The organism is Curvibacter sp. GW821-FHT01G03, from assembly GCF_059422285.1.
In genome coordinates, this window is the sequence record NZ_JBWKWP010000009.1 from 1 (window position 1) to 56,106 (window position 56,106).

Below are 56,106 nucleotides of genomic sequence, written 5' to 3' on the forward strand. Positions count from 1 at the left end.
CTGAGGCGCCTCACCCGGGGGCATGAAGCAATGTCGATCTGTTGAAATGGATTGTGAATACCCCCCAATCAAAAATTAAGTCGGCCTCTGCCTGTGCTGCTTGTCTCTTTTGCGTCGGGTGCTTGTCAGGTTTTTTCTGACAGGCTTGTCTCCTGAACCCGGTCCGGGCTGGGGCCCGGCAGGCGTGCGTCAGGCCGCCTGGGAGGCGGTGCCGACGTTGTCGGTGCTGCCTTGTGGTGCCGCGGGCACCGAGTCGGGGGCGGCGGCGGGCAAGGCCGCCACGGCCCGGTTGCGCCCCGCGTGCTTGGCTTCGTACAAGGCGTGGTCGGCCCGGTTGATGACCTGCTCCAGGCTCTCGTGCGGGCCCTGGCGCTGTGCGTACCCGGCTGACAGCGTGAAGTGCAGGGCTTGGCCGCCGGGCAGGCGCACGCTCTGGCGGGCGGCCTCATTCACCAGTTGCTGGGCCACCCGCTGGGCTTCGGCGAGCGTGCAATCCTTCAGCAACAGGCAGAACTCTTCGCCGCCATAGCGTCCGGCCAGGTCGGTCAGTCGGGTGTGCTGGGTGATCAGCCGCCCCAGCTGAGTGAGCGTGGTGTCCCCAGCAGCATGGCCATGGCGGTCGTTGATCTTCTTGAACCAGTCGATGTCCATCATCACCACGCCGAAGCGCTCGCCACCCGGTCCGGCCACATAGGCATGCGCGGCCTCGAAAAAGGCGGTGCGGTTGAGCAGTCCGGTCAGCCCGTCACGGCGGGAGTGGGTCTCCAGTTCGCGCCGCTGGCGTTCATTGACCATGGCCAGAAAACCCAGCGAGCTGCCCACGGTGAACAAGGCCCCCAGCAGCAGCGACCCCACCTGGGGCAGCATTTGCGAGCTGATCAGCAGGCTGGCGCGCTCACCGGTGATGTTGTAAATGCCGCGCAGCGCCGAGCCGGTTGCCATGGCGGCCAGAATGCCGGCCGCCAGCAGGCCGGCACGGGAGCCGGTGCTGCGATGGCGGCGCCAGATCAACTGGGCGCTGATGGCAAAGTTGCCGCCCAGAGCCAGCGACACCGTGAGGATGGCCACCCCCCGGGGCAGCCAGCCCAGGTACACCGGCATGGTGCCCAGCACCCCCAGCAGGTTGGCCAGCGCCAGGGTGCGCCAGGGGGTGGGCTGTTCGAGCAGGCGCGCGTGCGCATCCACGCAGATCACCGAGCTGAGCAGCACCAGCGTGTTGGCCAGCACAAAGGTCAGGACCAACGGGGCATGGCCGCGCAGGAAGAACAGCATGAACCCCCCGCACAGCGACAGCATGGCCAGCCCCCAACTGCGCAGGCCCATGTCGGCGGCTGGCAGGCCATAGGCCGTGTTCCAGGCGAACACGGCCATGAACAGCGCCAATGCGCCAATCGAGAACACCAGCGTGGGTGTGTCCAACGTCAGGCCGGCGAACAGGTTCAAGAGGCCCCCCGATGCATGGGTCAGTGTGGACCCGGTCTGTCCATGTTTGTAACAGCATCCATCGTGGGGCCGTTTTGACGCGAGAGCCCAAAAACCCCACGCAACGATTGAGAAAAATATTTCAGCGCTGGATCAACCCACGGGCGGGATGGGCTGGCGCATGTCCAGGCCGGCAATCTCGCAGCCGCGGCGGTAATCCTGCAGGTGTTTGCGTGTCCAGGCCTCGGCCTCGGCGGCATCGTGGCGGCGCAGCGCGGCGGTCACCTGCTCGTGCACCTCCAGCAGGCGGGCACCCGACTGGGGCAACTTGGGCGCAATCGCGGCATAGCCCGCCAGCATCAGTTGGCTGATCGGGCCGCGGGCCAGCAGCAGCGCCTGGTTGTGCGTGGCCTGCGCCACGAGGGATTGGAACTCGATGTCGATTTCCACCGGCGAGCCGCCGGCCTGCAGCAGGTCTCGGGTGCGGCGCAGGTTGTCCTCCAGCGCGTCCAGCTCATCGTCGGTGATCTGGGCGGCCGCCAGAGCGGCGCACAGGGGTTCCAGGGCTGAGGCCACCTGCCACACGTCGAGAAAACTCACCTGCCGCATGCGCAGGGCACGTTCGGCGGCCTGCGACAGCGCGCTGTGCTCGGGCGTGGCCGCCAGCAGGCGTTTGCCGTCGCGCCGCAGCAGGCCGTCTTGTTCCAGCTGGCGCAGGGCCTCACGGATGGTGGATCGGTGCACACCGAAGCCCGTGGCCAGCTCGGTCTCGGTAGGCAGGGCATCGCCTTGCTGCAGGGACCCACTCACGATGCGCCGCCTCAGGTCCTCCGAAACCAGTCGGTAGGCGGGTGAGAACTGCAGCTTTTCGATGTCCATGGGCAGGGGTTTGACAAGGCGAATCACGGTGGGGTTGCGCAGTGTAGCCCGTGCTACCGCCCTGGCTGGACGCTGTCCCGGCCGTGACGCTCAGGGTTTCCTCCGGATTGGGCCTTATTGTCCAATTGTCCGACAATGCGACAAAAGGACGGATCATGCCCCCAGAAAACAATGCCAAAAGCCCGCTGTCGCCCGATGGACCTGCTCTGCAGGCCTGGCTCGCACCCCACTGGCCGGCAGCGGCGGCCGGCCTGCAGCTGAGTCGTCTGGCGGGCGGTCAGTCCAACCCCACCTGGCTGCTGACGCCTGCACATGGCGAGCCGCGTGTGCTGCGTGCCAAGCCTGGGCCACAGGCGGCGCTGCTGCCCTCAGCCCACGCCATCGAGCGCGAGTTCGCGGTCTTGCAGGCCTTGCAGGGCAGCGAGGTGCCGGTGCCCCGGGTGCACCAGTTCTGCGCCGACGAGTCGGTGATCGGTGCCGCCTTCTACCTGATGGCTTTTGTGCCGGGCCGGGTATTCCGCGAGGCCTCGCTGCCGGGTCTCTGCGTGGCGGAGCGTGCGGCCATTCACGACGAGGCCAACCGGGTGCTCGCGGCCTTGCACCGGGTGGACTGGCGGGCCCAGGGCCTGCAGGACTTTGGTCGTACCGAAGGCTACTTTGAGCGCTTGATCGCACGCTGGACGCGTCAGTACCGGGCCAGCCAGACGAACGATCTGCCCGCCATGGAGCGCTTGATCGAATGGCTGCCCGCCCACATCCCCGCTTCGGCGCATGACCCCGAGGCGCTGGCCTTGCTGCATGGCGACTACCGCATCGAGAACATGGTGTTCCATCCCAGCGAACCGCGGGTGTTGGCCGTGCTGGACTGGGAGCTGTCCACCCTGGGTCACCCTTTGAGCGATCTGGCCTACCACGCCATGGCCTGGCACCACCCCCCAGGCCCGTTGCAGGGCCTGGCCGGGCTGGATCTGGCGACGCTGGGCGTCCCGAGCGAGCAGGACTTTGTGGCGCGCTACCTCGACCGCATGGGCCGCGACGACCTCGCCGCAGTTCAGGCCGACTGGCCTTTCTACCTCGCCTGCAACCTGTTCCGCCTGGGCGCCATCCTGCAGGGCATTGCCCGCCGCGTGCAAGACGGCACCGCCGCCAGTCCCATCGCGCGCGAGGTGTCGGCCCAGGCCGGGGCCGTGGCCGAACGTGGCTGGCGCCTGGTGGGCGGCTGAGGCCTTCCCTTCTTTTTCTTCCCTCCCCTGAAAGAATCCCATGAACCTGTTCCAGGAACCCGAGAAGACCACCGCGCTGCGCCAGCGCCTGCAGGCCTTCATGAACGAGCACATCCTGCCCAACGAGGCCCAGGTGGCACGCGAAGCCGCGGCCCAGGGCGACTTCACCGGCGAGGGCTGGGGCCACTGCCCCACGGTCGAGCGCCTCAAGGCGATGGCGCGCGCACAAGGCCTGTGGAATCTGTTTCTGCCGCATTCGCCGCGCGCAGCCGAGGGGCTGTCGAATTTTGAATATGCGCCGCTGTGCGAGGTGATGGGCCGGGTGCATTGGGCCAGCGAGGTCTTCAACTGCGCGGCGCCTGACACCGGCAACATGGAGACCCTGGACCGCTATGCCACCGAAGCCCAGAAAGACCGCTGGCTCGAACCCTTGCTGCGCGGCGAAATCCGCTCGGCCTTTTTGATGACCGAGCCCGAGGTGGCTTCGTCAGACGCCACCAATATCCAGTGCGAGATCCGCCGCGAGGGCGAGGACTATGTGATCAACGGGCGCAAGTGGTGGTCCACAGGGGCTGGCAGCCAGCACTGCGAACTGTTCATCGTGATGGGCAAGAGCAACCCCGAGGCGGCGCGCCACCAGCAGCAGTCCATGATCCTGGTGCCGGCCAACAGCCCTGGCGTCAAGGTGGAGCGGGCCCTGTCGGTGTTTGGCTTCAATCATGCTCCCCATGGCCACATGGAGGTCTCGCTGACCGATGTGCGTGTGCCCGTGGCCAACCTGTTGCTGGGCGAGGGGCGTGGCTTCGAAATCGCCCAGGGTCGCCTGGGGCCGGGCCGCATCCACCACTGCATGCGCTCCATCGGTGCGGCCGAGCGGGCCTTTGAACTCATGTGCCAGCGCTTGGCCAGCCGCCATGCCTTTGGCCGTGCCGTGGCCGAACAAGGCGTCTGGCACGAACGCATCGCCGAGGCACGCTGCCTGATCGAGCAGGCCCGACTGCTCACCCTCAAGGCCGCCTGGATGATGGACACGGTGGGCAACAAGGCCGCCCAGGCCGAGATTGCCATGATCAAGATCGTGGCCCCCAGCATGGCCTGCAAGGTCATCGACTGGTCCATCCAGGCCCACGGCGGTGGCGGTGTCTGCGAGGACTTTCCGCTGGCTTTCTCCTATGCCGACCAGCGCACCCTGCGCCTGGCCGACGGCCCCGACGAGGTGCACCGCCAGGCTCTGGCCAAGCTTGAACTGCTGCGCCTGGGCCTGCGCCACAAGCCAGTGCAGACCCCGATCACGCGCGGTTGCTGAGATCTGCCTGACTTCGCTTTCACGACCCATCTGCAAGGAGACAAACCATGAAAAAAATCCATTCCTACACCCGTCGCATGCTGGCCTCCGGTGCCCTGGGCCTGCTGGGGCTCGCACTGGCGGCCCCGGCGCTGGCCCAGCCTGAAGGGCAAGCGGCCCGCATCCTGGTCGGCTTTCCGGCTGGCGGCTCGTTTGACGCCCTGGCCCGCGTGCTGGCTGAAAAGCTCAAGGACGAACTCAAGCGACCTGTGCTGGTCGACAACAAGCCTGGTGCCGGCGGCCGGCTGGCCATGGAGGTGCTGAAGAATGCACCCACCGACGGCAGTGTCGTCATGCTCGGGCCCGATGCCCTGGTGGCGCTCTACCCCTACACCTTGCGCAAACTCAGCTATGACCCGCAGCGTGATCTGCAGCCCATCGGTACGGTGTCGGAGTTTCCCTTTGCCTTGGCCGTGGGCACGGCCCCTGCGGCCAAGACTTTGGCCGAGTACGTGGCCTGGGCGCGCAAGAACCCGGGCCAGGCCAATTACGGCATTCCGGCACGGGGCGCGCCGCACCATTTCTTCGGCATGGTGCTGGGCGAGGCCATCGGCGTGAAGATGGAAGACATCCCGTTCCAGGGCAGCGCTCCGGCCGTGTTGGCCCTGATGGGCGGGCAGATCAGTGCCGACATCGATGTCATGAGCTCGCTGGTCGAGGCCCACCGCGCCGGCAAGATCCGGGTGCTGGCGGTGTCATCCGAGCAGCGCGTGCCCCAGTTGCCCGACGTGCCCACCTTTGCCGAGCAGGGCTACCCCACGATTTCGGGCATGGGTTTCAACGGCCTGTATGCCCCGGCCCGCACGTCGGCCGCCGTGGTGACCGCCTGGAGCCAGGCCCTGGCCAAGGTACTGACCCTGCCCGATGTGCGCGAGCGCCTGGCCACCATGGGCTTTCTGCCGGTGGGCAAGTCGCCCGAAGAGCTGGCCAGCCGTGGTGCCGCCTCGGCCAAACGCTGGGAACCGGTGATCAAGGCCTCGGGATTTCAAGCCGATTGAAAGATTGAACGATTGAATGCCCGCGCCCCAGGCGTTAGCGCGCCTGTCGCGATCCGGCTCAGATCACCTGGAAGCCATGCGTGCCGTCGCGGCCCAGTTGTTCGACCAGGCCGAACTCCCAATCCAGGTAGCCTTGCATGGCTGCGCGGGGCGCATCGGTGCCCTCGTAAGGGCGGCGGTAGCGGTCGATGCGCGGGGCGGCCAGGTGGGTTTCGCCGCTTTCCAGCGGCAGGCCGGCTTCGATCCAGGCCTGGGTGCCGCCATCGAGCAGCGACACGCTCAGGCCTGGGCTCAGGCGGGCGGTTTCGGCCACGGCGTAGGCGGCCAGGGCCGAACTGCCGCAGGTCAGTACCAGGCGTTGCACGCCAGGCACCTGAGCGCGGATCTGGGCCAGCCCCTGGGCGAGTTGCGAGCGCAGCGCCCACCAGGCGCCCGGAATGTGGCGTTTCACGTGGTTGGCGCTGGGGGTGAAGTCGATCACCACCGTGTCGGCCCCTTCGGCGAGCCAGGCCTGCAGCGTGGCCACCGAGGTCAGCGGGATCGGTTGCTCGGGCGGGGGCACGGCGGTTGGCGCCGTCCCGCTCTCGGTCAAAGCCTGGGCGGGCAGCGCGTCGATCACGTGCACCTCCCAGCCCATCTGGGCCAGCCACGAGGCGCTCATGTTGGCGCGCACCCCATCGGTGTCGCTCAGCACGATGCGGGCGCCACGCACCGGGGCCTGGTGGTCGGTCTCTTGCACCAGTTGCCCCCCCGGGGCGCTGCGGAAGCCCGGCAGGTGGCCCCGGGCGAATTCTTCAGGGGTGCGCACATCGAAACGGTAGGTGGTGCGCTGGGTTTCTGCCGCCCACGCGGGCAGATCGGCCAGCGTGGCGCGGCGCACCCCGGCGCGGTCGGCCACGGCGCGGGCCTGGGCGGCGGCGCGGGCCTGTTGTTCGGCGCTCACCTCGGGGGCGCGGCGGGCGGCACCGTGTTCCAGCGTCTGGCCGGCCAGCAGCCAGCCGATGGTGCCGTTGCGCAGGGCGGTGATGCGGTTGGGCAGGCCGGCGTTCACCAGCGACTGGGTGCCGATGATGCTGCGTGTGCGCCCCGCGCAATTGACCACGATGTGGGTGGCCGGGTCGGGGGCCAGGGCCGCGGCGCGCAGCACCAGCTCGGCCCCGGGCACGCTCACCCCGCTGGGGATGCTCATGGTCTGGTACTCGTCGAAGCGGCGCGCATCGAGCACCACCACATTGGCCTGGCTTTCGATCAGGGCCTTGACCTCTTCGGCGGGCAGTGAGGGGGTGTGGCGCTTGGCCTCGACCAGCTCACCAAACGATTTGCTGGGCACGTTGACGTCGCGGAACAGCTCGCCGCCTGCGTCACGCCAGCCCTGCAGGCCGCCGGCCAGCAGCGACACCTGGGTGTAGCCCAGGGCCTGCAGGCGGCGTGCGGCCGTGTCGGCCAGGCCCTCGCCGTCATCGAACACCACCACCACGGTGTCGCGGCGCGGAATGCGGGTCCAGGCGTCCAGCTCGATGCGGCCCACCGGCAGGTTGGCGGCCCACAGCGGGTGGGCCTGGGCAAACGGGTCTTCTTCGCGCACATCAAGCAGGGCGATCTCGCGCCCGGCCAGCAGGTGCTCGCGGACTTGGGCGTAGGGGGTTGTGGGCAGGGCAATGGTCACGGTGGGGCTCTTCTTGTGGGGGGCAGGAATTCAAAAAATAGGAAGGGGGCCATGCAGTTCAGCCGGCCAGGCTGGCCCGCACCTCGGCCGAGCGGTCCCACAGATTGGGCAGGCTGCGGTTGCTGTAGCCCGACACAAAGGGCTTTTCGGTGCCGTCTTCGAGGAACACCGAGCGCTTCACGGCCCCGATGTTGGCGCCATACACATGGATGCTGATCGACACCTGGTCGGCCAGCACATTGCTGACGCGGTGCACGTCGCCAATGCGGGGGGACACGGCATCGACCTCGCCGGGGTGCAGCTCGTGAGCCTCGCCTGTGGGGCGCCAGTGGCCGGCGGCATCGCGGGCGTAGGCTTGCGAGCGTTCCTGGCCGCGCAGCATGCCGATCAGGCCCCATACCGTGTGGTTGTGGATGGGCGTGGCCTGGCCCGGCCCCCATACAAAGCTGACCACCGAGAAGTTCTCGCGGGCATCGGCGTACAGCAGGTACTGCTGGTAGTGCTCGGGGTGGGGTTGGCTCAGCTCGGCGGGCAGCCAGTCGTCATGGGCCACCAGGGCCGCCAGCAGCGAGCCGCCTTCTTGCAGCAGGCGTGCCTCGTCCGGGTGGGTGTCGGTCAGGCGGGTGAACTGCTGCACGAAATCGCGCAGGCGCGGCAGCTGGGGCGGGGTGGGGTCTTGGTGGCTCATGGGCTTTGGGAGGGACAGCTGTTGGGGCTGAGGGGCAGCCTGTATTGAAGCGCAAAGCGCCAAAGCGTGCTGGCTGACTTCTTCATAAGCATGGCTGGTTTTCTCATTTCCATGGCGCGAATGATTTCTGTCAAATGCGCTCAACAGCGGAGCCTGCGGCGCATGCCGTGGTCCGCAACGGCCCCAACGCCCTGAACGCCCTGCCTCGACAGAAAGCCTCTCATGACCACACCTCATCCATCTTCTGCTTCTTCGATCATCGTGCCATCGCGCCGGCGCCTGTTGCGCTCGGTGGGGGCCCTGGGACTGTCGGCCGTGGCCGGCGTGGGGGCCAGCCAGGTGCTGGCCGCCGGCAAGCGCCGCCCGATCAAGCTGGCCTGGAACGCCAACGCGGTCTGCCTGGCCCCGGTGCCCGTGGCCATCACCCGCGGCATCTTCGAGAAAAACGGGCTGGATGTCGAGCTCATCAATTACACCGGCTCGACCGACCAACTGCTGGAGTCGATCGCCACCTCCAAGGCCGATGCTGGCGTGGGCATGATCCACCGCTGGATCAAACCGCTGGAGTCGGGTTTTGACGTCAAGTTGGTCAGCAGCTCGCACGGCGGCTGCACCCGCCTGGTGGGCTATGGCCCGGCCGGCGTCACCAGCCTGCAAAAGCTCAAGGGCAAGACCATCGCGGTGTCGGACCTGAACAGCCCAGGCAAGAACTTCTTCTCGGTGCTGTTCACCAAGGCCGGCATCGACCCCGAAAAGGAGGTGACCTGGCGCCAGTTCCCGGGCGACCTGCTGGGCGTGGCGGTGGAAAAGGGCGAGGCCCACGCGATCGCCGACGGCGACCCGAACCTGTTCATCATCGAGCGCAAGACCAAGGGCCTGATCGAGCTGGCCACCAACCTCAGTGGCGAGTACGCCGACAAGACCTGCTGCGTGCTGGGGGTCAGCGGCAAGCTGGCGCGCGAAGACCGCCCCACCGCCGCCGCGCTGGCCCGCTCGATCAACGAGGCCTCCGACTTCGTGGCCAGCAACCCCAACGAAGCCGCCAAGATCTACAGCCCCTACTCCAAGGTGTCGGTGGAAGACCTGCGCACCGTGCTGGGCACGCTGACCCACAAGCACCACCCCAGCGGCGTGGCGCTGAAGAAAGAGATCGAGTTCTTTGCACGCGACTTCAAGCTGGTGGGGGTGCTCAAGCCCAGCACCGACCCGGTGCGCTTTGCTGAGTTCGTGCACGCCGACGTGCTGTCCTGAGGAGGCGTGTCATGAACAGCACCGTGCATTCCCCCCCGGCTTCGGCCGCGCTGCCGCTGCGGCGCGAGGCGGCCGCGCCCTCGGCCTGGTGGGCCACCGGCCTGGCCGCCGCCGTGGCCTGGGCGGCCCTGGGCGCGCTCACCCTGGGCTGGCCGAACAAGCAGGTTGGCTTCAGCGACTGGAACTACACCGCCGAGTTCGGCTGGGTCAGCCTGGGGCTGGCGGCCGCGCTGGCCGTGCTGAGCCTGGGTGGCCCGCTGGCCGCGCCGGTGGTGCAGCGCCTGCGCGGCTTCGGCCCCTGGCTCACGGTGCTGGGCCTGGGTTTTCTGGCCTGGGAGCTGGTCACGGCCAAGCTGGGCTGGTTGCCCACGCCGTTCTTTGCGCCGCCGCAAAGTCTGGCCGAGGTGTACGTCAGCGATTGGCGCCGCCTGGGTGACAGTGCGGCCAACTCGCTGATCCTGCTGGGCGTGGGCATCGGCTCAGGGGCGGCGGTGGGCTTTGTGGTGGGCGTGCTGATGGGCTGGTCGCGCCGGGCGCATTACTGGATTCACCCGGTGCTGCGCGTGCTGGGCCCGATCCCGACCACCGCGCTGCTGCCGATCTCGTTTTATTTCTTCCCCTCCAGTTGGTCCACCGCGGTGTTCCTGATCGCCATGGGCACGGGCTTTCCGGTCGCCATCCTGACCTGGTCGGGCGTCGCCACGGTGAACCGCCAGTTCTATGACGTGGCGCGCACCTTGGGGGCCTCCAACGCCTTTCTGGTGTTCCGGGTGGCCATTCCGGCGGCCATGCCGCAGGTGTTTGTGGGCCTGTTCATGGGCCTGGGCCATGCGTTTGCCACCCTGGTGGTGGCCGAGATGCTGGGCGTCAAATCGGGCCTGGGCTGGTACCTCACCTGGGCCCAGGGCTGGGCCAGCTACCCCAATATGTATGGGGCGCTGTTGGTGATGGCCCTGCTGTTCTCGGGCGTGATCACCTTGCTGTTCACCGTGCGCGACCGCGTGCTGTCGTGGCAGAAGGGGGTGGTGCAATGGTGAGCTCGTCGAATGCCGTCCGCCAGCCGCAGGCAGGCGCGTCCAACGGTGCGGACATCCGCATCGAGCAGGTCAGCCATCAGTTTGACGGACCGGCCGGTACGCTGCCGGTGGTCGATGGCGTGAGCCTGCACATCCGCCCCGGTGAATTCGTGGCCCTGCTCGGTCCCAGTGGCTGCGGCAAGTCCACCCTGCTGCGTCTGGTGGCGGGGCTGGAGCCGCCGAGCGCGGGGCAGATCCTGCACGATGGTGAGCCGGTCGCCCGGCCTGACCCGTCGCGCATCGTGGTGTTCCAGGACCCCACGCTGTTCCCCTGGCGCACTGTGCGCGACAACGTGGCCCTGGGCCCGCAGGCGCGCGGCACGCTGGCGGCGCTGCAGCCGCGTGTCGAGGCCGCGCTCAAGCTGGTGGGCCTGCAAGACTTCGCCAAGGCCTACCCGCACCAACTCTCGGGCGGCATGGCCCAGCGCGTGGCGCTGGCGCGTGCCATCGTCAACGACCCCAGCCTGCTGGTGCTCGACGAGCCCCTGGGCAAGCTCGACTCGCTGACCCGCCTGACCATGCAGACCGAGCTGCTGGCGCTGTGGCAGCGCCAGGGCTTCTCGGCCCTGCTGGTCACGCACGACGTGGAAGAGGCCTTCTTTTTGGCTCAGCGCGTGATCGTGCTGTCCGACCGGCCCTCGCGCATCGTGGCCGAGCTGGTCAATGAGTTGCCCTACCCGCGCCACCGCGGTGACCCACGCCTGGCCGAACTGCGCCACCAGGCCCTGGCCCACCTGGGCCTGGACGCGAGCTGGTGAGGGCTGTGCTTGGGGCCGGGCTGAGCGCGTGATCGACTGGACCCCCACGCCCGAGCAGGTCAACACCGTGCTCGGCGTCCTGTACGCGGTGCAGGATGCCCTGCACCGTCTGTGGTTTGCCCTGGGCCTGAGCGACAGCCTGGCCGGGCAGCCGGTGTGGCCCTGGGCACAGCGGCTGCATGGCGAACTGATGGTGTTTGAGCCTGGGCAGGCGCGCCGCCTGTTGCTGTGCGCGGCGGCCCTGGCAATCGCATTGCCCTTGACTGGACTGGCGGTCTTTTGGCGGCGCGCCCGCTGGCCCGCGTGGGCCGCTGCGGTGGCCTTGCTGGCGGCGGCCCCCTGGGGCGTGTTCGGCCTGTTGGCCGGGCCGGCAACGCCCAGCAGTTTCCATGTCAGTGACAGCGGCTTCAGCGCCCAGGCCATCGTGCGCGGCCAGACCGTGTACCAGCGGCATTGCCAGCGCTGCCATGCGGCGGATGGCGGCGGTGAGGGGCCCGATGCGCCCGCTTTGCCCATGTGGCCCCCGCGGCTCAACGGCAGTCTGCTGTGGCAGCGCCTGGAGGGGGAGCTGTGGTGGCGAGTGCGCCACGGCCTGCAAGACCGCGATGGCCAGACCACCATGCCCGGCTTTGCCGACGCCTTGAGTGAGGCCGACACCTGGAACGTGCTCGATTTTCTGCAGGCCCAGGCCTCAGGCCAGACCCTGGCCCGCGAAGGGCGTTGGGAGCTGCCGGTGCGCCTGCCCGATGCCCGGGTGCGTTGCGGTGTCGCAAGCGAGCTACGCAGTCTTCGTGGCATGCAAGGGCAGCGCTTGCTGGTGGCCGCTTCGCCCGGCACACCGCTGGTGCTGGACCCGCGCGTGCTGGGCATCGGGCAGGGCAGCGGTCTGGCCGAGGCCGGCACCGATTGCCGCCTCGTGGAGGCCGATGCGGCCGACTTCCGCCAGGCCCTAGCCCTGGTGTTGGGCCAGCCCGTCGCTCGCCTGCAGGGCCAGCAGGTGCTGGTGGACCGGCAAGGCTGGTTGCGTGCCCGGGCCCTGCCGGGCCAGAGCTGGTCGGCCGCCGATCTGGTGTGCCGATCTGAGAAGACCGTGGCCACAGCCCCGGCAGCGCCAGCCCTGGCCGATCCGCTCGGTGCGCTGGTGGCCGCCATGGACGCCGACCCGGTCGCTCCGCGCCGCGGGGGCATCCCGCACTGAGCTGGTGGGGCGGACATGCCGAAAGCGCATGTCCTCACGCGTTTTGCTTCGTTGTGGCGGGGGCGGGGGCGGCCTATCGTGAAGCCATCCGCGAAGCCCTTCACCGTTCTTCCAACCCAGGAGCCCCCCATGAGTGTCCAGTTCATCGGCATGATCCAGCCGCACGAAGTTTCTGAAACCTTCCCCCGCCGTGGCCCGGTGATCGACCGCGACTTTGTGCGCGTGTTCGCCCAGGCCCATGAGCACGCCGGCTTTGACCGCATCCTGGTGCCGGCGCATGCCACCAGCCCCGACAACCTGCTGGCGGTCACCTACGCGGCCTCGGTCACCCAGCGCATCAAGTTCTTGCTGGCGCACCGCCCGGGTCTGCAGCAACCCACCGTCACGGCGCGCCAACTGGCCACGCTGGACCAGTACACCGACGGCCGCGTGGCCGTGCACTACATCACCGGCGGCTCGGACGAAGACCAGCGCCGCGACGGCGACTTCCTGGGCCACGACGACCGCTATGCCCGCACCGACGAGTACCTGAGCGTGCTGCGCCAGATCTGGACCGCCGACAAGCCCCTGAACCACGAAGGCCGCTTCTACCGCATCGAGGGCGGCTGGTCCGAGGTCAAGCCCCTGCAGCAGCCGCACCTGCCGATCTATTTCGGTGGCGCCTCCGAGGCCGCACTGCAAGTGGCCGGCAAGCACGCCAGCGTCTATGCGCTGTGGGGCGAGTCGCTGGCCCAGGCCGGTGATCTGGTGCGCCGCGTGCGGGCCTCTGCCGCCCAGCACGGGCGCGACATCGGCTTCAGCATCTCGTTCCGCCCCATCCTGGGCCGCACCGAGGACGAGGCCTGGGCCCGCGCCGAACGCATTCTGGAAGACACGCGCCGCGTGCGCTCGCTGCAGGGCTTTGCCCGCGGCGGCCCCTTGCAAAGCGAGGGGGCGCGTCGCCTGTTGGCCGATGCGGCCCAGGGCGACCGGGTGGACGAGCGCCTGTGGACGGCGATTGCCCGCGAGACCGGCGGCCGCTCCAACACCACGGCCCTGGTGGGCACGCCCGAACAGGTGGCCGACGCCTTGCTCAAGTATTACGACCTGGGCATCAGCACTTTCCTGATCCGCGGCTTCGACCCCTTGCTGGACGCCATCGACTACGGCCGTGAACTGCTGCCCCTGGTGCGCCAGAAAGTGGCTGAGCGCGAGGCCGCCGCCGCAGCCCAAGCCCAACTCAAAGCCGCCTGAAAGAAAGTCTCCGATGTCTGCTGTTCTGCAAACCCCTTCGCTCACCCTGGTGCGCAACCCCCACCCGCAACGCAAGGACTGGTTTGATGAAACCCCGGCCCGTCCGACGGTTGAGGCCGAGCGCCGCCACCGCAAGGAACGCCTGGCCGTGGCTTTCCGCCTGTTCGCCCGCTTTGGCTTCGACCACGGCCTGGCCGGCCACATCACGGCGCGCGACCCCGAGCTGAGCGACCATTTCTGGGTCAACCCCCTGGGCCTGCATTTCTCGCAGATCAAGGTGTCGGATCTGCTGCTGGTGAACTCGCAAGGTGAGATCGTGGTGGGCCAGGGCCCGCTCAACCGGGCCGCCTTTGCCATCCACGCCGCGCTGCACGAGGCGCGCCCTGACATCGTCGCTGCCGCCCACACCCATTCCACCTACGGCAAGGCCTGGTCGACCCTGGGCCGTGAGCTGGACCCGCTGACCCAGGACGGCTGCGCCTTCTACCAGGACCACGCCCTGTTCGACACCTTCAGCGGTGTGGTGCTGGAGACCGACGAGGGCTTTCGCATCGGCAAGGCCCTGGGCCAGCGCAAGGCCGTGATCCTGAAGAACCACGGCATTTTGACGGCCGGCCCCTCGGTCGAGTCGGCCGCCTGGTGGTACATCGCGCTGGACAACGCCTGCCACACCCAACTGTTGGCCGAGGCCGCCGGCAAGCCGCAGCCGATCCCGCACGAGGTGGCCTTGCTGACCCACAGCCAGGTCGGCCGCCCGGGCGGCGCCGAGTTCTCGTTCAAGGGCTTCTACGACATCATCGTGCGCGAGCAACCCGAGGTGCTGCAGTGAACGCCCCGCTGAACTGGGGCCAGACCGCACGCGCCCTGGCCGTCGAATTCGCGGTCCGAGCGCCGGCCCATGACCGGGATGGCAGCTTTCCGTTCCGCAACTTCGACGATCTGCACGCGGCCGGCCTGCTGACCCTGGCCGCGCCGGTGGCCTACGGCGGGCAGGGCGCCAGCCTGGGTCAGCTCACCGATGTGGTGGGCGCCGTGGCGCACGGCGACCCGGCCACGGCCCTGGTGCTGACCATGCAGTACATGCAGCACCGTGGCATGGGCCGGCGCCACAAGCCCTGGCCCGAAGCCCTGGCGCGCCGGGTGGTACAGGATTCGCTGCAGCGTGTGAGCCTGGCTAACGCCTTGCGTGTCGAGCCCGAGTTGGGCACACCGGCGCGCGGCGGCCTGCCGGCCACCATCGCCCGGCGTCAGCCCGATGGCCGCTGGCGCCTGTCGGGTCGCAAGATCTACTCCACCGGGGCGCCCATCCTCAGCTGGTACCTGGTGTGGGCCCGCACCGATGACGAGCAGCCCCTCACGGGGGCTTTCCTGGTGCCGGCTGACCTGCCCGGCACCCGCATCGAGAACACCTGGGATCACCTGGGCCTGCGCGCCAGCGGCAGCCACGACATCGTGTTTGAAGACGTGCTGTTGCCCGCGGACGCACCGCTGGAGCTGCGAGCCCCGACCGACTGGGGCCAGGGCGACCTGTTGATGCAAGCTGAAATGGCCGCCTTTTTTGCCGCCTTGTACACCGGCGTGGCCCGCGCCGCCCGCGACTGGGTGGTGGGCTTTTTGCACGACCGCCAACCCAGCAGCCTGGGTGCGGCGCTGGCCACCTTGCCAAGAGCGCAAGAGCACCTGGGCCAGATCGAAGCCTTGCTCACCGTGAACCAACGCCTGATCGACAGTTTGGTGACCGACCTGGAGGCCGGCCTGGAGCCCAGCTTTGCCGACAGCGGCATCGTCAAGTCGGTCACCACGCACAACGCCCTGCAGGCCGTGCAACAGGCGGTGGCCCTGAGCAGCAACCACGGGCTGGCACGGCGCAACCCGCTGGAGCGCCACCTGCGCGACGCGCAGTGCGGCGTGGTGCACACCCCGCAGGACGACAGCGTGCACATCGCGGCGGGCCGCCGCGCGCTGGGCCTTTGACGCCTTTCGGCGCAGCCTCGGCGCTGCCCGCGAACGCCCCGGCCGGGCCCCGTGAGGGGCCTGGCTTTTGGCGCTGGCAGGGGGCCTTTGCATCCTCGTTTTGGGGATAAGGTGCTGCCCAAATATTCGTTTTCTGCGGCGGGCAACCGGCGAAGAATCGCGTCCTTTTCAGACCCTCTTGAAACTGTCGAGGCCATCGAAGCGCTCGATGGGACCCAACCCCCAGGACGCATCCGCCATGAACTTCCAGCAACTCCGTTCGGTGCGAGAGGCCGTGCGACGCGGCTTCAACCTCACCGAGGTGGCCCAGACCTTGAACACCTCGCAACCTGGCGTGAGCCGACAGATCCGTGAACTGGAGGACGAACTCGGCATTGAGCTCTTCGTGCGGGTCGGCAAGCGCCTGACCGGGCTGACCGAGCCCGGCAGCCATGTGCTGCCCATCATCGAGCGCATCCTGCTCAACAGCCACAACCTGCGCAAGGCAGGGCAGGAGTACGTGGCCCCGCGCAGCGGCCAACTGTCGGTGGCGGCCACGCACTCGCAGGCCCGATACGCCTTGCCCAGGGCGGTCAAGCAGTTCTCGCAGCATTTCCCCGAGATCCGCCTGCACCTGCACCAGGGCACGCCCCAGCAGGTGGCTGCCATGCTGTTGGCGGGTGAGGCCGATGTAGGCATTGCCACCGAGGCGCTGGCCCAGTTCGACGGGCTGGTGGCCTTGCCCTGCTACCGCTGGAGCCACTCACTGGTGGTCCCGCCCGGACACGAGCTGCTGCGGCACGACGGCCCGGTGACGCTGAGCCGCCTGGCCGAGTTTCCGCTGATCACCTACGACACCGGCTACACCGGCCGCTCGCACATCGACGAGGCCTTTGCCCACCACCAGGTGCAGCCCGAGATCGCGCTGACCGCCATGGACGCCGACGTCATCAAGACCTACGCCGAGCTGGGCATGGGGGTGGGCATCGTGGCCAGCATGGCCTTCGACCCGCTGCGCGACAAGGGCTTGCGTGCGCTGGATGCCAGCCACCTGTTCGGCTTCAACCTGACCCGGCTCGCCGTGCGGGCCGGCACCTATTTGCGCTCGTACGAAGAGTCGTTCATCGAGGCCTTTGCCCCCAGCCTGACGGCCGGCGTGGTGCGCATGGCCCTCGACGAAGGCCGGGCGCCCGCCCGCCTGGCTGCCACGGCACCGCCGCCGCCACCACCGCCACCCCCGCCCGAGCCCTGGCCCTTGCTGGGCAACGCCTCGCCCGCAGCGCCGGTGCCGGCGACCCGACCGGCGTTGGTGGTCTGAAGAACGGCTGCGGCCCCTGTGTGCCCGGCACATATCGATCACCGCAAATCTTCGTTGGCATGGGGCACCGTGGCGCCTACGGTGTCGCAACCCTTCCCGCATTCATTCTCCGAAAGGCTTTTCATGACAACACGACAACTCAAATTCGGCTTTGTGCTGCATGGCGTGGGCGCCGGCTGGGGCGACTGGCGCCACGAGGCCGCACTGGCCGACGGCAGCGTCAACTTCAAGTTCTATGCCGAGCAGGCCCAACTGGCCGAGCAGGGGCGCTTTGAGTTCCTGTTCGTGGCCGACAGCGTGCACATCACCGAGCGCTCCAGCCCGCACTACCTGAACCGCTTCGAGCCGCTGACCATCCTGTCGGCCCTGGCGGCCGTCACCTCCAAGATCGGCCTGGTGGCCACCGTCACGGCCAGCTACAGCGAGCCCTACACCGTGGCCCGCCAGTTCGCCTCGTTGGACCACATCAGCGGTGGACGTGCTGGCTGGAACGTGGTCACCTCGTGGCTCGATGGCAGTGCGCGCAACTACAGCCAGGCCGAGCACTATGCGCACGACGTGCGCTACCGCCTGGCCAGCGAGCACCTCGATGTGGTGCAAGGCCTGTGGGACAGCTGGGAAGACGACGCCCTGGTGCGCAACAAGGCCACCGGCCAGTTCTTTGACTCGGCCAAGCTGCACCGGCTGGACCACCAGGGTGAGTTCTTCCAGGTTGAGGGGCCGCTCAACATTGCCCGTTCGCGCCAGGGCCAGCCGGTGATCTTCCAGGCCGGCGCCTCCGAGGATGGCAAGAACTTCGCAGCCCAGCGCGCCGATGCGATCTTCTTCCATGCCGACCAGCTGGAAGACGCCCAGGCCTACTACCGCGACGTCAAGGCCCGGGTGGCTGCGACCGGGCGTGACCCGGCCCAGGTCTTCCTGCTGCCGGGCATCCGGCCCATCGTGGGCCGCACCGCGGAGGAGGCCGAGGCCAAGTACCAGATCGCCGCCTCGCTGGTGCCGATCGAGAACGCCTTGGCCGCCCTGGCCCGGCCCTTCAATGACCACGACTTTTCGGTCTACCCGCTCGACCAGCCCTTTCCGGACCTCGGGGACATCGGCAAGAACAGCCAGCAGGCCGCCAGCGACCGCATCAAGCAGGTGGCGCGTGAGCGGGGGTGGACGCTGCGCCAGGTGGCCCAGTGGCATGCGGCGCCCAAGCGCACTTTTGTAGGCACGGCCGAGCAGGTGGCCGACGAGATCCAGCGCTGGTTCGAGAACGAGGGCGCCGATGGCTTCAATTTCTTCGAAGCCCTGCCCAACACCTCGCTGAAGGATTTCGTGTCGCTGGTGGTGCCGATCCTGCAGGCGCGCGGCATTTACCGCACCGACTACCCGCACGACACCTTCCGCGCCCACCTGGGCCTGCCGGTGCCGGCCAACCGCTACACCGTGGCGCGTGAACAGGCCCAGAAGGTCGCTGAGCCCGTGCACGAAGCGGCCGGCGAGGCGGTGGTGGCCTGATGGGCGCGCCAAGCCTTGAGCGCCTGGTGGTGCTGAACCCGCTGGGCGCGGCGGTGGGCGAGCGCATTGCCGCCGTCGACCCGCGCCTGGTGGTCATCAACGACCGCGAGGCCCCCGGCTGGGCCCGGGCCCACGAGGTGGATGTGCTGCTGACCGCGCCCGGCCACGGCTGGCGCCAGGCGCCAGCGCAGGCCCCGGCCGGCTGGCCGGGCACGCTGCGCTGGGTGCACACCGCCTCGGTGGGGGTGGACTTTTTTCCGCCCTGGCTGCTGCAGGTGCCCCAAGTGAGCTGCGCGCGCGGCGTGGCCGCCACCCCGATTGCCGACTATGTGCTGTCGGCCCTGCTGGCACACAACCAGCCCTGGGCGGATCGGCGCGTCCAAAGCCCCGAGGCCTGGCGGCGCGAGTTCGAGCGTGCCGAGGCGCAGCCGCTGCGCCTGCTGGCCGGCCAGCACCTGGGCCTGCTGGGCTTTGGCGCCATCGGCCAGGCCGTGGCCCGGCGGGCGCTGGCCTTTGGCATGCAGGTCACGGCGCTGCGCCGCAGTGCCGCGCCCCTGGGTGAGCCGGGCGTGGCCCAGGCCCGCTCGCTGCCCGAACTGCTGGCCCAGGTGGACCACCTGGTGCTGGCGCTGCCCATCACGGCCGAGTCGCGCCATGTGATCAACGCCGAGGCCCTGGCCCATGCCCGGCCCGGCTTGCACCTGGTGAACATCGCCCGCGGCGCGCTGGTCGATCAGCAGGCCTTGCTGCAGGCCCTGGACAGCGGTCGCCTGGGCGCCGCCACCCTGGACGTGACCGACCCCGAGCCGCTGCCGGTCGGCCACCCGCTCTATACCCACCCTGGGGTGCGGTTGACGCCGCACATCTCATGGGCGGCGGGCGAGGTGCAGACCGCCACGGCCGACAAGTTCATTGACCAGCTCCAGCGCTACTTCAAGGGTGAGCCCCTGGCTGATCTGGTCGATGCCCAGCGTGGCTACTGAGCGCCCGCCTTACCGTTCTTTTTCCCCACTCCCAAACCATGAACAAAATCGACGCTTCGCTTTCCCGCCGCCACCTGCTGGGTGCCGCCCTCACCGCACCCGCCTGGCTGCAAGCCGGCCTGGCCCAGGCCGCCAGTCCGGCCCCGGCGGTGGACCCGGCCGAACTCTCCAAGGTGACCTTGCGCATCGGCACCTACAAGGGCAACTGGCGGGCCCTGCTGACGGCGGCCAAGCTGACCGACACCCCGTACAAGATCGAATGGCGCGAGCTGAACAACGGCGTGCTGCACATCGAAGCCTTGAACGGCGACGCGCTGGACCTGGGCTCGGGCAGCGAGATCCCGGCGCTGTTCGCGGCGCGCCAGAAGGCGCAGGTGCGCTTTGTGGCCGTGGTGCGCGAAGACCTGAACAACCAGGTCACGCTGGCCCGCAAGGACACCGCCATCCGCAGCATCGCCGACCTCAAGGGCAAGCGGGTGGGTTATGTGCGTGCCACCACCGCGCACTACTTTCTGAGCAAGCAGCTGGCAGAGGCCGGCCTGAGCTTCTCGGACATCCAGGCCATCAACCTGAGCCCGGCAGACGGCCTGTCGGCCTTTGACCGGGGCGACCTCGATGCCTGGGCCATCTATGGCTACAACGGCCAGATCGCCCGCCTCAAGTACGGGGCGCGGGTGCTCAAGACGGGGGTGGGCTACCTGACGGGCAACTTCCCCATCTACGCCAACCCCAAGTCGATCAGCCAGCCTGCCACCCAGGCCGCCATCAGTGACTACCTGCTGCGCCTGCGCCGCGCCTACCTGTGGGCCAACCAGAACTACCTGGAGTACGCGCGTGTGATCTCTGAAGAGACCCGCATCCCGGTGGGCGACCTGATCGAGCTGTGGAACAACCGCAGCACCGATTTCGATCTGCGTGCGGTGTCGGACAGTGTGGTGAAGGGGCATCAGGAAGTGGCCGACACCTTCCAGAAGCTGGGCGTGCTGGACGGCCCGGCCGAGGTGGCCCCGCTGTGGGACCGCCGCTTCGACAAGCTGTTCAAGGTCTGACGCCCGGGGCTGCGGCCCCTGGCCCCTGTCCCCATGAAAAAAGCCGACCCAGGCGTGAGCCCGGGTCGGCTTTGTCTTGGGCGGCTTGGTATCAGCCGCGGCCGCTGCTCAGGCGCCGCACCACCGCGATGAAGCGGTCCACCTCTTCACAGGTGTTGTAGAACGCCAGCGAGGGCCGCACCGTGGCCTCGACGCCAAAGCGGCGCAGGATGGGCTGGGCGCAGTGGTGGCCCGAGCGCACGGCAATGCCTACTTCGTTCAGGGCCCGGCCCACCTCTTCGGTGGTGTAGCCCTTGAGCACAAAGGACAGCACGCTGGCCTTGTCGGCCGCGGTGCCGATCAGGCGCACCCCGGGGATGGGTGCCAGCAGGTGGGTGGCATAGGCCAGCAGGTCGTGCTCGTAGCGCGCGATGTTGTCCAGGCCGATGCGCTGCACATAGTCGAGGGCGGCACCCAGGCCCACCGCGTCAGCGATGTTGCCGGTGCCAGCCTCGAACTTGTTGGGCGGCGGCTGGAACACCGTGCGCTCAAAGGTCACGTCGGCGATCATGTTGCCGCCCCCTTGCCAGGGCGGCATGGTGTCGAGCAACTCGCGCCGGCCGTAGACCACGCCAATGCCGGTGGGGCCAAAGATCTTGTGCCCGGAGAACACAAAGAAATCGGCCCCGATCTCCTGCACATTGACGCGCAGGTGGCTGACCGACTGGGCCCCGTCCACCAGGGCGCGGGCCCCGGCCGCGTGGGCCATGGCCACGATCTCGCGCACCGGCACCACCGTGCCCAGTGCGTTCGAGACCTGGGTCACGGCCACGATCTTGGTGCGCGGGTTGAGCAGCTTGCGGTACTCGTCGAGCAACACCTGGCCGGTGTCGTCCACCGGGATCACGCGGATGCGTGCGCCTTTTTGCGCCGCCAGCTGTTGCCAGGGCACGATGTTGGCGTGGTGCTCCAGGTGGGAGACGATGATCTCGTCGCCTTCGCCCACGTTCTGCACGCCCCAGGTCTTGGCCACCAGGTTGATGGCCTCGGTGGCGCCGCGCACAAAGATCACCTCGTTCACCGACTGGGCGCCGATGAAGGCACGCACCTTTTCGCGCGCACTTTCGTACGCGTCGGTGGCGCGGGCGGCCAACTCATGCGCGGCCCGGTGGATGTTGGAGTTCTCGTGGGCGTAGAAGTAGGCCAGGCGGTCGATCACCGACTGCGGCTTGTGCGTGGTGGCGGCGTTGTCGAACCACACCAGCTGTTTGCCATTGACGCGCTCCTGCAGGATCGGGAAGTCGCGGCGCACCGCGTTCACGTCCAGCCCCACCGGCCGTTGTGCGGCCTGCTGGTGGGGCAGGGCAGCGCTCGGGCCGGCCACGCTGTCGCCCGCGCTGGGCACGAAGTAGTAGCTGGAGCCCGGGCCCGCCGCAGAGGTGGCCTGGGACCCCGCTGGGCCCTTGCTGCTCAGCAGGGCGCGCAGCTCGTCGGCCCTGGGCAGGCCGAAGGACTGGGCGCTCACGCGGTCGTCCCGCGGGGCGGCCGCCGCCGGGCCGGTGCTCGGGTAGCCACTGGCTTCGCCGAGGAAGTAGTACGGCGTGGAGGGCGTCGAATGGGGCTGGGCACTCGGCGCCGCAGCCACCTGGGGCACGCCCAACGCCTGGCCGCCCAGGCGGCTGTCCAGCGCTGGCGCGGCCACCACGGCGCTGTCGGGCAGGCCGTTGGGCGCGGCCGCATGCGGCTGCAGCGAGGGCGCGGAGGCCCCCAGCGACAGCACGCTTTGCGGGTTGTTGGGCGCCACATTGGCCCCTGGCGCCAGCGTGCCGGGCAATTGGGGGCCTTGCGTCAGCGGGCCGGTGGAGCTGCCGCCGGGCAGCACATTCGCCGGCGCCGGCACGCCCCCCAGGGCCTGCGGCGGCGCGGGCTTGGGCAGCCCACCGGGCAGGGCCGAGAAGAACTCGCCGGCCAGGCGCGTCAGCGTCGCCACATCAGGCAGGCCCGGCGGCGCCGAGCCGCCCGGCAGTGCGAGCTCACTTGTAGGTGTCAGGGTAGTCATGGAACTTGCCGATCTCAACGTCTTCCAGAACCGCCAGGGCGTCTTCCGACTGCACCACCAGCGAGCAGTACAGGCTGATCAGGTAGCTGGCGATGGCGCTGCGGTTGATGCCCATGAAGCGCACCGACAGGCCCGGGCTTTGCTCGCCGGCCAGGCCGGGCTGGTAGACGCCGACCACGCCCTGGCGCTTGTCGCCCACGCGCAGCAGCAGGATCTTGGTCTTGCCGTCGGCCACCGGGACCTTGTCGCTGGGGATCAGCGGGATGCCGCGCCAGGTCAGGAACTGCGAGCCGAACAGGCTCACCGTCGGCGGCGGCACACCACGGCGGGTGCATTCGCGGCCGAAGGCGGCGATGGCCAGCGGGTGGGTCAGGAAGAAGGCGGGCTCTTTCCAGACCTTGGTGATCAGCTCGTCCAGGTCGTCAGGCGTCGGGGCGCCGGTCAGCGGGTAGACGATCTGCGAGGGCGCGACATTGGCCAGCAGGCCGTAGTCGGGGTTGTTGATCAGTTCGCTTTCCTGCTTTTCCTTGATCGTCTCGATCGTCAGGCGCAGCTGCTCCTTGATCTGGTCGTGCGGGCTGCTGTAGAGGTCGCTGACGCGGGTATGCACGTCGAGCACGGTGGAGACCGCGTTCAGGAAGTACTCGCGCGGCGCGTCTTCGTAGTCGACGAAGGTCTGCGGCAGTTCCGATTCATCGCGCTTGGCGCAGGCCACCAGCACGTCTTCGGGGTTCTTGACCTTGTTGAGGCGGTAGATGCCGGCCTCGACCGGCACCCATTGCAGCAGGTGCGTCAGCCAGCGCGGGCTGATGGTGGAGAGGACCGGGGCGGTCTTGGTGGCATTGGCCAGTTGCCGTGCAGCGCTGTCGCTGAGGGCTGCCTGGGCGTTTTGGTGTTCCGACATGGAAGACTCCGCAGTGGTTGAAAAGAGAAAAAAGGTCAGCAGGCAGTGTCTGGCGGGGCGGAGCGGCGTTCAACAGGCTATAGCCGTCAAGCGCAGACCGTTGATCAGCCGTTGTTGCGACAGGCGTTCGGTCTGTGCCAGCAGGTTGCTGGGGCTTTGCCCCAGCGCACGGGCCAGCTTGTCGAGCGTGATCAGCGAGGGCACGGCCTGGCCGCGCTCCAGCTCGCCCACATAGCTGCGGTTGAGGTCGGCGCTCTCGGCCAGTCGCTCCTGCGACCAGCCCAGGCGCTCGCGTTGCTGGCGCACGGCGAGGCCGAACAGCTCGGGCAGGCGGGCGCTCATGACGCCGCTCCGGCGGGCGCATGTTGCGAGCGGGCCTGGGTGATGTGCGTGCCCGGTGCCAGGTCGTGCGTCAGCCACACATTGCCCCCGACGCTGGCGCCGCGGCCCAAGGTGACCCGGCCCAGCACGGTGGCCCCGGCATAGATCACCACCTCGTCTTCGACGATGGGGTGGCGCGGCAGGCCTTTCTGGGGGTTGCCCTGCTCATCGGTGGGAAAGCTCTTGGCCCCCAGCGTGACGGCCTGGTAGATGCGCACGCGCTCGCCGATGACGGCGGTCTCGCCAATCACCACGCCCGTGCCGTGATCGATGAAGAAGCCCGGCCCGATGCGGGCGCCGGGGTGGATGTCGATGCCGGTCTCGCTGTGCGCCAGCTCGGCCACGATGCGCGCCAACAGGGGCACGCCCAGCTCGTAAAGCCGATGCGCCACGCGGTGGTGGATCATGGCCTGGATGCCGGGGTAGCACAGCAGCACCTCGTCCACGCTGCGCGCCGCCGGGTCGCCCGCGTAGGCGGCCAGCACATCGCTGTCGAGCAGCTCGCGCAGCTGCGGCAGCGAGTGGGCGAAGTCGCGCACGATCTGCTCGGCACGCAGGTCCAGCGTGGCCGCGTCGACCGAGGGTTCGTGCTTGTGGGCGTAGCGCAACTCCAGCTGCACCTGGGCCAGCAGCGACTGCAGCACCGTGTCCAGCGTGTGGCCCACATAGAAATCCTCGCCCTCCTGGCGCAGGTCGGGGGGGCCCAGGCGCATCGGGAACAGGGCGCCGCGCAGCAGGTCCAGGATGTGGGTCAGCGCTTCACGCGAGGGCAGCTCGCGGCCGCCGGGCTCGTTGGAGCGCTGCTGCGATTCGCGCCAGCGCCGTCGCGCCTCGGCCAACTCGCGCACCACCTGGTGCACGTCAAAGGGGGACGGGCGCACTTCAGGCGCATCCGTCGTGCGGGGCAGGGGCAGGGCATGCAAGGTCATGGGGGAGCGCGCTCAGGGCAAGAAAAGAAAAGGAGGCGGGCTCAGTCCTGCACCCAGGGCAGGCCGCGGAAGCGCCAGCCATCGCTGCCGCCGCGGTGCTGGGCGGCGTCGATTTCGCCTTCAAACCCTTCAAGCACATTGAAGACGGCCGTGAAGCCCGCCTTGGCCGCGGCTTCGGCCGCCAGTGCCGAGCGCTTGCCGCTGCGGCACAGCAGCAGCACCGGGGCGTGCTTGGGCACCTTGGCCTCCAACTCGCGGGTGAAGCGGGGGTTGCGCGTCAGCGCGGTACCGGTGGCCCAGGCCACGTGCAGGCTGCCCGGCACATGGCCGACAAACTTGCGCTCTTCGGTCGAACGCACGTCCACCAGGGCGGCGTCGCCGGCTTCAAACAGGGCCCAGGCCTGTTGGGGCGTGACCCCACCCGCATAGGGCAGGCCGGCCGCCGCCGCCGCGGCACGTGCCGCTTTCAGGGCTTCGGGAAGGGTGTTTTCGACAGGGGTGGCAACAGACATCTTGAAAGCCTTTCTGGGTCTTATCGAGGCCGCGTCGCGGGGATTCGGCGGCTGACAAGCACTCTAAGAAGGGGCCTTCAATACTCAAACGAATGATTTCTCTCTTTCTAATGAGGGAAATGTCTTAGTGGTGTCGGACTGTGTGCGCTGGGTCAGCGCTGCACCCCCCAGCGCCGCACGGTGACCCGCTCCAGGTTGGAGAACACCAGGCTTTCGACCCCCAGGCCGATGACGATGACCAGGGCCAGGCCGGCGAAGACCTTGTCGGTGTAGAGCTCGTTGCGGTTCTGGAAGATGTACCAGCCCAGGCCGCCCTGGCCCGAGGTGGCGCCGAAGACCAGCTCGGCCGCGATCAGGGTGCGCCAGGCAAAGGCCCAGCCGATCTTGAGGCCCGACAGGATGGCCGGCAGGGCGGCCGGGATCAGGATCTGCAGCACGTAGCGGATGCCGCTGAGGCCGTAGTTGCGGCCGGCCATGCGCAAGGTCTCGGGCACGGCCTGAAAGCCGGCGTAGGTGTTGAGGGCCAGTGGCCACAGCACCGAGTGGATCAGCACGAACACCAGGCTGCCCTGGCCCAGGCCGAACCACAGCAGGGCCAGCGGCAGCAGGGCGATGGCGGGCAGGGGGTTGAACATGGCGGTCAGGGTGGCCAGCAGATCGCGCCCGAATTGGGTGGACACGGCCAGGGTGGTCAGGCCCAGGGCCAGGGCCATGCCCGCCAGGTAGCCCTTGAGCAGCACCGCGAGCGAGATCTGGGTGCGCTGCAGCAGCTCGCCGCTGAGCAGGCCGTCGGCCAGGGCGCGGGCGGTGGCGCCAAAGGTGGGCAGCAGCAGGTCGTTGTCTTGCCAGCGGGCCAGCAGTTCCCACAGCCCGGCCAGCAAGAGCAGGATCAGGCCACGGCGCAGGCCGGGCTGTTGCCAGGCGCGGCTGGCCAGCGGCAGGGGGTGCGCCAGCGGAATGTCGTCCAGCGGGGGCAGGGTGCGTTCGTATTCGGGGCGCACCGGCGGTGTCGGCCATGAGGTCGGTGAGGCGCTCATGCGGCGTTTCTCCAGGGGGTGGCCGGATGGCTGTTTGACGGGGCGGCCTTGGGCGGGCTCTCTTCGAACAACAGGTGGTGGATGCGTTGGGCCGCGGCCTGGAAGCTCGGGCTGCCGGCGCTGTGCAGGTCCCATTCGTGGCTGTTGATCTCGGCGCGCACCCGGCCCGGGTGGGGCGACAGCAGGCCGATGCGGTTGCCCACCACCAGGGCCTCTTCGATGGAGTGGGTGACAAACACCAGGGTGAAACGCAGCGCCTCCCACAGGGCCAGCAGTTCCTCTTGCATCTTGCGCCGGGTCAGGGCGTCGAGGGCGGCGAAGGGTTCGTCCATCAGTAGCACCTGGGGTTGCATGGCCAGGGCACGGGCAATCGCCACGCGCTGCTTCATGCCGCCCGAGAGCTGGTGTGGGTAGGCCTGGGCAAAGGCGGCCAGGCCCACCTTGTCGAGCACGTCGAGGGCGCGTTCGCGCGCCTCGGCCCGGCCCAGGCGGCGCGAGGCCCGCAAGGGGAACATCACATTGGCCAGCACGGTCTTCCAGGGCGGCAGCTGGTCGAACTCCTGGAACACCACCATGCGGTCGGGGCCCGGGCCGCGCACGGGCTGACCTTTCAGTCGGATCTCACCCTCGCTGGGCGGGATGAACCCGGCAATCGCCTTGAGCAGGCTGGACTTGCCGCAGCCCGAGGCTCCCAGCAGCACGAAGCGGTCGCCCTGGTGCACGTCCAGGCTGATGCGGTGGGTGGCGCGCACCACGCGTTGCGGGCTGCGGTAGTCGAGGCTGACGCCGTCGAGCTGCAACAGGGGTACGGGGTGCAGTGGAGAAGCTTGGCTGGCCATGGCGAACCTGGCCTCAACTGCCCGACTGGGCTGGGCTGCCGTCGAAGAAGTAGTCCTTCACCGTGGCCGGCTTGTTCTTGATCGCGCCGACCCGGTGCATGAACTGGCCCAGGCCCAGGGTGTTTTGCGGCGCGGTCTTGAACTGCACCTCGGGGTTGCGGATGATTTTCAGCAACAGATCGCGGTCGGTCTTGGCGCGGGTGACCCGCAGGTAGGTGTCGGCCGCCTTCTCGGGGTAGGCGGTGATGAACTGGGCGGCTTCGTCCAGCGCGGCGACCAGGGCCTGATAGGTCTTGGGGCTGTCCTTGTAGAACTTCTCGGTGGCGTACAGCACGGTGGCCGAGGAGGGGCCGCCTTGCACGTCGTAGCTTTTGAGCAGCACGCGGGCCTGGGGGTTGCCGGCCAGCTCCTGCTCCTGGAAGGGCGGGTTGCCGAAGTGGGCGGTGATCTCGGTGCCGCCCTTGAGGATGGCGGCGGCCGCCTCGGGGTGGGGCAGGGCCACGCTGAGCTTGTCGAGGCGGTCGAACTCGGCGTCTCCCCACTTCTTGGCCGCGGCCATCTGCAGGATGCGCGACTGCACCGACACGCCCACCGCCGGCAGGGCGATGCGGTCCAGGCCGGTGAAGTCGGCGATGCTGTTGACCTTGGGGTTGTTGGTGACCAGGTAGTACGGAAAGTTGCCCAGCGAGGCCACGCCGCGCACGTTCTGCTTGCCGCGGGTGCGGTCCCACAGCGTGAACAGTGGGCCGACGCCGGCACCGGCCACCTCGATCGAGCCCGACAGCAGGGCATCGTTGACGGCGGCGCCGCCCGAGAGCTTGATGAACTCGACCTGGATGTCGATGCCGGCAGCCTTGCCGTGCTTTTCGATCAGCTTCTGGTCTTGCGCGACGTTGAGCAGCAGGTAGACGATGCCGAATTGCTCGGCAATGCGCAGCTGGCCTTCGGCGGCCTGGGCCTGCAAGGCGGCCAGACTGCTCATTAGGAGGGCAGTGCTGCTGGCCAGGGCGGCGGCACGCAGGGCCAGGCGACGGGAGAGTGTTTGTTTCATGGCGAGGATGGGCTGGGTGGGTCAGAAGGCGACATCGCCTTCGATGGTCACGCGGTAAAGCTTGCGGCGCAGGTGGTCCGGGGTGCCGGCGGCCAGGTGCAGCACCGAGCGGTTGTCCCAGAACACCAGGTCGTGCGGCTGCCACCGATGGCGGTACTGGAACTGCGGCTGCACGCTGTGGGCAAACAGCTCGGCCAGCAAGGCCCGGCTTTCGTCTTCGGGCACACCCAGGATGCGGGTGGTGAAGTGCTCGCTGACAAACAGCGCCTTGCGGCCCGACTCGGGGTGGGTGCGCACGACGGGCTGCGCCACGGGCTTGACCTGGGCCACCTGCTCGGGGCTCAGGTTCGGGCGCCAGGGGCTGCGCGCTTGCAGCTCGGCATAGCGGGCCAGGTAGTGGTGCTCGGCCTTCAGGGGCGCGATGGTTTTCTTCAGCTCGGCGCTCAGGCTGTCCCAGGCCAGGTGCTGGTTGGCGAACAGGGTGTCGCCACCTTCGGCGGGCAGTTCATGTGCATGCAGCAGCGAGCCCAGGCTGGGCTTTTCCTTGTACGACAGGTCGGAGTGCCAGAACACGCCCGCGTCCCCGAGGCCGATGGGTTTGCCGTTTTCGAGGATGTTGGAGACGATCAACACCTCGGGGTGGCCCGGCAGCGCGAAGGTGTTGAGCACATGGATCTGCAGCGGGCCGAAGCGCCCGCTGAAGGCCACGTGTTGGTCGGGCGTGAGCGTGGCCTGGTCACGGAACACCAGCACGTGGTGGTCGAGGTGGGCTTGGTGGATGCGGCGGAAATCCTCGGTGTTAACCGGGCGCGACAGGTCCAGGCCGATGACCTCGGCGCCCAGCGGGCCGGCCAGGGGGCGGATGTCGAAGGACTGCGCCGGTTCTGTGGCAGCAGCAGCAAAGTGGGGGGCAAGCGTGGCGGACATGGTTCGGGGCTCTGGGTTGGGCGCCTCTGGCCGGGCCAGGGGCGCGATCGGCGGGGCCGGGGGGCTTCAGGCCGGGCTGGCCTCGGCCAGGGCCGCGTTCTGGGGGGCTGCAGCAGCCTGGCGAGCCAGGGCAGCCGGGTGCGCCGGCCGGGGCAGGCCCAGATGCTCGCGCAGGGTGCGGCCGCTGTACTCGGTGCGGAACAGGCCGCGGCGGCGCAGCTCGGGCAGTACGAGTTCGATGAAGTCGCTCAGGCCGTGGGGCAGGGTGGGGCCCATCACGTTGAAGCCATCGGCGGCGCCGGTCTGGAACCAGTGTTCGAGTTGATCGGCGATCTGCACGGGCGTGCCTATCAGGGTCCAGTGACCACGGGCCGAGATCACCTTCTGGTAGAGCTGGCGCAGGCTGAGGTTCTCCCGGCGCGCCATGGCGCTGAACAGGTCTTGCCGGCTTTGCCAGCCTTCGGTACGTGGCAGCTCGGGCAGCGGGCCGTCGAGCGGGTAGCCTGACAGGTCCACCCCGCCCAGGAAGGCCGACAGCAGGCCCAGGCCTTGTGCCGGGTCGATCAGCGACTGCAGGGCTTCGTATTTTTCTTGCGCCTCGGCCTCGCTGCGGCCCACGAAGGCCGACACGCCGGGCAGGATCTTGAGGGCATCGACGGGGCGCCCAAAAGCCGGCAGCCGGGCCTTGAGGCCCTGGTAGAAGGCGCGGGCCTCCTCCACGGTCTGTTGGGCGGTGAAGACCAGCTCAGCGGTTTCGGCGGCCAGGTTCTGGCCGTCTTCCGACGAGCCGGCCTGGACCATCACCGGGTAGCCCTGGATGGGGCGCGGCGTCTGCAGGGCCCCATGCACCGAGTAGTGCGTGCCCTCGTGGCGCACGCGGTGCAGCTTGGCTGGGTCGAAGAATTGGCCGGCCTGGGCGTCGAAGCGGAAGGCGTCGTCCTCCCAGCTGTCCCACAGGCCTTGGGCCACTCTCACGTATTCATGGGCGCGCTGGTAGCGGCTGGCGTGGTCGGCCTGCTGGTCCAGGCCGAAGTTGCGGGCTTCGAAATCGGAGCCCGAGGTGACCAGGTTCCAGCCCGAACGGCCTTCGCTGAGGCGGTCCAGGGTGGCGAATTTGCGCGCCAGGTGGTAGGGCGGCAGGTAGCTGGTCGAGACCGTGGCCACCAGGCCGATGCGCTCGGTGGCGCCGGCCAGGGCCGTCAGCAGCTGCAGCGGCTCCAGCATGTAGGGCAGGGCGTTGCGCGCCAGCAGGTGGGCGGGCGCATCGGACAGGCCCACGTTGTCGGCGCAGAAGATGGCGTCGAACTTGGCGGCCTCAGCTTGACGGGCCAGGTTTTGGTAATGCGCCAGGCTGGCGGCACCGGCCGGATCGACGTCCGGATGGCGCCAGGCCGCCAGATGGTGGCCCACCCCGAACAGGAAGGCCCCCAGGTGCATTTGGCGAGGGGATGGGCTCATGACGGGGTGGCTTTCTACTTGTCAGCGCAGGCCGGCGATCAGAGCTTGGCGATCGACACTTCGGTCGACTTCACCAGGGCCACGACCTCGGAGCCGAGGGTCAGGCCCAGGTCGTCGACCGAGCGGGTGGTGATGACGGAGGTGACGATGCCCCAGGGGGTTTCAACGTCGATTTCGGACACGACATCACCGCGGATGATTTCGCGGACCTTGCCCTTGAACTGGTTGCGGACGTTGATGGCTTGGATGGACATGGTGGATCTCTTTCAGTGGTTGGAAGTCAGAAGCAAAGGGACATGCAAAGGGGAGTGCGCTGGCGGGTCGTCAGCTCAGCGCGGCGAATAGATCTGGTCGAACGAGCCGCCGTCGGCAAAGTGGGCCTTGTCGGCCGTGGCCCAGCCGCCAAAGGCCTCGTCGATGGTGAACAGCTTGAGCGGCGGGAACTGCGAGGCGTACTTGGCCTTGGCCTTGGCGTCGGTGGGGCGGTAGAAGTTGCGGCCGGCGATGTCCTGGCCTTCTTCGGAGTACAGGTAGCTCAGGTAGGCCTCGGCCACCTTGCGGGTGCCTTTCTTGTCGACGTTCTTGTCGACCACGGCCACCGAAGGCTCGGCCAGGATGCTGATCGAGGGGGCCACGATCTGGAACTTCTCGGCACCGAACTCCTTCAGCGCCAGGAAGGCCTCGTTCTCCCAGGCCAGCAGCACGTCGCCCACGCCGCGTTGCACAAAGGTGATGGTCGAGCCGCGGGCGCCGGTGTCCAGCACCGGCACGTTCTTGTAGAGCTTGCCGACGAATTCCTTGGCCTTGGCGTCGCCGCCGTACTGGCGCTTGGCGTACTCCCAGGCGGCCAGGTAGTTCCAGCGGGCGCCGCCCGAGGTCTTGGGGTTGGGGGTGATCACGGCCACGCCGGGTTTGATCAGGTCGTCCCAATCCTTGATGCCCTTGGGGTTGCCCTTGCGCACCAGGAACACGATGGTCGAGGTGTAGGGCGAGCTGTTGTGCGGCAGGCGCTTGACCCAGTCCTTGGCGATCAGGCCGCCGTGGTTGGCCACGGCATCCACGTCGCCGCCCAGGCCCAGCGTGACCACGTCGGCATCGATGCCGTCGATCACCGAGCGGGCCTGCTTGCCCGAGCCACCATGCGACTGCTTGACCGACACGTCCTGGCCGGCCTTGGCCTTCCAGTACTTGGCGAAGGCGGCGTTGTACTCCACATACAACTCGCGCGTCGGGTCGTAGGACACATTGAGCAGGTTCACGGTCTGGGCGGCGGCCGGCAAGGCCGTCAGGGTGCCCGCGGCCAGCACGGCGGCGGCGAGCAGGGGAACGCGGAAGAAAGAGCGGCGGCTGGACATGGTGGAGGCTCCGATCGAATGGGGGTTGGGTTGTTTTGGTGACTGGCCTTGATTCTGAAAACCCCCGATCCAAACGTGAACGAATAAGAACAATGGTTCTTATGCGGTTTTGTAGTTAACGAAGAGGAGCGGTCTTTTGGGCGATCTGGTCGGTTGAGCATCACGATTCAAGTTGTGCTCGCAACCATCAGGGCAATCACCTAGTTGCACACGCAACTAAATGGCTTAAATTTCAGCCTGTCGTTTGATCCAGGGCAGAACGCCGTGGGCGCGAACGACAAGACCCAGCTTTCCCCACCCACACAAGAGACTGACCATGCACCTGCCCCACCCAACCCTGCGCCGACGCGCCTGGCTGCTTCTGGCCCTGGCCGGCATGGCCGCCCCGGCCACGCCCGCACTGGCGGCCGACCCCTATCCCTCCAAGCCCATCGAGTGGGTGGTGCCTTATCCGGCTGGTGGCGGTACCGACGTGGTGGCCCGCACCCTGGCCGAGGCCATGGGCAAGGCGCTGGGGCAGCCCATCATCATCAACAACAAGCCCGGCGCGGCCACCAACATCGGGGCCGAGTACGTGGCCCATGCCAAGGCCGACGGCCACGTGCTGCTGTCGGCCGACACGGCCACCCTGGCAGCCAACCCCTTTCTGTACACCAAGCTGGCCTACAACGCCGAAAAAGACTTCGCCCCCATCGGCCTGACGGTGCGCTTTCCGATGATCCTGGTGGTCAATCCCCAGGTGCCGGTCAAGACCCTGGCCGAGTTCAAGGCCTGGGCCAAGGCCCAGAACGGCGCCAACTACGCCACCCCGGGCGCCGGCAGCCCGCACCACCTGGCCACCGAGCTGTTCCGGGCCCAGGCGGGCCTGCAGCTCACCCATGTGCCCTACCGCGGCGCTGCCCCGGCGGTGCAGGACGTGGTGGCCGGCCAGGTGCCGTTCATGTTTGTTGACACGGCCAGCGGCTACCAGTTCATTGCCGCCGGCAAGCTGCGCCCGATCGGCGTGGCCAGCCCGCGACGGGTGCCCAATTTCGAGACCATCCCCACGCTGCAGGAGCAGGGGCTCAAGGGCTTCGAGGCCTACGCCTGGCAGGGCCTGGTGGCCCCGGCGGGCACGCCGCCCGAGGTGATCGCCAAGCTCAACAGCGCCTTGCTCGGCGCCCTGGGCTCGACCGCCATCAAGGCCCGCCTGCAGACCCTGGGGCTGGAGTCCATTCCCGGCACGCCACGGCAGATGGCCGACTACGCCGCCGCCGAGCGCGCCAAGTGGGGCCAGGTCATCCAGACCAGCGGCATCAAGCTGGATTGAGCCGCCTGCCCGCCCTTTCCTTTTTCTGAGCACTGACATCACCATGCACCAGCCCACCACCGAAGCCCGGCCCTCGATCTATTACCCCTACCAGGTGTTTGCCCCCTGGCTGCCCTCGGCCCACCCGCCCCAGGCGCGCCAGCGCGTGGTGATCGCGGGCTCGGGCCCGGCCGGCATGGTGGCGGCGCTGGAGCTGGCCCGCCATGGCGTGCCCAGCGTGGTGCTGGAGAGCGAGCTGCAGGTGTCGCAGGGCAGCCGGGCCATCGTGTTCACGCGCCGTTCGATGGAGATCCTGCAGCAGGTCGGGGTGGCCCACCGCATGAGCGAGCAGGGCCTGCCCTGGCGCTTCGGCAACTCGTACTACCGGGGCCAACGCGTGTTCCGCATGGAAGCGCCGCACGACAGCGACGACCGCTTCTTTCCCATGCTCAACATCCAGCAGCAGTACATGGAGGAGTACCTGCTGGACGCCTGCGCGGCCCAGCCCCTGATTGATTTCCGCTGGGGCAACAAGCTGGTGCAGATCACCCAGGAAGAGGGCGTGGCCCACCTGCAGATCGACACGCCCGAGGGCCCCTATGTCCTGGACACCGACTGGCTGGTGGCAGCCGACGGCGGGCGCTCCGAGATCCGCACCGCCCTGGGCCTGAAGATGGAAGGGGCCTCGTACGAGGGCTTCTTCGTGATCGCCGACATCCGCATCGACCTGCCCCTGCCCACCGAGCGCCTGGCCTTCTTTGACCCCGAGTGGAACCCCGGCAACACCATCCTGATGCACCGCGAGCCGCACGGCATCTGGCGCGTCGACTACCAGTTGCCCCCGGGCGAAACGCCCGAGCAGGCGCTGCGGCCCGAGTCGCTCAAGGCCCGCATCGATGCGCAACTGGCCATGATCGGCCACGCCGGCACGCCCTGGGAGATGGATTGGAGCTCGGTTTACTCGGCCCGCACCCTCACGCTGCCCGACTACGTGCACGGGCGCGTGCTGTTCACCGGCGACGCGGCCCACCTGCTGCCCATCTTCGGGGTGCGCGGCGCCAACACGGCGTTCCAGGATTCCCAGGCCCTGGGCTGGCAACTGGGCCTGGTGGTCAAGGGCCTGGCCGGCGAGAAACTGCTGGCCAATTACAGCGCCGAGCGCGTGGGCGCCGCCCGCGAGATCATCGACGAGGCGGGCAAGAGCACCCGCTTCATGACCCCGCCCAGCCGCGGCTTCCGCCTGCTGCGCGACGCCGTGCTGTCGCTGTCGCTGAGCCAGGATTTTGTGCGCCCGCTCTACCACTGGCGCACCTCACGCCCGCACGAGTACAGCGCGTCGGCGCTCAACAGCATGGGCGACGACAACGCCCTGTTCACCGCCGGCCCGGCGCACGGCGCCCCGCCGCGCAACATCCGCCTCTCGGCCGATGATTTTCTGCTTGACCACCTGGGGGGCGGTTTTGACCTGCTGTACTTCACCGAAGCCCCGGCCCTGCCCGAGGCCCTGCAGCAGGTGGTGGCCACCGCCCGGGCCCGGGGTGTGCCCCTGAAGGTGATCGCCGTGGGCGCCACGGGCCCGGTGGCCGGTGCTGACCTCTGTCTGCCCGATGCCGACGGCCACTTCCGCCAGGGCTATGGCGTGCCCGCCAGTGGCGCCGCCTACCTGCTGCGCCCCGACCAGCACGTGTGCGCCCGCTGGCTCACGCTGGATGCCCACCGCCTGCAGGCCGCCCTGCACACCGCCCTGCCGCAATGAACCCACCCAAGATCGCTGCCATGACCGCCCAATCCACCCAACCCGACATCCTCTCACTGCCCGGCCTGGAAGACGTCTACGACGCCCTGGCCACCGCCATCGACCAGGCCGGCCCCGACAAGGCCGAGCTGTTCCTGGTCAAGCTGGCGCTGCTGAACGCGCAGCGGCTGGGCAGCGCCAGCCTGGTGCGCGAGCACATTGAGGCGGCGTTGAGGGATCTTTGAGGCTCGGTGCCGGTGGAGGGGGGATTCGCCAGAAGGCCTCTGGATTGGGGTAACAATCGCTGGCAACAGCACTGGAGCAGGGTGTGGCCAGGCCATTGGTTGCCTCATGCTCTCAGCCTGAACCGAATCGAAACGGGACATTGACGATGACAAGCACCCAACAACGCGCCGAACTCCAGTGCCGCAACTGGCAAATTGCCAACGACGTGTGTGGCGCCGTCGACGGCTGGGATTCCAAGCATGTCATTTTGGTCAAAATCGAAAACAGGGGAGCAAATGGATGAGTGATCAACCCACCTCTCTGATGCCCACGCCCACAGGCTATGTTGACTGGCTGAGCGAGCTGAAAATCAAAATCCACAGCGCCCAGCAACGGGCCACGCTGGCGGTCAATCGCGAACTGGTTCTGCTGTACTGGCAAATCGGCTGCGACATACTGAGCAAGCAACATGAGCAAGGCTGGGGGGCGAAGGTGATTGAGCGTCTGGCGCATGATCTGCACAGCGCCTTCCCTGACATGAAAGGGTTTTCGCCGCGCAACCTCAAATACATGCGCGCCTTTGCCCAAGCTTGGCCCGACACCGAATTTGTGCAAGCGGTGCTTGCACAATTGCCCTGGTACCACCAATTGGCGCTGCTGGACAAGCTATCCCACCCTGACGCGCGTCGCTGGTACGCCGCCAAGGCCATCGAGCACAACTGGTCTCGAAATGTGCTGGTGATGCAAATCGAAACCCGCTTGCTGGAGCGCAGCGGCTCAGCCGTGACCAACTTCGAAGTGAGTCTGCCCAAACCACAGTCCGATCTGGCGCGCGAATCACTGAAGGACCCCTACCGCTTCGACTTTCTGGGCTTGACCGACGAGGCGCAAGAGCACGAGATGGAGCATGCGCTGACCCAACATGTCACCGAATTCCTGCTGGAATTAGGGGCGGGCTTTGCTTTTGTCGGGCGGCAGGTGAAGCATGATCTCGACAACCCCACCATTGGCTTGTTGCTGTGCAAAAGCAAAAACAAGGTGGTTGCCGAATACGCCTTGGGCGATAAAAGCCAACCGATGGGCATCGCCGAATACAAGCTGATCGAATCGCTCCCTGATCCACTCAGAACCAATTTGCCCAGCATCGAACAGATTGAGCGCGAATTGCAAGGCGGTGAGGCCTGATCGGTGTGGTTTTTTGAGGGAGCCGCCGGCACCCTCTCACCCCAAATACGCCATCCCCCGTATCTGCGGCCCGATGTCGTCGAGAAAGGCCTGGGCCAGGGGGGACAGTGATCGGCCGCGGCGGGTGAAGACCTCGAAGCTGCGGCGCACCTCGGGCTGGCGCAGCGGCTGCATGTTCAGGCCATACAGCGAGACCAGCGGCGCGGCGTACGGGATGCACAGCGCCACGCCCAGACCGGCCTGCACCATCGACAAGGCCGTGGACATGTAGGCCACCTCGGTGCTCGGCGCAAACTGGAAGTCGGGGTCGGCGGCCCGCAGGTCCTGGGCCAGGCGCTCGGTGAACTGGCCTTGCAGGCCGATCACGGGGTAGGGCTTGAGATCGGCCCAGCGCAGGCTGGCTTTCTGGGCCAGCGGGTGGCCGGGCGGAAAGACGGCCATGAAGGGCCCGTCAAACAGGTGGGCCGAGGTGATGTCGGAGTTGGGCTCGCGTTCGGGGCCGATGCCGATGTCGACCTCGCCCGAGAACACCCGCGCCATCACATCCTCGACCGGCACGTCCACCAGCTTCACCGAGCCCCCCGGGTGATCGGCCTGGAAGCGGGCGATCAGCTCGGGCATCAGGGTGGAGGCCAGCAACTGCGACACCGCCACCCGCACCACCCCTTTCTTGTTGGTGGTGTCATCCACGGCGCGGTGCAGTACCTCGTCCAGGTCATGCAGCACGGTTGCCAGCATCGGGCTGAGGCGCTCGCCAGCCTCGGTGAGGTGCACGCGGCGTGTGCTGCGGTCGATCAAACGCACGCCCATCGACTGCTCCAGTTCCTTCACCAGGCCCGACAAGGCTGATTGCGAGATGTACAGGCTTTCGGCCGCCAGGGTGAAGCTGCCGGTGCGCGCCACCGCCAGAAAGGCCCGCAACTGCCGCAAGGTCACATTCATCGGATTAACCTATAAATTGATCGAATAAAACGGCTTGCATGATAGTTGGTGATCCAGTCCAATGGCGTTGCCCCGGGCCTCATGGCGAGTGCCCGACGACAAAACCCCCGACGATCATCGCCAGACACAACGCTCACGGAGACCTCACCATGTTGGTTCAAAAAGTTCACCACGTCGCCTACCGCTGCATCGATGCCAAGCAAACCGTGCAGTGGTACGAAAAGCACCTGGACATGAAGTTCGTGCTCGCCATCGCCGAGAACGAAGTGCCCTCGACCAAGGCCCCTGATCCCTACATGCACATCTTCCTGGACGCGGGCAACGGCAATGTGCTGGCCTTCTTCGAGCTGCCCAGCCAGCCCCCCATGGACCGTGACCGCAACACCCCGGCCTGGGTGCAGCATCTGGCCCTCAAGGTCGATTCGGTGGACACCCTGATCGCCACCAAGGCCCGCCTGGAGGCCGCCGGCATCGAGGTGATCGGCCCCACCGACCACACCATCTTCAAGTCGATCTACTTCTTCGACCCCAATGGCCACCGCCTGGAACTGGCCGCCGACACCGGTACCCCCGAGATGATGAAGAAGCTCGACGAAGTGAAGTGGGAGATGATCGAAGAGTGGTCGCAGACCAAGCGCGCACCCAAGCACGCCGCCTGGATGCACGACGGCAGCATGAGCCAGGCCTGAAGACCTGGGCGCTGGCCATCCCTGCTCTCCGACCCCACCCACCCGCACCCGCCCCAGGCGAACCTGCACTGAACGATGACCCTTCTCAACGAAACCCATGACCCGGCCCTGCGCAGCTGGGTCGCCTCGGCCCAGGTGGCCGGGACCGATTTTCCGATCCAGAACCTGCCCTTTGCCGTGTTCCGTCGCACCGGGCGCCAAGAGGCCTGGCGCGGTGGCGTGGCCATTGGCGACCAGATTGTCGATCTGGCGGCGCTGGCTGCCAGCGGCGTGTTCCAAGGTGCGGCCGCCCAGGCCTTGCAGGCCGCTGCCCAGGACAAACTCAACGCCCTGATGGCCCTGGGTGCCCCGGCCTGGAGCGCGCTGCGCCTGGCCCTGTCGCGTGCGCTGCGCGAAGGCGCACCCGAGCAGGCTGCGCTGCAGCCGGCCCTGGTGCCCCAGTCCGAGGCCGAATACGACGTGCCCGCCCGCATCGGCGACTACACCGACTTCTACACCTCGGTGCACCACGCCACCAACATCGGCAAGCAATTCCGCCCGGACAACCCGTTGCTGCCCAACTACAAGTGGGTGCCCATCGGCTACCACGGCCGGGTGTCGAGCATCGGTGTCTCGGGTCAGGCCTTCCCGCGTCCCAAGGGGCAGACGATGGCGCCCGGCGCCACCGAGCCCGGCTTCGGGCCCTGCAAACGACTCGACATCGAGCTGGAGCTGGGCATCTTCGTGGGCGCCGGCAACCCCCAGGGCGAACCGGTGGCCATGGGCCAGGCCGAGCAGCACGTGTTTGGCATCTGCCTGCTCAACGACTGGTCGGCGCGCGACATCCAGGCCTGGGAGTACCAGCCGCTGGGCCCCTTCCTGTCGAAGAACTTCGCCACCACGATCTCGCCCTGGATCGTCACCCTGGAGGCCCTGGCCCCTTACCGGGTGGCCTTCACGCGGCCCGAAGGGGATCCGCAGCCGCTGCCTTACCTGGATTCGGCCCCCAACCGCGAGCAAGGCGCCTTCGACATCCAGCTGGAGGTCGGCCTGCAGACTCCGCGCCTGCGCGAGGCCGCCCAGGCCGCGGCCGTGATCTGCCGCACCAGCTACCGCCATGCCTACTGGACCGTGGCCCAGATGGTGGCACACCACACTGTCAATGGCTGCAACCTGCAGCCGGGCGACCTGTTTGGCAGTGGCACCCTGTCGGGCCCCACGCTGGACCAGGCCGGTGCACTGATCGAGCTGACCCAGGGCGGCAAGAACCCGGTGCAACTGCCCAATGGCGAGCAGCGCGTGTACCTGGAAGACGGCGATGCCGTGGTGCTGCGTGGCTGGTGCGAGAAGGCGGGTGCAGCGCGCATCGGCTTCGGCGAGTGCGTGGGCACGGTGCTGCCGGCCCGGGCCTGAGCCTGGGCCCTGGCCTGGGCTTTGGCCGCCACAGAGCGCCAAAGGGCGCCTTTCTGCGTGAACTTGTGCGCATGGCGGCCCGTTTCCTTCGCGTGGCTGGGGGTGGTTTCTGAGGGGGCCTTCCTAGAATCGGCAACAGATGCCCGGGCTTCCGCCCCGGGCCTGGTTCCGATTGATGTTGACCCGTTTGCGATCCCTGACCTGGCGATGGGCCACCCTGGCGATGGCCCTGTCGGCTTGTGCCACGCCGGCCCCCGCCCAGGTCAACCCTGAGGCGGCCCCGGCCGGCCCGGTTTCACCGACGGCCCGCCCGCCGGCCTTGCCCGAGCTGCTGCTGGGCATTCTTCACTACACCCGTTGGCCCCAGCCCCTGGCCAGCCACCGCCTGTGCCTCAACGAGGTCGATGCCGACTCGGTGGCCCTGGCGCGTGAGCTGGATGCCCTGGGCGCCCAGGCCCTGCCCCCGGTGCACAGCAGCTTGCGCAGCCTGCGCGCCGAGCTGGCCGACAGCCTGCTCGACTGCCAGGCCATCTACTTTGGCGCCCTGCCGGTGCGCGGTCTGCAGCCGCTGTTGCTGCGCCTGAACCGCCACCCCATCCTGACCCTGGGGCTGGGCGACGACTTCTGCTCCTATGGCGGCAAGTTCTGCCTGTTGCAGGGGCCGCAGGGCTGGCAGATCAAGGCCAACCTCGATGCGATCGCTTATGGCGGCCTGCGGGTCAATGCCCGGCTGTTGCAACTGACCGTCAGACCGACAGGGGGGCGACCATGAGCCAACCCCTGCCAACCCCCCGCAGCAGGCCGTTGCGCTCAGGTCGTCGCCCAGTGCGCAGCGTGGCCCGCCTGGTGCGCCTGGGGCAGTGGCGCAGCGCCGGTGTGGCCCTGGCTTGTGCCGGGCTGTTCATGAGTGCGGCCAGTTTGTATTCGCTGCAGCAATACGCCCGGCATGCCCTGGTCATGGCTGCCCATTCCCTGGCCTTTGCGGGCGAACCCGCGATCCGCTTTCGTGATCTTGAAGCGTTGCGTGAGCTGGCCGAGCAACTGGCCGAACGCGAGCAACTGGCCTCGGTCACGGTGCTCGATGCGCGCGGGCAGCGCCTGCTGCAGGTGGAGCGCCCCGGGCTGGGCGCCTTCGACGGCCTGGCGCGTCGGGTGGCCGCCGTGTTTCTGCCCCAGCCGGTGACGGCCCCGGTGGAGGGCGGTGGGCCCGGCGCGGGCGGGCTGGGCGAAGTGCAGCTGCGCTCGGATGGTCGCGTTCTGCTCGCTGACCTGGGTTGGCTGCTGCTCGCCTTGCTGGGTTGCGTGGCCGTGACAGCGCTGGCGGTGTGGGCGGTGTCGCGGCGCCTCACCGCCTTGATTGTGCAGCCCCTGCGGGCCATGGTGGAGCTGACCCGGGCGGTGCGGGCCAGCCGAAGCTTCGAGCGCCGGGCGGCGCCCACCTCGGTGCTGGAGCTCAATGCCCTGGCCGACGATTTCAACGCGCTGCTGGTTGAACTGCAGCGACAGCAGCGGCGCATCGCTGCGCGCCACAACGATCTGCGCCGCAGCAATGAATCGCTGCGCCACGCCAGCCAGCACGACGTGCTCACCGGGCTGCCCAATCGCAGCCACCTGTTTGAACACCTGGCGGCCGTGTTCGAGCGCTGCCAGCGTCAGGGTGGCCAGGCCGCGGTGTTGTTCATCGACGTGGACCGGTTCAAGCAGGTCAACGACACCCTGGGCCATGCGGTGGGCGATGCGCTGCTGGTCGAGCTGGCGCAACGCCTGCAGTCGGCCGTGCGCGAGTCCGATTTCGTGGCCCGCCACGGTGGCGACGAGTTTTTGGCGGTGCTGTTCCCGGTTGGGGACGAGGCGGAGGTGCGCCTGTGCGTGGACCGGCTGCGCGGCGCCCTGGCCCAGCCGCTTCAGCTGGACAACGGCCTCACCCTGCCTTTGAGTGTGAGCATCGGCGTGGCCCTGTTCCCGGCCCAGGGCACCAGCGTGGACGAGCTGGTGCGCGCCGCCGATGCCGCCATGTACCGAGACAAGGTGCGCCCCTCCGTGGCGCATGACCGGGCCATGCCCCAAGCCGAGCCGGCGTCACCATGACGCTGGGCCCCCGCCTGATCTGACTGGAGACCCCCCATGACCTTGGCTGGCCAATCCAACCCGCCGATCCGATGCCCTGCCACCCTGTCCTTGGGGCTGGTCACTGCCCTGGTCGGCTTGTCGAGCCTGCTGGCCGGCTGTGCCGGCCCCACGCCCGCCTCGGGTCCGCCGGTGGCCGTGGCGGCCCCTGCTGCCCGCGAGACGGCGCTGCGCGAACTGGGCTTCCGGCCCACCGAGCAGGGCTGGGAGCTGGACCTGGCCGGGCGTGTGGTGTTCCCGGTGAACGACGCTTCCTTGTCCGCCGACGCCATCGCGGCGATTGAGCGCCTGGCCCGCACGCTGCAAAGCCTGGGTATCACCCGCCTTACCGTCGAAGGGCACACCGACAACCAGGGTGCGGCGGCCTACAACCAGCGCCTGTCCGAGCGGCGCGCCCAGGTGGTGGCCCAGGCCTTTGTGGAGCGCGGCTTCGAACCGGCCCAGGTGCGGCACCAGGGCTTCGGCTTCAGCCGCCCGATCGAGGACAACCGCAGCGAGGCCGGGCGCCAGCAGAACCGCCGCGTCACCATCATCGTGAGCTCACTCTGAGCGGTATCGGCCTGAGGCGCGCCCGGCGCGTCACGTGGGCGCCATGCTAGGCCCGTTCGTCGGTTTTCCGGGTGGACAATGGACGGGTGCCGGGCAGCAGGCCCGGGCCATTCAAGGAGAGTCCGCATGAGCGAATCCGTGTCTGCACCGGCCACGGCCACAGTGCCCCTCAGCCCCAGCCTCAAGCTGCGGCGCCTGGCCATCGACACCTACCGCGAGAACGTCGCCTACCTCCACCGCGACTGCGAGGTCTACCGCGCCGAAGGCTTTCAGGCCCTGTCCAAGGTCGAGGTGCGCACCAACGGGCGGCGCATCCTGGCCACCCTCAACGTGGTGGACGACCCCGGGCTGGTGGGCTGCGGCGAGGTGGGCCTGTCGCAGGATGCCTTTGCCCAGTTGGGCGTCGAGGACGGGCACCCGGCCACGGTGTCGCAGGCCGAACCGCCCGAGTCGATCCCGGCGCTGTTCCGCAAGTTGGACGGCGAGCGCCTGGGGCAGGCCGATTTCGACGCCATCATCCGTGACATCGCCCAGCACCGGTATTCCAAGATCGAGTTGACCGCCTTCGTGGTGGCCAGCAACCGCAGCGAACTGGACCGCGAAGAGGTCTATTTCCTGACCGAAGCCATGGTCAAGACCGGGCGCCGGCTCGACTGGCGCCAGCCCGTGGTGGTGGACAAGCATTGCATCGGCGGCATTCCGGGCAACCGCACCTCGATGCTGGTGGTGCCCATCGTGGCGGCCTACGGGCTGGTGTTTCCCAAGACCTCGTCACGAGCCATCACCTCGCCCGCGGGCACGGCCGACACCATGGAGGTGCTGGCCCGGGTCGAGCTGCCCTTCGATCGCCTGACCGACATCGTGCGCCAGCACCACGGCTGCCTGGCCTGGGGCGGCACGGCCGACCTGTCGCCGGCCGATGATGTGCTGATCTCGGTTGAGCGGCCGCTGTCCATCGACTCGCCAGGGCAGATGGTGGCCTCCATCCTGTCCAAGAAGATCGCCGCCGGGGCCACCCATCTGGTGCTGGACATCCCCATCGGCCCCACCGCCAAGGTACGCTCCATGCCCGAGGCGCAGCGCCTGCGCCGCCTGTTTGAGTACGTGGCCACCCGCATGCGCCTGTCGCTGGACGTGGTCATCACCGACGGGCGCCAGCCCATCGGCCGCGGCATCGGGCCGGTGCTGGAGGCGCGCGACGTGATGCAGGTGCTGCAGAACGACCCCGAGGCCCCGCAGGACCTGCGCCAGAAATCGCTGCGCCTGGCCGGCCGGCTGATCGAATGCCACCCCGACGTGCGCGGGGGCGAGGGCTATGCGATTGCGCGTGACATCCTGGAGTCCGGCCGCGCCCTGGCCCAGATGAACGCCATCATCGAGGCCCAGGGCGCCTGCGCCTTCGACTACCAGAACCCCCCTTTGGGGGCACTGAGCTTTGAGGCCCGGGCCACGGAGGCGGGAGTGGTCACCAGCATCGACAACCTGCAGATTGCGCGCATCGCCCGCCTGGCCGGGGCACCTCATGTGCAGGGGGCCGGGGTGGACCTGATGCGCCAACTGGGTGATCCGGTGGCGCCGGGCGACCTGCTGTACCGGGTGCACGCGGGCTTTGGTGCCGACCTGGAGTTTGCCCGTCAGGCCTGCCAGCGCGGCCATGGCTACCAGATCGGTGCGGTGGAGGCCGTGCCTCATGTCTTTGTTGAATCCTGAGGACCCGACCATGCCCTTTGCAGAAGACACCCCGGTGCTGCTTTGTTTTGACGATGAACAGGACGTGGCCCGCCGCGCTGCCGAGGCCGCCGGCCTGCCGCTTGCGGTGGTGGAGCGCCACCGCTTTCCGGACGGCGAGTGGCGCTTGCGCCTGCCGCCCGCCCTGCCGCCGCGGGTGGTGGTGTGGCGTTCGCTGCACCAGCCCAACGAGAAGTTGGTCGAGCTGCTGCTGCTGGCCGACACCGCACGCCAGCTCGGGGCCCGGCACCTGTGCCTGGTGGCCCCCTACCTCGCCTACATGCGCCAGGACATCGCCTTCCAGCCGGGTGAGGCCGTCAGCCAGCGCATCGTGGGCCGCTTTCTGGCCGGCCTGTTCGATGCCCTGATCACGGTCGACCCGCACCTGCACCGGGTCGCCACGCTGCAAGAGGCTGTGCCGCTGGCCGATGCCATCGTGCTCAGTGGCGCCCCCTTGCTGGGGGCCTGGATCGCCTCGCAGCGCCAGGACGTGCTGCTGCTGGGCCCCGATGAAGAATCGCTGCAATGGGTGAGCAGCGCAGCCCAGGCCCACGGCTGGGCCCATGCGGTGTGCCGCAAGCTGCGCCACGGCGACCGGCATGTCGAGATCGCCCTGCCCGCGGGGCTGGCGCCGGCGTTGGCCGGGCGGGCGGTGGTGTTGATGGACGACGTGGCCAGCTCGGGCCAGACCCTGATCGAGGCCACCCGACTGCTGCTGGCGGCCGGCGCCCGCTCGGTGGATGTGGCCGTCACCCATGCGCTGTTTGCCGGCGACGCGCTGCAGCGCCTGCAGGCCGCCGGCGTGGGCCAGGTCTGGAGCACCGACTGCATTGCCCACCCGAGCAACGCCGTCTCGGTGGTGGGCGCGGTGGCCCAGGCCCTGGCCGGGCTTTATCAGCGCCTGGACCTGGTGCCACGCGATGATGGACAGAGGGTCATTTCTGAGACCTGAACCGACGAACGGCGCTTATCATGGGGCTCAAACCCCCGGCAGACCGGCCTGGGGTCCTTCGGACCGGGAACCCGATGCTGCAGCAACTGAAAACCTTTGGCGAAATTCTCGATGGTCTGGAGATCGCCATGTGCGTCTTCGACGACCAGGACCGGGCCCTGGCCTGGAATCGCTGCTTCTTTCGCTTCTTTCCGGAGCACGATGGGCAGGTGCACGAGGGAGAGCACTACAGCCTCAACCTGCGGCGTTTCTACAGCGGGCGCCTGAGCCCGCAAGAACTCTGCGGCATCGAGCACTACATCGAGGCAGGCATTGCGCGCCACCAGCAACAGAACCAACCGTATGAGTTTGAGCACCTGGGGCGGCACCTGCGGGTGTCGTCGCTGCCGGTGCCCGGGGTGGGGCGCATGCGCCTGTGGCGCAGCGAAGCACCTTTGGCCCCTCAGGCGGCCGCGCCGGAGGGATCGCCCGCCGTGCTCCCGGTCGGCGGGCCTGTGCTGCTGGACAAGGTGCCTGATGCCTTGATGGTGTGTGGGCTGGATGGCGGGCGCATCGAGTGGGTCAATGAATCATTTGTCCTGATGTATGGCTTGCGTGATCGACATTCGGCCCTGGGCAGCGGTTTCGAGCAGGTGTTCGAGGCGGCCTGGCAGCAGGATCTGGCGCTCAACACGTCCCAGCACGAACTGTATGCCGCCGGCCTGCAGGTGCTGAAGGACCACTTGCGTTTTTCGGGGGCGCCGTTTGAGCTGCCCTTGCCGGGCAACCGCTTTTGCCGTGTGATTGCCCGTCCCACCGGGGGCGGCGAGGCTTTTTATGCCCACGTCGACATCACCGAGATCAAGCGCCAGCAACAGCGCCTGGAAGCGGCTGAGCGCCTGGCGCGTGAGCGCGAGCAGCAACTGCGTCACAAGTCGGTGCTGCTGGAGGCCACTGTCGAGAACCTGGACCAGGGCATTGCCCTGATTGGCGCCGACGGCATGATCGAGTTGTGCAATCTGAATTTCCTGGACTTGCTTGAGCTGCCCCGGCAGTGGATGGGGCAGCGCATGAGCCTGTCCGAGGTGCTGGACTACCAGCGTGCCCACCATGAGTTTGAGGGGGCGCCTGACAGGGTGCAGCAGTATGTCCAGGCGGGCGGGCGTTCGCCTCATCTGCCACGCTATGAGCGCCGGCGCGCCAATGGTCGGGTGATCGAGGTGCGCAACCTTCCGATTGAGGACGGCGGCCTGTTGCGCACCGTGACCGACATCACCCAGCGCAAGCTCGACGAGGAACGCATCCGCTTTGCCGCCCACCATGATGCGCTGACCGGCCTGATCAACCGGGCCATGTTCATGGAGTGCCTGGAGGCCGAGGTCTCGTTGGCCCGTCGCACCGGCGTGGGCTGCGCGGTGCTTTACCTGGATCTGGATGGGTTCAAGCCCATCAATGACCAATACGGTCATGCGGTGGGAGACCTGGTGCTGGTCGGGGTGGCCAAGGCCCTGAACTCGATCGCCCGCGAGGCCGACTTTGTGGCCCGCCTGGGGGGCGATGAATTTGCCGTGCTGCAGCGCGGGGTGCAAAGCCGCGAGCAGGCGCGCCAGTTGGTGCAACGGGTGCACCAGGCCCTGAGCCAGCCGATCAGCGTGGAATCGCGGGCCTTCCAGGTGGGGGCCTCGATCGGCGTGGCCCTGTGCCCTGACGATGCCGACCAGGCCGATGCCTTGCTGCGCCAGGCCGATCTGGCGATGTACGCCCGCAAGAAGGCACAGGCCCGCCCCCCTGGTTGAGGGGGCGGCCCGGCCCTTTCTCAACCCTGCTTGAAGGGCAGTTCGCGCACGGGCTTGCCGCTGAGTCGGGCCACGGCATTGGCAAAGGCCGGGGCCAGCGGTGGCAGGCCCGGCTCGCCCATGCCGGTGGGGGCGTCGTCGCTGAGCACGGTGTGCACGGCGATCTGCGGCATGGCGGTGATGCGGGGCACGGCGTAGTCACCGAAGTTGCTCTGCTCGACCTGGCCGTCCTTCAGGGTGATGGCGGCGCCGGGCAGGCACATCGACAGGCCCATCAGCGCGCCGCCCTGTACCTGGGCTTCCAGGCTGCGCGGGTTGATCACCCGGTTGCAGTGCACGCCGGCCGTCACCTTGTGCAGCGTGGGCACGCCCTTTTTCAGCGAGGCTTCGACCACATAGGCCACCACCGAGTTGAACGACTCGTGCACCGCCACACCCCAGGCGCGACCCGGGGCCAGCTTCTTCTTGCCGTAGCCTGACTTCTCGACCGCCAGTTGCAGCGCGGCCTTGTGGCGCGGGTGTTGTTCGCCGATCAGCTTCATGCGGTAGGCCACGGGGTCTTGCCGGGTGGTGCGGGCGATCTCGTCGATCAGTGTTTCCATCACGAAGGCGGTGTGGGTCGAGCCCACACTGCGCCACCACAGCACCGGCACATTCACCTTGGGGTGTTGCACGGTCAGGCGCATCGGGATCTCGTAGGGCTCCTTCATGCCTTCCACTGCGGTGCCGTCGATGCCGTTCTTGACCATCATGGGCTCGAAGGGCGAGCCTGCCAGGATCGACTGGCCCACGATCACGTGGTCCCAGGCCTGGATGCGGCCCTGGCCGTCAAAGCCGATGCGTGCAGTGTGCAGGTGCATGGGGCGGTAGTACCCGCCCTTGACGTCGTCCTCGCGGCTCCACAGCAGGCGCACCGGCGCGCTGATGCCTGCAGCCAGGGCGGCCTTGGCCACCTGGGCGGCTTCCACCACATAGTCGCTGCTGGGGATGGCGCGGCGCCCGAAGCCGCCTCCGGCCATCTGCACGTGCACCTGCACGTTCTGCGGCGGCAGGCCCAGCACGGTGGCCGCGGCCATGCCGTCCAGGCCCGGCATCTGGGTGCCCACCCACAGTTCGGCTTTGCCCGCTTCAACGCGCACGGTGCAGTTCAGCGGCTCCATGGGCGCGTGGGCCAGGTAAGGAAAGATGAACTCAGCGCTGATCTGGTGCGGTGCCTTGTCCAGGGCCGACACGTCGGCGTCGAAGCGGCGCGGGCCGGGCTGCGTGGCCAGGGCTCGGTACTGCGCCAACTGGCGCACGCTGTCCACCTTTTCGACGGCACTGCTGTCCCATTCCAGCTTGAGGGCGTCACGGCCCTGCTTGGCGGCCCAGTAGCCTTCGGCCAGCACGGCCACGGCTTCGCCACCGCGGTCTGCCGGGATGCGCAGCACCGCCTTCACGCCCTTGATGGCGCGGGCGGCGCTGTCGTCCACCGACTGGAGTCGGGCACCAAACACCGGCGGGTGGGCCACCACGGCGGTCAGCAGGCCGGGCAGGCGCACATCGATGCCATAGTCCTGGTGGCCGCTGGATTTGGCCGCTGCATCGAGCCGTCCCGTGGGCTGGCCGATCAGCTGGAAGTCTTTCGGGTCTTTCAGCGTCACGCGGGTGGGCACCGGCAGGGCCATGGCGGCCTCGGCCAGTTCGCCGTAGCCCAGTTGCTGGCCGGCCGGGCCGATCACCTGGCCGTTTCGCGTGCGCAGGCCGGTTGGCTCGACCTTCCAGCGGGCTGCTGCGGCCTGCACCAGCATGGCGCGGGCGCGGGCCCCCAACTCGCGGTACTGGGTGTACGAGTGCGCGATCGAGCCCGAGCCGCCCGTGATGTGCAGGCCGAACAAGGGGTCGACATACGCCGGGTCATTGCTGCCGTGAACGCTCTTCACCTTGGACCAGTCGGCGTCCAGCTCTTCGGCCAGGATCATGGGCAGCGAGGTCTGCACGCCCTGGCCGAAGTCCAGCCGGTTGATGGTGATGGTGGTGCTGCCGTCGGCCCCGATGTGCAGGAAGGCCGAGGGCTGTTGCGTGGGCTTGAGCGTGGCCGGCTGGGCCGCGTCCTGGGCCAGGGTGCCCAAGGGGAAGGCGCCGAGCGCAAAGCCGCTCAGGGCGCCCAGTTTCAGAAAGCTGCGGCGCGGCAGGCCGCCGGCCGCAGGGGCGCTGGCGCTTTGCTCGCGTTGCATCAGGGCCTGCAGGTGGCGGGGCAGTTCGAAGGTGGCTGGGTCGAAGTTCATGAGGTGCTCCTTCTGGGAATCAGGCCAGGGCCTTGGCGGCGTCGGTGATGGCGGCACGGATGCGCGCGTAGGTGCCGCAGCGGCAGATGTTGCCCGCCATGGCCGTGTCGATCTCGGCCTCGCTGGGCAGCTTGCCGCGCGGCAGGGTTTTGAGGAAGGCGGTGGCCGACATGATCTGCCCGCTCTGGCAGTAGCCGCACTGGGCCACGTCATGCTTCACCCAGGCCTGGTGCACGGCCTGGCCCACCTTGTCGCTGCCGCCGGTGACGGCTTCGATGGTGGTGATCTTCTGGCCACTGGCCGCCGACACCGGCGTCACGCACGAGCGGATCGCCTGGCCATTCAGGTGCACGGTGCAGGCACCGCACAGGGCCGCGCCACAGCCGAACTTGGTGCCGGTCATGCCCAGGGTGTCGCGAAGGGTCCAGAGAATGGGGGTGGACGGGTCCACGTCAACCTCGTGGTTCTGTCCGTTGATGTTCAGGGTGCTCATGGGGTGGGTCCTCTTTGGGTGAATATTTATTCGGTTAAAGGGCGGATTCGGCCGGTGAATTCAGGGGTGGGCGGGTCAGGCCTTGATGCCGTCCCAGCACAGGCCAAAGGCCATGCCGAGTTGCTCGGGGGTGTGGTTCAGGCTGCCGTTGCGCAGCAATTGGGCGGTTTCGCGCACCGAGCCGGCAAAGCTGCTGATCAGCAGCGGGGTGGGTACGTCCTTGAGGATCTGCTGCGCCTTGGCGTTGTCGATCAGGTCGATCCAGCCCTTGATCAGTTGGGCTGACAGCTGTCGGCTGGCCTCGCTGAACCAGGGGGAGTTGTAGTACTGCTCCAGAAAGACCACCTGGGCCGAATGGGCCAGCCGGTGTTCCAGCCAGTTGTCCCACATGCGGCGAAAGCGTTGTCGGAAGGGGGCCGACGGGTCGTCGCCCTGCATCAGGCTGGCGGCGGTCTGGCGCTTGGCCTGCTCGTACAGGCCCACCATCAATTCTTCCTTGGACTTGAAGTAGACATACAGCGTGCCGGTGGCCAACCCGGCCTCACGGGCAATGGCGGCCATGGTCAGGCCGCTCAGCCCGGTCTGCTCGACCAGGGTGAAAGTGGCCTCGGCGATGGCGCGCAGCTTTTCTTCGTCCTTGGGTTTCATGTCGGCGGATCATAGACGAATATAAATTCATCTTTCAAGACCAAGGCTATTCAGCCCTTTGACAAGCGGAAGGCCGGTGGGGTTGAGTGGCTTGATAAGTTTTTTGAATGTGTCAATTTCGCAGGATTATCAAGCTGATATTCGGAGTTAATCCGTCAATAATCCCGGCAAATTGCTTGATATGCGTGAAATACCCATGGAAAACGCTCACGTTTTGCGCTATTTTGCAAATGTGGGTCGCGGCTTCAACCTAGAATTTCGGCCTGCTCCAATCAAGAAGGTACCCCCATGGTGCAACTCTCCAGACGCCAGTTCATGAAAGTGACTGGTTCGACTCTGGCGGGCTCCAGCCTGGCCCTGATGGGTTTCTCACCCACCACAGCCTTGGCGGAAGTCCGTCAGTACAAATTGGCGGCCACCACCGTCACCCGTCAGACCTGCACCTACTGTTCGGTGGGTTGCGGCATCCTCATGCATTCACTGGGCGATGGCGCCAAGAACGCCAAGCTGTCGGTGATCCACGTCGAAGGCGATCCGGACCACCCGGTGAACCGTGGCACCCTGTGCCCCAAGGGCGCCAGCCTGCTCGACTTCGTGCACAGCCCGAACCGCCTCAAGTACCCCGAGTACCGGGCACCGGGCTCCAATGAGTGGAAACGCCTGTCGTGGGACGACGCGCTGACCCGCATCAGCAAGCTGCTCAAGGAAGACCGCGACGCCAACTTCGTCGAAAAGACCGACGATGGGCTGACCGTGAACCGCTGGCTCACCACCGGCATGCTGGCCGCCTCGGCCGCCAGCAACGAAGCCGGTTACATCACGCACAAAGTGGCCCGCAGCTGGGGCCTTCTTGCACTCGACAACCAAGCACGTGTCTGACACGGCCCGACGGTGGCAGGTCTTGCCCCGACGTTTGGCCGTGGAGCGATGACGAACCATTGGGTCGACATCAAGAACGCGGACGTTATTTTGATCATGGGCGGCAATGCCGCTGAAGCCCACCCCTGCGGCTTCAAATGGGTGACCGAGGCCAAGGCGCACAACAAGGCGCACTTGATGGTGGTCGACCCGCGCTTCAATCGCTCGGCTTCGATTGCCGACTTCTATGCCCCCATCCGTTCGGGCAGCGATCTGGTGTTCCTGGGTGCAGTGATCAATTACCTGCTCACCAACGACAAGATCCATCACGAGTACGTCAAGAACTACACCGACTTCAGTTTTGTCGTGCGTGAAGATTTCGCCTTCGACGATGGCATCTTCTCGGGCTACAACCCTGAAAAGCGCAGCTACGACAAGGCCAGCTGGGACTACGAGATCGGCCACGATGGCTACGTGGTGACCGACCCCACGCTGCAACACCCGCGCTGCGTGTACCAGTGGTTGAAAAAGCACTATGCCGAGTACACCCCTGAAAAAGTGGAGAAGGTTTGCGGCACGCCCAAAGCCAAGTTCCTGCACGTGTGCGAGAAGCTGGCGTCGACGGCGCAGGCCGGGCGTGCGGCCACCATCCTGTACGCCCTCGGCTGGACCCAGCATTCCACCGGCGCACAGATCCTGCGCACCGGCGCCATGGTGCAACTGCTGCTGGGCAACATCGGCATCGCCGGTGGGGGCATGAACGCGCTGCGCGGCCACTCCAACATCCAGGGCCTGACCGACCTGGGCATTCTGTCGGCCAGCCTGCCGGGCTACCTGACCATGCCGGGCCAGGCCGAGCAGGACTACGCCAAATACATCGCTGCGCGCACCCAGATGCCGCTGCGCCCGGGGCAGATGAGCTACTGGCAGAACTATCCCAAGTTCCACGTCAGCCTCATGAAGTCCTGGTGGGGGCCGGCGGCCACGGCCGAGAACAACTGGGCCTACGACTACCTGCCCAAGCTCGACAAGCAGTACGACATGCTGCAGATCTTCGAGCTGATGAACCAGGGCAAGGTCAACGGCTACATCGCCCAGGGCTTCAACCCCCTGGCCTCGCTGTCCAACAAGGACCGCGTGCGCAACGGCCTGTCCAAGCTGAAGTTCCTGGTGGTGATGGACCCGCTGGCCACCGAGACCGCCGACTTCTGGAAAAACCACGGCGAGTACAACGATGTGGACAGCGCCTCGATCCAGACCGAGGTGTTCCGCCTGCCGACCACCTGCTTTGCCGAAGAAGAAGGCTCGGTGGTCAGTTCTTCGCGCGTGTTGCAGTGGCACTGGAAGGCGGCCGAGCCGCCGGGCGAGGCCAAGACCGACATCTACATCATGTCGCAGCTGCACCTGCGCCTGAAGGCCCTTTACAAGGCCGAGGGGGGCAAGTTCCCCGATCCGATCGCCAACCTGTGGTGGCCTTACGCCGACCCCGAGGAGCCACGTCCGGAAGAGGTGGCCAAAGAGTCCAACGGCCGTGCCCTGGTGCAACTGACCGACCCCAAGGACCCGACCAAGGTGATCCGCAAGGCCGGTGAGCAGCTCAGTGGCTTCGGTGAATTGCGCGACGACGGCAGCACGCAAAGTGGCTGCTGGATCTGGGCGGGTTCCTGGACCTCGGCAGGCAACCAGATGGCCCGGCGTGACAACGCTGACCCGACCGGCATCGGCAACACGCTGAACTGGGCCTGGGCCTGGCCGGCGAATCGCCGGGTGTTGTACAACCGCGCCTCGTGCGACGTGGCGGGCAAGCCTTTCAACCCGCACCGCAAGCTGATCGGCTGGAACGGCAGCGCCTGGACGGGGGCGGATGTGCCCGACATCGGACCCACCCTGGGCCCCGACACCGGCACGGGCCCCTTCATCATGAACCCTGAAGGCGTGGCACGTTTCTTCGCGCGCAAGGGCATGAACGAAGGGCCTTTCCCCACGCACTACGAACCCTTCGACACCCCGCTGGGCTACAACCCCATGCACCCGAAGAACCCCAAGGCCACCAGCAGCCCCGCCGCGCGCGTGCTGCCCGGCATCTGGGACACCTTCGGCAAGGCCGACGAGTTCCCGCACGTGGGCACCACCTACCGCCTCACCGAGCACTTCCACTACTGGACCAAGCACGCGCTGCTCAACGCGATCACGCAACCCGAGCAGTTCGTCGAGATCAGCGAGAGCCTGGCCGAGTCGGTGGGGGTGAAGAGCGGCGACATGGTCAAGGTCAGCTCCAAGCGCGGCTACATCAAGGCCGTGGCCCTGGTGACCAAGCGCATCAAGCCGATGCAGATCGAGGGCAAGACCGTGCAGCACGTGGGCATCCCGATCCACTGGGGCTTCAAGGGCGTGACCAAGCCGGGCTTCCTGGCCAACACGCTGACGCCTTTTGTGGGCGACGGCAACAGCAACACGCCTGAGTTCAAGACCTTCCTGGTCAAGGTCGAGAAGGTTTGAGGAGCCCCTGATGTCATCTCTGCAATCTCTCGATATCAAGCGCCGCTCCGCCACCACCACGCCTTCGCCCAGCGCGCGTTCGGCGCACGCGGGCGAGGTGGCCAAGCTGATCGATGTCTCCAAGTGCATCGGCTGCAAGGCCTGCCAGACCGCCTGCATGGAATGGAACGACCTGCGCGACGAGGTGGGCACGGCGGCGGCCGGGGTGTACGACAACCCGACCGACCTGAGCGCCCAATCCTGGACCGTGATGCGTTTCTCCGAGTACGAGAACGAGGCCAGCGGCAACCTGGAGTGGCTGATCCGCAAGGACGGCTGCATGCACTGCGAAGACCCGGGCTGCCTCAAGGCCTGCCCTTCGCCCGGTGCCATCGTCCAGTACGCCAACGGCATCGTCGACTTCCAGGAGGAAAACTGCATCGGCTGCGGCTACTGCGTGACGGGCTGCCCGTTCGATGTGCCGCGCATCTCCAAGAAGGACAACAAGGCCTACAAGTGCACCCTGTGCTCGGACCGCGTGGCGGTGGGCATGGAGCCGGCCTGCGTCAAGACCTGTCCCACCGGCGCCATCATGTTCGGCACCAAGGAGGCCATGAAGGATCAGGCCGAGGAACGCATCCTTGACCTGAAAGAGCGTGGTTTCGACCAGGCCGGTCTGTACGACCCGGCCGGGGTGGGGGGCACCCACGTGATGTATGTGCTGCACCACGCCGACAAGCCTTCGCTCTACCACGGCCTGCCCGACTCGCCCAAGATCAGCCCCTTCGTGGGCTTGTGGAAGGGCGTGGCCAAGCCGCTGGCCATGGCCGCCCTGGGCGCCGCCGCGGTGGGCAGCCTGTTTCACTACATCACCAAGGGCCCGAACGAGGTGTCCAAGGAACTGGAAGATGAAATGGAAGCCAAGGACCAAGCCGCCCAGGCGCAAGCCCAGGCCAACCAGGAGACCGCACCATGAGACGCAACCCTCGTGACCTGCAGCGCTACAACGCGTCCGAGCGTGCCAACCACTGGGTGGTGGGCATCTGCTTCATCCTGCTGGCCCTGTCGGGCCTGGCGTTCTTCCACCCGGCGTTCTTCCCCTTGACCCAGCTCTTCGGCGGCGGGCCCTGGACGCGCATCCTGCACCCCTACATCGGGGTGGTGATGATGGCGTTCTTTGTGATCATGGGCTTGCGCTTCTGGCGCCTGAACGTGGTCGAGCCGCGCGATGTCGAGTGGCTGAAGAACGTCAACAAGATGGTGGACGGCAACGACCACGACATGCCCGAACAAGGCAAGTACAACGGCGGCCAGAAGCTGCTGTTCTGGGGCCTGGTGGGCGGCATGGTGGTGTTGTTTCTGTCGGGCCTGCCGATGTGGCGCGCCTGGTGGAAGCTGCCCGCCGATGTGGTGCGCATCAGCTCGCTGCTGCACGCGGCGGCCGGGGTGTGGATGATCGGCCTGATCCTGATGCACATCTACGCCGCCATCTGGACCCGCGGTACCATCCGGGCCATGCTTTATGGCACCGTGACACGGGCCTGGGCCAAGCAGCACCACCGTGGCTGGTACCGCAAGATGACGGGCGACAACAGCTGATCTTCCTGCCTGTTCAACGCCTCTGATCGGGCTCACTGCCGCCGGGCGCCTGCTGTTGGCGCGCCGGCGGCTGCTTTTTTGGGACACTTTTCCATGCAACGCATTCTTCAACCCGGTGACATTGAAGCCCTGGACCACACCCGCTTCCCCCGGGTGCTGCCGCCCGCAGCGGGCTCGCTGTTTGCCGAACGCGCGGCCCGCCTGCGCCAGTTGGCCGATGGCAACCCGATTGCCGATTACCTGCTGTTCGTGGCCAAGATCATGGATGCCCAGCACCTGGCCGTGGCTCAGGTGCCGGTGCCCATCGTGGCCGAAGACATCAAGACCCGAGCCCAGCAGCACGGCATGCCCTTGATGCCCGCACTCGATCACCTGGATCCGGCCTGGCACGATGTGCTCGACAGCCTGATCGACACACTGGCCCGCGAAGACGGTCTGCCAGAAGCCCTGCAACCCTTGCTCGGCGCCCTGCGCGAGCTCAGCCATGCCGAACGCGACGACATTGCCCGCAAGTTGCTGCAAGGCGAGGGCTCGGCCCGCGACGTGGGCCTCTCGCCCTTCATCATGGCGGCCCTGCAGGTCAGCTTCACCCGGCTGGCCAGCCAGCTCACCGAGGCCGACGTGCCCTACACCGACACCGCCAGCGTCTGCCCCGTGTGCGCCAGCGCCCCGGTGGCCAGCGTGCTGCGCATCGGGGGCCAGGCGGCGGGGCACCGCTACCTGCACTGCGGCACCTGCGCCACCGAATGGCACATGGTGCGCGTGAAGTGCTCGCACTGCGAATCCACCCAGGGCGTGGCGTACCAGGGCATCGAAAATGACAAAGGCGTGGTCACAGCCGAGACCTGCAGCGAATGCGGCACCTACCGCAAACTGGTCAACCAGGAGAAAGACCCTCTGGCCGAGCCCTTGGCCGACGATCTGGCCAGCCTGACCCTGGACCTGCTGATGGGTGAGACCCGCTTTCAGCGGGCCAGCCCCAATCCCTTGCTGTTCGTGGCCGTGGCCGAGCCGCAGCAGGGCGACGACGCCGCCTTGCCTCCTGATCTGTCCTGAGCTTTTTTGCACCCAGTCCGCCATGACCCAGCCCGAGGCCTCTCGTTCTTCTCCCGTCCCCGCCCTGGCCAGCCTGCCTTCGGTGGATCGGTTGCTGCAGCACCCCGAGCTGCAGCCGCTGCTGGCCCCCTATGGCAAAGAGGCGC

51 protein-coding genes (1 of these 51 only partly in view) are annotated in these 56,106 nt (G+C 67.7%); 31 read left to right on the forward strand and 20 right to left on the reverse strand.

What is annotated here, in order from left to right; all coding sequences use genetic code 11:
- Nucleotides 1-189 precede the first annotated feature (189 nt).
- Nucleotides 190-1,443, reverse strand: a complete 1,254-nt coding sequence (locus tag AC07VS_RS14190) for a GGDEF domain-containing protein (RefSeq protein ID WP_494751281.1) — start codon at nt 1,441-1,443, stop codon at nt 190-192.
- 132 nt (nt 1,444-1,575) lie between these two features.
- Entirely contained in the window at nt 1,576-2,328 is a 753-nt protein-coding gene (locus AC07VS_RS14195; RefSeq protein WP_492349898.1) for a FadR/GntR family transcriptional regulator, read from the reverse strand.
- 128 nt (nt 2,329-2,456) lie between these two features.
- On the opposite strand from AC07VS_RS14195, the gene AC07VS_RS14200 reads away from it, so the two are divergent.
- Genes AC07VS_RS14200 through AC07VS_RS14210 form a run of 3 tightly spaced genes read left to right on the forward strand, consistent with a single transcriptional unit; the run spans nt 2,457 to nt 5,867 of the window.
- The gene (locus AC07VS_RS14200; RefSeq protein ID WP_494751282.1) at nt 2,457-3,524 is read left to right on the forward strand and encodes a phosphotransferase family protein; all 1,068 of its coding nucleotides are present in this window, start codon (nt 2,457-2,459) and stop codon (nt 3,522-3,524) included.
- A 40-nt stretch (nt 3,525-3,564) separates the two neighbouring features.
- On the forward strand, nt 3,565-4,830 hold the full coding sequence (locus AC07VS_RS14205; RefSeq protein ID WP_492349896.1) for an acyl-CoA dehydrogenase family protein: 1,266 nt from the start codon (nt 3,565-3,567) through the stop codon (nt 4,828-4,830).
- 47 nt (nt 4,831-4,877) lie between these two features.
- Nucleotides 4,878-5,867: a Bug family tripartite tricarboxylate transporter substrate binding protein gene (locus AC07VS_RS14210; protein ID WP_494751283.1), complete on the forward strand. Its 990-nt coding sequence runs from the start codon at nt 4,878-4,880 to the stop codon at nt 5,865-5,867.
- A gap of 58 nt (nt 5,868-5,925) precedes the next feature.
- Here the strand turns inward: AC07VS_RS14210 and AC07VS_RS14215 are convergent, their stop codons facing one another.
- Together AC07VS_RS14215 and AC07VS_RS14220 are read right to left on the reverse strand one after the other, a co-directional pair.
- The gene (locus tag AC07VS_RS14215) at nt 5,926-7,533 is read right to left on the reverse strand and encodes a rhodanese-related sulfurtransferase (protein ID WP_494751284.1); all 1,608 of its coding nucleotides are present in this window, start codon (nt 7,531-7,533) and stop codon (nt 5,926-5,928) included.
- 58 nt (nt 7,534-7,591) lie between these two features.
- Nucleotides 7,592-8,221, reverse strand: a complete 630-nt coding sequence (locus AC07VS_RS14220; protein ID WP_492349893.1) for a cysteine dioxygenase family protein — start codon at nt 8,219-8,221, stop codon at nt 7,592-7,594.
- Nucleotides 8,222-8,443: 222 nt separating this feature from the next.
- On the opposite strand from AC07VS_RS14220, the gene AC07VS_RS14225 reads away from it, so the two are divergent.
- From AC07VS_RS14225 to AC07VS_RS14275, 11 genes are all read left to right on the forward strand, one after another.
- Nucleotides 8,444-9,472: an ABC transporter substrate-binding protein gene (locus AC07VS_RS14225; protein ID WP_494751285.1), complete on the forward strand. Its 1,029-nt coding sequence runs from the start codon at nt 8,444-8,446 to the stop codon at nt 9,470-9,472.
- Between the two features lie 11 nt (nt 9,473-9,483).
- Nucleotides 9,484-10,509 (forward strand): ABC transporter permease, encoded by a 1,026-nt coding sequence (locus tag AC07VS_RS14230; RefSeq protein WP_492349891.1) that lies wholly within the window; start codon nt 9,484-9,486, stop codon nt 10,507-10,509.
- A complete protein-coding gene (locus tag AC07VS_RS14235; protein ID WP_494751286.1) occupies nt 10,503-11,306 on the forward strand; it encodes an ABC transporter ATP-binding protein in 804 nt (267 codons plus the stop codon). Before AC07VS_RS14230 ends, AC07VS_RS14235 begins: the two co-directional genes overlap by 7 nt.
- Before the next feature lie 28 nt (nt 11,307-11,334).
- Nucleotides 11,335-12,504, forward strand: a complete 1,170-nt coding sequence (locus AC07VS_RS14240; RefSeq protein WP_494751287.1) for a c-type cytochrome — start codon at nt 11,335-11,337, stop codon at nt 12,502-12,504.
- A 129-nt stretch (nt 12,505-12,633) separates the two neighbouring features.
- Entirely contained in the window at nt 12,634-13,737 is a 1,104-nt protein-coding gene (locus tag AC07VS_RS14245) for an LLM class flavin-dependent oxidoreductase (protein ID WP_494657030.1), read from the forward strand.
- A 13-nt stretch (nt 13,738-13,750) separates the two neighbouring features.
- Complete coding sequence (locus AC07VS_RS14250; RefSeq protein WP_494657029.1) at nt 13,751-14,566, forward strand: class II aldolase/adducin family protein; 816 nt, start codon at nt 13,751-13,753, stop codon at nt 14,564-14,566.
- Complete coding sequence (locus tag AC07VS_RS14255; protein WP_494751288.1) at nt 14,563-15,711, forward strand: acyl-CoA dehydrogenase family protein; 1,149 nt, start codon at nt 14,563-14,565, stop codon at nt 15,709-15,711. The genes AC07VS_RS14250 and AC07VS_RS14255 overlap by 4 nt, the downstream gene beginning before the upstream one ends.
- A 238-nt stretch (nt 15,712-15,949) precedes the next feature.
- A complete protein-coding gene (locus AC07VS_RS14260; protein WP_492349902.1) occupies nt 15,950-17,008 on the forward strand; it encodes a CysB family HTH-type transcriptional regulator in 1,059 nt (352 codons plus the stop codon).
- Between the two features lie 123 nt (nt 17,009-17,131).
- The gene (locus AC07VS_RS14265) at nt 17,132-18,511 is read left to right on the forward strand and encodes an LLM class flavin-dependent oxidoreductase (protein ID WP_492349887.1); all 1,380 of its coding nucleotides are present in this window, start codon (nt 17,132-17,134) and stop codon (nt 18,509-18,511) included.
- Nucleotides 18,511-19,494 (forward strand): D-isomer specific 2-hydroxyacid dehydrogenase family protein, encoded by a 984-nt coding sequence (locus tag AC07VS_RS14270; RefSeq protein ID WP_494751289.1) that lies wholly within the window; start codon nt 18,511-18,513, stop codon nt 19,492-19,494. Before AC07VS_RS14265 ends, AC07VS_RS14270 begins: the two co-directional genes overlap by 1 nt.
- A gap of 38 nt (nt 19,495-19,532) precedes the next feature.
- On the forward strand, nt 19,533-20,543 hold the full coding sequence (locus AC07VS_RS14275; protein ID WP_494751290.1) for an ABC transporter substrate-binding protein: 1,011 nt from the start codon (nt 19,533-19,535) through the stop codon (nt 20,541-20,543).
- A 91-nt stretch (nt 20,544-20,634) separates the two neighbouring features.
- Here AC07VS_RS14275 and AC07VS_RS14280 read toward each other — a convergent pair whose 3' ends face one another.
- From AC07VS_RS14280 to AC07VS_RS14335, 12 genes are all read right to left on the reverse strand, one after another.
- A complete protein-coding gene (locus tag AC07VS_RS14280; protein WP_494751291.1) occupies nt 20,635-22,581 on the reverse strand; it encodes a family 2A encapsulin nanocompartment cargo protein cysteine desulfurase in 1,947 nt (648 codons plus the stop codon).
- Nucleotides 22,556-23,485, reverse strand: coding sequence for a family 2A encapsulin nanocompartment shell protein (locus AC07VS_RS14285; RefSeq protein WP_494751292.1), 930 nt, complete (start codon nt 23,483-23,485; stop codon nt 22,556-22,558). Before AC07VS_RS14285 ends, AC07VS_RS14280 begins: the two co-directional genes overlap by 26 nt.
- Before the next feature lie 69 nt (nt 23,486-23,554).
- Nucleotides 23,555-23,827, reverse strand: coding sequence for a helix-turn-helix domain-containing protein (locus AC07VS_RS14290; RefSeq protein ID WP_492349882.1), 273 nt, complete (start codon nt 23,825-23,827; stop codon nt 23,555-23,557).
- A complete protein-coding gene (epsC, locus tag AC07VS_RS14295) occupies nt 23,824-24,795 on the reverse strand; it encodes a serine O-acetyltransferase EpsC (RefSeq protein ID WP_494751293.1) in 972 nt (323 codons plus the stop codon). The genes AC07VS_RS14290 and epsC overlap by 4 nt, the downstream gene beginning before the upstream one ends.
- A 41-nt stretch (nt 24,796-24,836) precedes the next feature.
- Nucleotides 24,837-25,307, reverse strand: coding sequence for a rhodanese-like domain-containing protein (locus AC07VS_RS14300; protein WP_492349880.1), 471 nt, complete (start codon nt 25,305-25,307; stop codon nt 24,837-24,839).
- Between the two features lie 152 nt (nt 25,308-25,459).
- Nucleotides 25,460-26,344: an ABC transporter permease gene (locus AC07VS_RS14305; RefSeq protein ID WP_494657018.1), complete on the reverse strand. Its 885-nt coding sequence runs from the start codon at nt 26,342-26,344 to the stop codon at nt 25,460-25,462.
- A complete protein-coding gene (locus AC07VS_RS14310) occupies nt 26,341-27,183 on the reverse strand; it encodes an ABC transporter ATP-binding protein (RefSeq protein ID WP_494657017.1) in 843 nt (280 codons plus the stop codon). Before AC07VS_RS14310 ends, AC07VS_RS14305 begins: the two co-directional genes overlap by 4 nt.
- Nucleotides 27,184-27,196: 13 nt before the next feature.
- Nucleotides 27,197-28,234 carry an ABC transporter substrate-binding protein gene (locus tag AC07VS_RS14315; protein ID WP_494751294.1) on the reverse strand — a complete coding sequence of 346 codons (1,038 nt, stop codon included), beginning with the start codon at nt 28,232-28,234 and terminating at the stop codon, nt 27,197-27,199.
- Nucleotides 28,235-28,255: 21 nt separating this feature from the next.
- The gene (locus AC07VS_RS14320) at nt 28,256-29,161 is read right to left on the reverse strand and encodes a TauD/TfdA dioxygenase family protein (protein ID WP_494751295.1); all 906 of its coding nucleotides are present in this window, start codon (nt 29,159-29,161) and stop codon (nt 28,256-28,258) included.
- Nucleotides 29,162-29,227: 66 nt separating this feature from the next.
- Complete coding sequence (locus AC07VS_RS14325; RefSeq protein WP_494751296.1) at nt 29,228-30,619, reverse strand: LLM class flavin-dependent oxidoreductase; 1,392 nt, start codon at nt 30,617-30,619, stop codon at nt 29,228-29,230.
- 38 nt (nt 30,620-30,657) lie between these two features.
- Nucleotides 30,658-30,873 (reverse strand): TOBE domain-containing protein, encoded by a 216-nt coding sequence (locus AC07VS_RS14330; RefSeq protein WP_492349874.1) that lies wholly within the window; start codon nt 30,871-30,873, stop codon nt 30,658-30,660.
- A 75-nt stretch (nt 30,874-30,948) separates the two neighbouring features.
- A complete protein-coding gene (locus tag AC07VS_RS14335) occupies nt 30,949-31,974 on the reverse strand; it encodes a sulfate ABC transporter substrate-binding protein (RefSeq protein WP_494657012.1) in 1,026 nt (341 codons plus the stop codon).
- 316 nt (nt 31,975-32,290) lie between these two features.
- Here AC07VS_RS14335 and AC07VS_RS14340 point away from each other — a divergent pair, with 316 nt between their 5' ends.
- From AC07VS_RS14340 to AC07VS_RS14355, 4 genes are all read left to right on the forward strand, one after another.
- Nucleotides 32,291-33,283 carry a Bug family tripartite tricarboxylate transporter substrate binding protein gene (locus AC07VS_RS14340; protein WP_494751297.1) on the forward strand — a complete coding sequence of 331 codons (993 nt, stop codon included), beginning with the start codon at nt 32,291-32,293 and terminating at the stop codon, nt 33,281-33,283.
- A 43-nt stretch (nt 33,284-33,326) separates the two neighbouring features.
- Complete coding sequence (locus AC07VS_RS14345) at nt 33,327-35,018, forward strand: FAD-dependent monooxygenase (protein ID WP_494751298.1); 1,692 nt, start codon at nt 33,327-33,329, stop codon at nt 35,016-35,018.
- A gap of 20 nt (nt 35,019-35,038) precedes the next feature.
- Nucleotides 35,039-35,242: a DUF2783 domain-containing protein gene (locus tag AC07VS_RS14350; RefSeq protein WP_492349870.1), complete on the forward strand. Its 204-nt coding sequence runs from the start codon at nt 35,039-35,041 to the stop codon at nt 35,240-35,242.
- 280 nt (nt 35,243-35,522) lie between these two features.
- Nucleotides 35,523-36,407 carry a PDDEXK nuclease domain-containing protein gene (locus AC07VS_RS14355; RefSeq protein WP_494751391.1) on the forward strand — a complete coding sequence of 295 codons (885 nt, stop codon included), beginning with the start codon at nt 35,523-35,525 and terminating at the stop codon, nt 36,405-36,407.
- 36 nt (nt 36,408-36,443) lie between these two features.
- Here the strand turns inward: AC07VS_RS14355 and AC07VS_RS14360 are convergent, their stop codons facing one another.
- Nucleotides 36,444-37,349 carry a LysR family transcriptional regulator gene (locus tag AC07VS_RS14360; protein WP_492349869.1) on the reverse strand — a complete coding sequence of 302 codons (906 nt, stop codon included), beginning with the start codon at nt 37,347-37,349 and terminating at the stop codon, nt 36,444-36,446.
- A gap of 149 nt (nt 37,350-37,498) precedes the next feature.
- On the opposite strand from AC07VS_RS14360, the gene AC07VS_RS14365 reads away from it, so the two are divergent.
- The 8 genes from AC07VS_RS14365 to AC07VS_RS14400 all read left to right on the forward strand — a co-directional run bounded on the left by AC07VS_RS14365 (nt 37,499) and on the right by AC07VS_RS14400 (nt 46,561).
- The gene (locus AC07VS_RS14365; protein WP_492349868.1) at nt 37,499-38,038 is read left to right on the forward strand and encodes a VOC family protein; all 540 of its coding nucleotides are present in this window, start codon (nt 37,499-37,501) and stop codon (nt 38,036-38,038) included.
- A gap of 75 nt (nt 38,039-38,113) precedes the next feature.
- Nucleotides 38,114-39,430, forward strand: coding sequence for a fumarylacetoacetase (gene fahA / locus AC07VS_RS14370; protein ID WP_494751299.1), 1,317 nt, complete (start codon nt 38,114-38,116; stop codon nt 39,428-39,430).
- A 175-nt stretch (nt 39,431-39,605) separates the two neighbouring features.
- Complete coding sequence (locus AC07VS_RS14375) at nt 39,606-40,202, forward strand: YfiR family protein (RefSeq protein WP_492349866.1); 597 nt, start codon at nt 39,606-39,608, stop codon at nt 40,200-40,202.
- Nucleotides 40,199-41,518, forward strand: a complete 1,320-nt coding sequence (gene dgcN / locus AC07VS_RS14380; RefSeq protein WP_492349865.1) for a diguanylate cyclase DgcN/YfiN — start codon at nt 40,199-40,201, stop codon at nt 41,516-41,518. Before AC07VS_RS14375 ends, dgcN begins: the two co-directional genes overlap by 4 nt.
- A gap of 36 nt (nt 41,519-41,554) precedes the next feature.
- On the forward strand, nt 41,555-42,106 hold the full coding sequence (gene yfiB, locus AC07VS_RS14385) for an outer membrane lipoprotein YfiB (protein ID WP_494751300.1): 552 nt from the start codon (nt 41,555-41,557) through the stop codon (nt 42,104-42,106).
- Between the two features lie 126 nt (nt 42,107-42,232).
- Nucleotides 42,233-43,816 (forward strand): thymidine phosphorylase family protein, encoded by a 1,584-nt coding sequence (locus AC07VS_RS14390; protein WP_492349863.1) that lies wholly within the window; start codon nt 42,233-42,235, stop codon nt 43,814-43,816.
- The gene (locus AC07VS_RS14395; protein WP_494751301.1) at nt 43,797-44,786 is read left to right on the forward strand and encodes a ribose-phosphate pyrophosphokinase; all 990 of its coding nucleotides are present in this window, start codon (nt 43,797-43,799) and stop codon (nt 44,784-44,786) included. The genes AC07VS_RS14390 and AC07VS_RS14395 overlap by 20 nt, the downstream gene beginning before the upstream one ends.
- Before the next feature lie 74 nt (nt 44,787-44,860).
- The gene (locus tag AC07VS_RS14400; RefSeq protein ID WP_492349861.1) at nt 44,861-46,561 is read left to right on the forward strand and encodes a diguanylate cyclase domain-containing protein; all 1,701 of its coding nucleotides are present in this window, start codon (nt 44,861-44,863) and stop codon (nt 46,559-46,561) included.
- 20 nt (nt 46,562-46,581) lie between these two features.
- Here the strand turns inward: AC07VS_RS14400 and AC07VS_RS14405 are convergent, their stop codons facing one another.
- The 3 genes from AC07VS_RS14405 to AC07VS_RS14415 form a co-directional block, all read right to left on the reverse strand.
- Nucleotides 46,582-48,828, reverse strand: coding sequence for a xanthine dehydrogenase family protein molybdopterin-binding subunit (locus AC07VS_RS14405; RefSeq protein WP_492349860.1), 2,247 nt, complete (start codon nt 48,826-48,828; stop codon nt 46,582-46,584).
- A 19-nt stretch (nt 48,829-48,847) separates the two neighbouring features.
- Complete coding sequence (locus tag AC07VS_RS14410) at nt 48,848-49,321, reverse strand: (2Fe-2S)-binding protein (RefSeq protein ID WP_494657007.1); 474 nt, start codon at nt 49,319-49,321, stop codon at nt 48,848-48,850.
- A 75-nt stretch (nt 49,322-49,396) separates the two neighbouring features.
- Nucleotides 49,397-49,969, reverse strand: coding sequence for a TetR/AcrR family transcriptional regulator (locus AC07VS_RS14415; RefSeq protein WP_492349858.1), 573 nt, complete (start codon nt 49,967-49,969; stop codon nt 49,397-49,399).
- A gap of 288 nt (nt 49,970-50,257) precedes the next feature.
- Here AC07VS_RS14415 and fdnG point away from each other — a divergent pair, with 288 nt between their 5' ends.
- The 5 genes from fdnG to selA form a co-directional block, all read left to right on the forward strand.
- Nucleotides 50,258-53,326: a formate dehydrogenase-N subunit alpha gene (gene fdnG, locus AC07VS_RS14420; RefSeq protein WP_494751302.1), complete on the forward strand. Its 3,069-nt coding sequence runs from the start codon at nt 50,258-50,260 to the stop codon at nt 53,324-53,326.
- A 10-nt stretch (nt 53,327-53,336) separates the two neighbouring features.
- Nucleotides 53,337-54,281, forward strand: a complete 945-nt coding sequence (gene fdxH / locus AC07VS_RS14425) for a formate dehydrogenase subunit beta (protein ID WP_492349856.1) — start codon at nt 53,337-53,339, stop codon at nt 54,279-54,281.
- Nucleotides 54,278-54,904 carry a formate dehydrogenase subunit gamma gene (locus tag AC07VS_RS14430; protein WP_492349855.1) on the forward strand — a complete coding sequence of 209 codons (627 nt, stop codon included), beginning with the start codon at nt 54,278-54,280 and terminating at the stop codon, nt 54,902-54,904. The genes fdxH and AC07VS_RS14430 overlap by 4 nt, the downstream gene beginning before the upstream one ends.
- Before the next feature lie 93 nt (nt 54,905-54,997).
- Complete coding sequence (fdhE, locus tag AC07VS_RS14435; protein ID WP_492349854.1) at nt 54,998-55,960, forward strand: formate dehydrogenase accessory protein FdhE; 963 nt, start codon at nt 54,998-55,000, stop codon at nt 55,958-55,960.
- Between the two features lie 22 nt (nt 55,961-55,982).
- Nucleotides 55,983-56,106, forward strand: the 5' portion of a protein-coding gene (gene selA, locus AC07VS_RS14440; protein ID WP_494751303.1) for an L-seryl-tRNA(Sec) selenium transferase. It continues 1,325 nt past the right edge of the window; the window shows 124 of its 1,449 coding nt (coding positions 1-124); its start codon is at nt 55,983-55,985; its stop codon lies off the right edge, out of view.

Coding starts and splice junctions, on each gene's coding strand:
- AC07VS_RS14400 (WP_492349861.1), top strand. CDS start 44,861: ATGCTGCAGCAACTGAAAACCTTTGGCGAAATTCTCGATGGTCTGGAG.
- AC07VS_RS14325 (WP_494751296.1), bottom strand. CDS start 30,619: ATGAGCCCATCCCCTCGCCAAATGCACCTGGGGGCCTTCCTGTTCGGG.
- epsC (WP_494751293.1), bottom strand. CDS start 24,795: ATGACCTTGCATGCCCTGCCCCTGCCCCGCACGACGGATGCGCCTGAA.
- AC07VS_RS14355 (WP_494751391.1), top strand. CDS start 35,523: ATGAGTGATCAACCCACCTCTCTGATGCCCACGCCCACAGGCTATGTT.
- AC07VS_RS14395 (WP_494751301.1), top strand. CDS start 43,797: ATGTCTTTGTTGAATCCTGAGGACCCGACCATGCCCTTTGCAGAAGAC.
- AC07VS_RS14340 (WP_494751297.1), top strand. CDS start 32,291: ATGCACCTGCCCCACCCAACCCTGCGCCGACGCGCCTGGCTGCTTCTG.
- AC07VS_RS14365 (WP_492349868.1), top strand. CDS start 37,499: ATGTTGGTTCAAAAAGTTCACCACGTCGCCTACCGCTGCATCGATGCC.
- AC07VS_RS14315 (WP_494751294.1), bottom strand. CDS start 28,234: ATGAAACAAACACTCTCCCGTCGCCTGGCCCTGCGTGCCGCCGCCCTG.
- AC07VS_RS14205 (WP_492349896.1), top strand. CDS start 3,565: ATGAACCTGTTCCAGGAACCCGAGAAGACCACCGCGCTGCGCCAGCGC.
- AC07VS_RS14305 (WP_494657018.1), bottom strand. CDS start 26,344: ATGAGCGCCTCACCGACCTCATGGCCGACACCGCCGGTGCGCCCCGAA.
- AC07VS_RS14250 (WP_494657029.1), top strand. CDS start 13,751: ATGTCTGCTGTTCTGCAAACCCCTTCGCTCACCCTGGTGCGCAACCCC.
- AC07VS_RS14335 (WP_494657012.1), bottom strand. CDS start 31,974: ATGTCCAGCCGCCGCTCTTTCTTCCGCGTTCCCCTGCTCGCCGCCGCC.
- AC07VS_RS14410 (WP_494657007.1), bottom strand. CDS start 49,321: ATGAGCACCCTGAACATCAACGGACAGAACCACGAGGTTGACGTGGAC.
- AC07VS_RS14360 (WP_492349869.1), bottom strand. CDS start 37,349: ATGAATGTGACCTTGCGGCAGTTGCGGGCCTTTCTGGCGGTGGCGCGC.
- AC07VS_RS14235 (WP_494751286.1), top strand. CDS start 10,503: ATGGTGAGCTCGTCGAATGCCGTCCGCCAGCCGCAGGCAGGCGCGTCC.
- AC07VS_RS14200 (WP_494751282.1), top strand. CDS start 2,457: ATGCCCCCAGAAAACAATGCCAAAAGCCCGCTGTCGCCCGATGGACCT.
- AC07VS_RS14210 (WP_494751283.1), top strand. CDS start 4,878: ATGAAAAAAATCCATTCCTACACCCGTCGCATGCTGGCCTCCGGTGCC.
- AC07VS_RS14390 (WP_492349863.1), top strand. CDS start 42,233: ATGAGCGAATCCGTGTCTGCACCGGCCACGGCCACAGTGCCCCTCAGC.
- AC07VS_RS14290 (WP_492349882.1), bottom strand. CDS start 23,827: ATGAGCGCCCGCCTGCCCGAGCTGTTCGGCCTCGCCGTGCGCCAGCAA.
- AC07VS_RS14375 (WP_492349866.1), top strand. CDS start 39,606: ATGTTGACCCGTTTGCGATCCCTGACCTGGCGATGGGCCACCCTGGCG.
- AC07VS_RS14280 (WP_494751291.1), bottom strand. CDS start 22,581: ATGACTACCCTGACACCTACAAGTGAGCTCGCACTGCCGGGCGGCTCG.
- AC07VS_RS14310 (WP_494657017.1), bottom strand. CDS start 27,183: ATGGCCAGCCAAGCTTCTCCACTGCACCCCGTACCCCTGTTGCAGCTC.
- AC07VS_RS14320 (WP_494751295.1), bottom strand. CDS start 29,161: ATGTCCGCCACGCTTGCCCCCCACTTTGCTGCTGCTGCCACAGAACCG.
- fahA (WP_494751299.1), top strand. CDS start 38,114: ATGACCCTTCTCAACGAAACCCATGACCCGGCCCTGCGCAGCTGGGTC.
- AC07VS_RS14405 (WP_492349860.1), bottom strand. CDS start 48,828: ATGAACTTCGACCCAGCCACCTTCGAACTGCCCCGCCACCTGCAGGCC.
- AC07VS_RS14245 (WP_494657030.1), top strand. CDS start 12,634: ATGAGTGTCCAGTTCATCGGCATGATCCAGCCGCACGAAGTTTCTGAA.
- AC07VS_RS14225 (WP_494751285.1), top strand. CDS start 8,444: ATGACCACACCTCATCCATCTTCTGCTTCTTCGATCATCGTGCCATCG.
- AC07VS_RS14330 (WP_492349874.1), bottom strand. CDS start 30,873: ATGTCCATCCAAGCCATCAACGTCCGCAACCAGTTCAAGGGCAAGGTC.
- fdhE (WP_492349854.1), top strand. CDS start 54,998: ATGCAACGCATTCTTCAACCCGGTGACATTGAAGCCCTGGACCACACC.
- AC07VS_RS14350 (WP_492349870.1), top strand. CDS start 35,039: ATGACCGCCCAATCCACCCAACCCGACATCCTCTCACTGCCCGGCCTG.
- AC07VS_RS14345 (WP_494751298.1), top strand. CDS start 33,327: ATGCACCAGCCCACCACCGAAGCCCGGCCCTCGATCTATTACCCCTAC.
- yfiB (WP_494751300.1), top strand. CDS start 41,555: ATGACCTTGGCTGGCCAATCCAACCCGCCGATCCGATGCCCTGCCACC.
- dgcN (WP_492349865.1), top strand. CDS start 40,199: ATGAGCCAACCCCTGCCAACCCCCCGCAGCAGGCCGTTGCGCTCAGGT.
- AC07VS_RS14285 (WP_494751292.1), bottom strand. CDS start 23,485: ATGTCGGAACACCAAAACGCCCAGGCAGCCCTCAGCGACAGCGCTGCA.
- AC07VS_RS14270 (WP_494751289.1), top strand. CDS start 18,511: ATGGGCGCGCCAAGCCTTGAGCGCCTGGTGGTGCTGAACCCGCTGGGC.
- AC07VS_RS14415 (WP_492349858.1), bottom strand. CDS start 49,969: ATGAAACCCAAGGACGAAGAAAAGCTGCGCGCCATCGCCGAGGCCACT.
- fdxH (WP_492349856.1), top strand. CDS start 53,337: ATGTCATCTCTGCAATCTCTCGATATCAAGCGCCGCTCCGCCACCACC.
- AC07VS_RS14265 (WP_492349887.1), top strand. CDS start 17,132: ATGACAACACGACAACTCAAATTCGGCTTTGTGCTGCATGGCGTGGGC.
- AC07VS_RS14220 (WP_492349893.1), bottom strand. CDS start 8,221: ATGAGCCACCAAGACCCCACCCCGCCCCAGCTGCCGCGCCTGCGCGAT.
- AC07VS_RS14260 (WP_492349902.1), top strand. CDS start 15,950: ATGAACTTCCAGCAACTCCGTTCGGTGCGAGAGGCCGTGCGACGCGGC.
- AC07VS_RS14300 (WP_492349880.1), bottom strand. CDS start 25,307: ATGTCTGTTGCCACCCCTGTCGAAAACACCCTTCCCGAAGCCCTGAAA.
- AC07VS_RS14275 (WP_494751290.1), top strand. CDS start 19,533: ATGAACAAAATCGACGCTTCGCTTTCCCGCCGCCACCTGCTGGGTGCC.
- AC07VS_RS14230 (WP_492349891.1), top strand. CDS start 9,484: ATGAACAGCACCGTGCATTCCCCCCCGGCTTCGGCCGCGCTGCCGCTG.
- AC07VS_RS14430 (WP_492349855.1), top strand. CDS start 54,278: ATGAGACGCAACCCTCGTGACCTGCAGCGCTACAACGCGTCCGAGCGT.